This window comes from Paenarthrobacter sp. AMU7 (assembly GCF_041200195.1).
Classification (GTDB): domain Bacteria; phylum Actinomycetota; class Actinomycetes; order Actinomycetales; family Micrococcaceae; genus Arthrobacter.
The window spans coordinates 2,348,529-2,405,001 of sequence record NZ_CP165735.1 but is presented as its reverse complement, the minus strand read 5'-3'; the positions used below and the strand labels follow the sequence as shown (position 1 = coordinate 2,405,001).

Genomic DNA, 56,473 nt, shown 5'->3' with positions numbered 1-56,473 from the left:
CCATGGACAAGTGTTGGGCCTGTGCCGGGCTTCCGGGCGATACGCCCATTCCATCGGGGCTCAGGGCTGTCCCGGCCAGGACAGCTCCGGCAACCAAGGCCGTGTCAGCCAGCAGGAGGCTGGTGGTCAGGAAGCGAGTCCACGTCAAACGGTCTTTGAGCGGTGCCTTGATCCGCGCGTGGCGGTGGGTGACTGGCGGCGTCACGGGGTCCAGGGTGACATCCGACCTCAGCGCCGCCAGTCCCGCCTTTTCAGTCCGCTGTGCAGCAGCGGGCTTGCCAATCCAGGGAGACGCCGGCGGATTGACGGTGGCGGCGGCAGAGTCTGTCCGGAAGGCTGACCCCGCGGAGGCATGAGCGGCACCCTGGGGTGCCGCTGCCTTGCCTGATCGCAAGACTGGAACTCTCACCATGTCAGCCCTCTTTGCAGACCTGCCGTTGCCTACCTATCAGTGAAGCCGCGGCACTCCGAAGGCGCACCAGTAGTCGATACTCAACTTTGCGCAGGATTACCTATGACCCCTACGTGCGAGTACCTATCCGGGGGTGCAGGGACTACGTGCCTTGACTGCAGAAAACCCCGGAAATCCGGGCCTGAAGGGCTACAAAGATGAGAGCAGGACACAAAAAACCGGCCGCCCCAAGGCGGCCGGTCGGTGGGAGGGCTAGTCCTCGACGATTTCGAGGTCTTCGTCGGGCACCTCGTCGTCTTCTTCTTCCTCATCATCGAACACCTGGAGCGGAGTAACCTCGGAATATGCCTCGTAGAGTGCGTCCTCATACACTTCGAAAGCGTCGGCAACAGCGAAGAACGCGGCCTCGACGGTGGGGTCCCCTTCACCTCGGCGGGCGGAGGCCGCAGCCAGGTGCTCTTCGAGGGCGCCGGTCAATGATTGAAGCGCGACACGCGGATCGATGCTCATGCCTTCACGTTAGCCGGAAAAGGACGAAAATGGAGAGGGATGAGAGAACAATTTCCGGGTAGCTCCGTAGAGCGCCAACGAGACTATGCACGTCAGTACGAGTACCTCGTACTGACGGTGGGACCTGACGATTCTCTGCCCGACGCCCGACGCCGGCTCGCGGAGCATTCCGAATACGGCAAATGGGAGCTCGAACGCAGCGTGCTCTACCTTGGCGGTGGCCGCCGTTTTTGGCTGCGCCGCAAAGTGTATTCAGTGCAGCGGACCGTCTAGCTCCTCCAGCGGCCCCAACCAGGCGTTGGCCACCGTGTTGTGCGCAGATTCGTCATTGGACGGGTGGAAGATTCCTGCCAGGACGTCCCGGTAGAGGCGTTCCATCTCAGAGCCCCTGAAATAGCTGGAGCCTCCCGTGACCCGAATGGCAAGGTCCACCACGTAGCGCGCGTTTTCCGTAGCCCTGGATTTGAGCCCCACCAGACGGGGGAACCACTGGGCCCCGTGGTCCACCAGGTTGTCAACGTCGCGGGCAATGCTGGATATTTGTGGCGCGATGCCGTCCATGGCCAGTGCGGCGTCGGCCACCTTCCACCGAATATCAGGGTCCTGGGCGAAGCTGCGTCCACCGTGCTTGGCCGACACCCGGCGTTTGACGTTTTCTACTCCCAGAGTGAAAGCACGTTGGGCCACCCCCGTATAGACCGCGGCTAGAAGCGTTTCGAAGCACGCGAAAATGGCGAAGATCAGCAGGTCCTTGTTGGGTCCTACCGGGAGCTTGCGGAAGATCCGCTCAGCCGGGACCACGGCGCCATGCAGGAGCGTGGTGTTTGAAGCGCTGGCCCGCATGCCCAGTGTGTCCCAGTCGCTGAGGGTTTCGTGTCCGGGCTCGTCGCGGCGCAGGAAACCGAAGACCAGCTCTCCCTCACCGGCCCTGGCATCGGAGTCTTTTCCGAAAGTGCCCAGCCGGGTCCAGCCCCGGGAAAGGCTCGTGAAGATCTTCCGGCCGGTGAACTTGTAACCTCCATCGGGCAACGGCTCGGCAACGGTGCCCGAGTCGAACAACATGGAGTCGTTGCCCGCTTCGGAAATACCGAAAGCGAAAACTTCACCCTGGCCCGCTTCCTTGAGGACGAAGTCCAACGAGATGTCGCCCCGGGCAGCCATGACCTGCGCGACGCCGGTCCACACCAGGTGCATGTTGACGGCCAGCGCTGTGGCCGGGGCAGCCGTGGCGAGCCGTTGCTGCAAGGCAGCTACCGCTTCGAGACCGAGCCCGAATCCGCCGTCGGATTCCGGGACGAAAAGCTTCAAGTAGCCGGCCGCGGCCAGCTCCTCCAGGTCCTCGTGGAAAAATCCGTTGTTTTGGTCGTAGCCGGCAGCGCGGCCGCGCAGCCGCTCAAGCAGGGCGTCGGGGAGGATTTCCTCGGGTGCCATCACCAGGCCTCTTTCTCGTTGATTATCGGTCTAGTAGTTGCTCAGCAGCCTGTTCAGGACGCGGGCGCCGAATTGGAGGGACTCGGCCGGCACGCGCTCATCGACGCCGTGGAACATGCCGGTGAAGTCAAGCTCATCAGGAAGCATCAACGGGGCGAAACCGTAACCGGTGATGCCGATCTTGCTCAAGGATTTGTTGTCCGTGCCGCCGGAAAGTGTGTAGGGAAGCACCTTGGCGCCGGGATCCTCGGAGTACAGGGCGTCAATCATGGAATCCACCAGGTTGCCGGCGAACGGCACTTCCAAGGACACGTCCTTGTTGACATAGCTGATGTCGATGCCATCGCCCGCCAGCTCCTTGATGGTCTCGAACACCAGTTCCTGCTGGCCGGGCAACGTCCGGCAGTCCACGAATGCCTCGGCCGACTCCGGGATGACATTGTGCTTGTACCCGGAACGCAGCAGCGTGGGGTTGGACGTGTTCTGCAGCGTCGCACCGACAAAGCGGGCGACGGTGCCGAGTTCCTTCAGGATGATGTCAGGGTTGTCGGCATCGAACTCGACGCCGGTCAGTTCGGTGACGCCGTCCAGGAACTGGCGGGTGGTAGGGGTCAGCTCCACCGGCCACTTGTATTCGCCGATCCTGGTGACGGCAGCAGCCAAACGGGTGACGGCGTTGTCGGTGTTGATCTGCGATCCGTGGCCGGCGCGGCCATGTGCCACCAGCCGGAGCCAGGAGAGGCCCTTCTCAGCTGTTTGGAGCAAGTAGGTCCGCTGGCCGCCGATGGTGGCGGAGAAGCCGCCCACTTCGGAGATGGCCTCAGTGGCGCCGTCAAAAAGCTCGCGCCGGTGTTCGATCGCATAGCGGGCGCCGTAAGTGCCGCCTGCTTCCTCATCGGCGAAGAATGCGAAAATGATGTCCCGCTTGGGTTTGCGGCCGGTCCTGGCGAAGTCGCGCATGACCGACAGGATCATGGCGTCCATGTCCTTCATATCCACGGCGCCACGGCCCCAAACCAGCCCGTCCTTGAGTTCGCCGCTGAACGGATCAACGCTCCACTGGTCCTTCAGGGCCGGAACAACATCCAGATGTCCATGAACCACCAAGGCGTCGGCAGACGGGTCTTCGCCGGCCATCCGCGTTACGACGTTGGCGCGGCCGGGGGCGGATTCGAAGATCTCTGCCTCGAGCCCCACTTCAGTAATGAGGCCGGCCGTGTATTCGGCAGCCGCGCGTTCCCCCGGTCCGGTGTCGTCGCCGAAGTTGGAGGAGTCAATACGGATCAGCTCCTGGCAGATCCGGACAACTTCATCTTCGGGGCGGATGACAGACATGGAAACTCTCCTTGCGTGGCTGGGCTGCAGGTTTCGGCGACGTGCACTGCGGCTTCCGCAGCGTGGACGTCCCCTGTCCCATCAGCCTACTCACCGGACGCGGTCCCCGTCAGGAATGCATGGCGCCGGAAGTCGCCGGGTGTCCCTTGGGGCCATCCTGGCCAGCGCCGATTTTTTCGCCACCGGAAACCGTGTTAGAGTTTTTCTCGCTGCTTCGGAGGAAAGTGAAGCACCGGAAGGTGCAAACGACTCCACCGAACACCACCTGCGCGGGTGGCGGAATGGCAGACGCGCTAGCTTGAGGTGCTAGTCCTCGAAAGGGGGTGGGGGTTCAAGTCCCCCTCCGCGCACTATCGCAAGGCCTGGAATCCATGGATTCCGGGCCTTGTTTTGTTTGCGGAACTTTCTGGTGTCGCTGTGGAACCGCACGGTCCGCTCCTGCGGTTCCAGGCAGCAGATACGGGTTTAACGACGACGGCGGTCACCATATGGTGACCGCCGCCCTTCGCTTGACGACGGGACCCTACTCACCCCAACGCAGCAACAGTGCCAGTGAAATGCCGCCGGCCGCTGCGGGCATTCCACGCTGCATAATCCGAGCGTTCCCAACCCCCTGAAACCGACTGAACCGTCGAGATATCCACGGCGACCCGTGCCGGGAGGAACACCGGAGCCTCAAAGGCAACGTCCCACGTGAACGCATCGGCCTTGACGGCCCCCACGTCAGCCAGCGCGCGGGAGGCAAGGTACATTCCGTGGGCAATGGACCCACGCAAGCCAAGAGCCTTGGCAGACAGGACGCTGAGGTGGATCGGGTTGAAGTCCCCGGAGACCGTTGCGTAGCTTCGTCCGGTATCCAAGCCGAGTTGCCACAGAGCGGTGGGGTTGGGAGGAGAAAAATCGCTGGGTGCTGTTGCTCCGTTCGCGCTTCCTGGTTTGTCGATGCCCGGCAGGAAGATGCCCTTGGCCAAATAGGTGGAGACGCCACGCCAGAGCAGTTCGCCACTGGAAGCCGAACGGACCTCCGCCACAACATCCACTTGGGTTCCGGCTTTGTGGCCCGCGAGGTTCTCAGCCCAGGACCTGATGTCCAAAGCCTCGGAGAAGGCAATGGGAACCCGTTGCTCCACATGGTTCTTCAGGTGGATCATGCCCAGGAGCGGCAACGGGAAATCATCCCGGTTCATGACGCTCAAGGACACCGGGAAGGCCAGTGCATGGACATAACCGGCCGGCAGGGTGTCGCTGGCCGTCTCCCCCACCAGATGTTGGTATGCCGTCAGGTTTCCCACGTCTGCCTTGACGTTCCTCACTTCGTGGCTGACTGAGGGCAAGCTGAGCTGGCCTGTTGCCGCCCCCAATACCCGACGGCGGGCCGCGGTTGTTGCCGCATTGACGTAGAGCTTGGACAGTGAGGGCAGCTCCCCGAGGATCACTGGCTGGGGATTGGTCATGCTCCCACCAATTGCTGACCGCAGACCCGCAGGACCTGGCCGGAAATTCCACCAGCGGCGTCACTGGCCAGGAAGGAGATGGCCTCGGCTACGTCCCGCGGCTGTCCGCCCTGCTTGAGCGAGTTAAGCCTGCGGGCAGCCTCCCGGATGGCAAAGGGCATCCGGGCCGTCATTTCGGTTTCAATGAACCCGGGGGCCACCGCGTTGATGGTTCCATCGAAGGGTTCCATCAGCAAGGCCGTGGACCTCACCATGCCGATCACCCCGCCCTTGGAAGCACCGTAGTTGGTCTGTCCCCTGTTGCCTGCGATGCCACTGGTGGAAGCCACCGACACGATGCGCGGTGCGTCCTTGAAGTGTTCGGATGCGAGAAGGACCTCGTTGATGTTCAGTTGGGCTGCGATGTTGACGGCGATCACCGACTGCCATCGGCTTTCGTCCATGTTCGCCAGCAGCCTGTCGCGGGTGATTCCAGCATTGTGGACCACGATGTCGAGCCGGCCGTGGCGTTCCACCGCGTGCTCGATGATCCGGTGACCGGCGTCGTCACGACTGATATCGAGCTGAAGAGCGGTGCCCCGTACCTCGTTGGCCACTGCAGCCAGGTGGTCCCCGGCTGCCGGGATGTCCACTGCAACCACTCTGGCGCCGTCGCGGTGCAGCGTCCGGGCAATGGCAGCACCAATACCCCGGGCCGCCCCGGTGACTACTGCAACCTTGCCGGCCAACGGCCTGTCCGGGTCGCTGGGCAAGGTGCCCGACGTCGAGCTGACCGTCAGGAACTGTCCGTCCACGTAGGCAGAACGCCCGGAGAGGAAGAACCTGAGTGCACCCAATGCCGAGGGGCTCGTGGTGGCGAGGTTGTCGTCGAGCAGTATGCCGTTGGCGGTGGAGCCTGCACGGAGTTCCTTGGCCAAGGACCGCACCAGCCCGTCAATGCCCTGGCGCGCTGCGGCCCCGGAAGGGTTTTGGGCTGACTGGGATGTCCGGGAGATGGTGACTACCCGTCCGTTGGCGCCCAGATCCCGAAGCGAAGTGCCTGCGGTCAGGACGGGCCCGGCAAGGTCTCCGGGGTGTTGGACAGCATCGAGGACCACAATGATGGCGCCCAGTTTTTCCTTGGGCAACGCGTTCCGTCGGACGTCAAGACCCCACCCGAGGAGTGTGGTGGCAATATCGTCCGCACCTGGACTGTCTCCGTTGACCAGAACCGGGCCGGTGACCAGTGGGCTGCCGGGTTGGTAGCGGCGAAGCTCCACCGGCTGAGGCAATCCGAGCCGTTTGGCGACGTTCCTTCCCAGCCCGTGGCTCACCAGTTGTGTGTATTTGTCTGTCATGGAGTTCCCCCTATGCTGCTTCCAGAAGGGCAACGACGCCCTGGCCGCCTGCGGCGCAAACGGAGATCAGGCCGCGGGCCGGACGCCCGTCCACGGAGCCCTTCTCATGCAGCATCTTCGCAAGGGTTGCCACAATCCTGCCACCGGTAGCGGCGAACGGGTGCCCGGCAGCCAACGACGATCCGTTGACGTTGAGCTTTGCCCGGTCAACCTTTCCGAGCGCTCCATCGAGTCCGAGCCTGGTACGGCCAAAGTCTTCGTCCTCCCAGGCAGCGAGTGTACTCAGGACCGTGCCGGCGAATGCTTCGTGGATCTCGAAGAAATCGATGTCCTCGAACGTCAGGCCATGACGGGCCAGCAGGCGCGGAACTGCGAAAACGGGCGCCATGAGGAGGCCGTCCTTACCGTGCACGAAGTCCACTGCGGCGGCTTCGCCGTCCAGGACCGTCGCGAGCTTAGGCAGGCCGTGGGCGTCGGCCCACTCCCCCGTTGCGAGCAGGACGGTGGATGCGCCGTCAGTGAGCGGCGTCGAGTTGCCCGCCGTCATGGTCGCCTCCGCGCCGAGGTTCTTGCCGAAGACCGGCTTCAGCGATCCGAGTTTCTCCAAAGTGGTATCTGCGCGCAGGTTGGAGTCGCGGTTGAGGCCGCGGTAGGGAGTGATGAGGTCATCAAAGAAGCCGCGTTCATAAGCGGCAGCAAGATTGCGGTGGCTGTTGAAAGCAAGTTCATCCTGGGCTTCGCGGGTGATCTTCCACTGCGCCGTAGTGAGTGCCTGGTGCTCCCCCATGGAAAGGCCGGTGCGCGGCTCACCCGTGTTCGGTGCATCAGGTGCCAGGTCCTTGGGGCGGATGCGGCCGATGATCTTGAGCTTTTGGACAGGGGTTTTGGCACGGTTGAGATCCAGCAGGATCTCACGCAGTCCCTCGCTCACGGCGATCGGGGCGTCGGATGCCGAATCCACCCCGCCGGCAATGGCTGACTCAATTTGCCCCAGCTTGATCTTGTTGGACAACCCGATCACCGTTTCAAGCCCGGTCGCGCATGCTTGCTGCAGATCATAGGCGGGAGTTTCCGGTGACAGCGCTGAGCCGAGGACGGCTTCGCGGGTGAGGTTAAAATCCCTCGAATGTTTGAGCACCGCTCCGGCTGCTACCTCGCCAATGTGTTCGTCCTGCAGCCCGAACCTGGCGATCAAGCCTTCCAGCGCCGCGGTGAGCATGTCCTGGTTGGAGGACTTAACGTACGCGCCTCCTGTGCGGGCAAAGGGGATGCGGTTGCCGCCCACGATGACCGCCTTGCGTGGTGCTTGGGGGGTGGAAGCCGGTTCCCGGGTCCCACCCGTGGTGACGTCTGCTGCAGCCATGCTGGTCTCCTTCGATCAATGCCAGTTACTGATACCCAGCGTACCTGATACGCTGGGTATCGTGAACACTCGCCACGAAGAATTCGCCAGTGCCGCAGCGGATGCGCAGAATACCGCCGTCGACGGCCGGACTGCCCGTTGGCAGTCCCACCGCGAGGAGCGGCGTGCCGAACTCATCAGGCAAGCGCGCAAAGCGGTTCACAGGCTCGGTAGTGACGCGTCCATGGAGGACATAGCGGGAGCCGCCGGTACGTCGAAGTCTGTCTTCTATCGCTATTTCGGCGACAAAGCGGGACTTCAGCAAGCCATGGGCGAGGTAGTGCTGGGGCAGATGCAGCGCCGCATGCAGGAAGCCGCACAGCTGGCCCAGACTCCCCGCGAAGGGTTGTTCGCCATGGTCTCCGCCTACCTGCAGATGGCCGAATCAAGCCCCCACGTGTATGCGTTCATTACCCGGCTTACTCCAGGTGAAGCGTCAGCGCAGGACGCCATTGCCGCCTCGGGAGCGCTGGGGAACTTCTTTGAGCAAATCACTGAAATGATCGCCACCCCCATGCGGGAGTACCTGGGCGAAGAGAAGGAAGCGGTGCTTGTCTATTGGCCCACCGCCGCCATCGGCCTCGTCAGGAACGCCGGAGAGATGTGGCTGGGGAGCCCGGCAGGCGGCGCCAAGCCGGACCAGGAAACCATGGCAGCTCAAATCACCGACTGGCTGTGCCTCGGCATTGCTCCAGCGCTCAAGACATCCACCTGACACCAGCAATGACTCATCAGTTGTCGGAAACCAAAGAAGGAAGCAACATGACTGAAGTAGTGGACCGGACCGCATCGGCCCAGCACCCCACAGGCAGCAAGGATGCCGCTACTGGCGCCGAGCCTGCGGTGGACGTCGCCTCGCTTGGAGAGCAGCTTCTCGGCAAGTGGGCACACATCCGCCACGAGGCCCGCAAAGTGGCAGGCAATCCGGCGGTACAAAAGATCGAAGGACTGCACCACACCGAGCACCGCGCCCGCGTGTTCGAGCAATTGAAGTTCCTGGTGGACAACAACACTGTCCATCGTGCCTTCCCCACCCGGTTGGGTGGCTCCGACGATCATGGCGGCAACATCGCCGGCTTCGAAGAGATCGTCACCGCCGATCCGTCACTTCAGATCAAGGCCGGCGTCCAGTGGGGCCTGTTCGGCTCTGCCGTGATGCACCTCGGCACAACGGAACATCAGGACAAGTGGCTCCCCGGCATTATGAGCCTGGAGATTCCCGGGTGCTTCGCCATGACCGAGACCGGCCACGGCTCTGACGTTGCCAGCATCGCCACCACGGCGACGTACGACGAAGCCAGCCAGGAATTCGTCATCAATACACCTTTCCGGGCGGCGTGGAAGGACTACATCGGCAATGCTGCCAACGACGGCCTCGCCGCAGTGGTGTTCGCCCAGCTGATCACCAGGAACGTCAATCACGGCGTCCATGCGTTCTATGTAGAACTCCGTGATCCAGCCACCAAGGAGTTCCTTGCGGGCATCGGCGGTGAAGACGACGGCATTAAGGGTGGACTCAACGGCATCGACAACGGCCGGTTGCACTTTACAAACGTACGGATCCCGCGCACCAACCTGCTGAACCGCTACGGCGATGTGGCGGTGGACGGCACCTACTCCTCCAGCATCGAGAGCCCGGGGCGCCGTTTCTTCACCATGCTTGGCACCCTCGTCCAAGGACGCGTTTCCCTGGACGGAGCAGCGGTTGCTGCCAGCAAGGTTGCTTTGAAGACTGCGATCCAGTACGCCACTGAACGCCGTCAGTTCAACGCCTCCTCGGCAACCGACGAGGAAGTCCTCCTGGACTACCAGCGGCACCAGCGCCGGCTGTTCACCCGGCTGGCCACTACCTATGCGGCCAGTTTCGCGCACGAGCAGCTTCTGCAGAAATTCGACGACGTCTTCTCCGGTGCGCATGACACCGACGCCGACCGGCAGGACCTTGAAACGTTGGCCGCCGCTCTCAAGCCGCTGAGCACGTGGCATGCCCTGGACACGCTGCAGGAATGCCGCGAGGCCTGCGGTGGCGCCGGATTCCTGATCGAAAACCGCTTTGCTTCCCTCCGCGCGGACCTTGACGTGTACGTCACGTTCGAGGGCGATAACACCGTGCTGCTGCAGTTGGTGGCCAAGCGTCTTTTGGCCGATTACGCCAAGGAATTCCGCAGCGCAGACTTTGGTGTCCTTGCCCGCTACGTGGTGGACCAGGCGGCCGGAGTGGCGCTCCACCGGACGGGGCTTCGCCAGGTTGCCCAGTTCGTGGCCGACACGGGGTCAGTCCAGAAAGCCGCCCTGGCCCTGCGGGACGAGGAAGGCCAGCGGACGTTGCTCGCCGACCGGGTGCAGTCCATGGTTGCCGAGGTCGGTGCTGCACTCAAGGGAGCCAACAAACTTCCCCAGCACCAGGCCGCGGCACTGTTCAACCAGCATCAGAACGAGCTCATCGAAGCCGCCCAGGCGCACGCGGAACTGCTCCAGTGGGAGGCCTTCACAGAAGCCCTGGCACAGGTCTCCGATGAGGGAACCAAGCGTGTCTTGACGTGGCTGCGTGACCTCTTCGGGCTGTCCCTGATTGAAAAGCACCTGTCCTGGTACCTCATGAACGGACGGCTCTCGATGCAGCGTGGCCGAACGGTGGGCACGTACATCAACAGGTTGCTCGTCAAGATCCGCCCGCACGCTGTGGACCTCGTCGATGCTTTCGGCTACGGACCTGAGCACCTGCGGGCCTCGATCGCGACCGGCGCAGAATCCACCCGTCAGGACGAGGCGCGGAAGCACTTCCGTGAGCAGCGGGCCAGCGGCAGCGCACCCGCCGACGAGAAAACCCTTCTTGCACTGAAGGCGTCCAAAACCCGCTAGCAGACCCGAGCAGCCACGCGCTTAACAGCTGCGGAACTGTTGAACAGCACGACGGCGCCGCCCCCACCAAAGGGGGCGGCGCCGTCGTGTTTTCCTGTCTTCCGCTGTAGCGGCGCTGGTGGTTCAGCGCAGGACCGAGCGGTAGACCTCCAGCGTTGTTTCCGTAATGGATTCCCAGGAGAAGTGCTCCTCCGCGCGGCGGCGCCCCGCAATGCCCATGTCGCGGGCACGTGCAGGATCTGCCACCACCTCGTTCAAGGCAGCCGCGAAGTCGCTGACGAACTTCTCCGGGTCAAGGGGCGTCCCTGTTCCGTCGGTGACTTGCTCCAGCTGTACCAGCAGCCCGGTTTCGCCATGCTGGACCACCTCCGGAATGCCGCCCGTGGCACTGGCCACTACCGCCGCGCCGCATGCCATGGCTTCAAGGTTCACGATGCCCAGGGGCTCGTAGATCGAAGGGCAGGCGAACGCCGTGGCATGGCTGAGCACCTGGATAAGTTCCTTCCGGGGCAGCATCCGCTCGATGAGGACGACCCCTTGGCGCTTGGTCTGCAGTTCCTCGATGAGCCGTGCAGTTTCGGCCGCAAGCTCGGGGGTATCGGCGGCTCCCAGGCACAGCACCAACTGGACGTCGTCAGGAAGGCTGGACGCCGCGCGAAGCAGGTACGGTACCCCCTTCTGGCGGGTGTTGCGTCCCACGAAGACCACGCTGGGCTTGGCGGGATCGATGCCCAGTGCTCGGATGGCATCGTCCTCTTCATCGCGTTCCCAGAGGGACACATCGATGCCGTTGTGGACAACGCGGACCTTGTCCGGATCAACGTCGGGGTAGCTGCGGAGGATGTCCTGACGCATGCCGTCGGAGACGGCGATGATCGCCGCTGCTGCCTCATAGGCCGTTTTCTCCACCCAGGAGGACAACGCGTAGCCGCCCCCCAGCTGCTCAGCCTTCCACGGGCGGAGAGGCTCAAGGCTGTGGGCACTGAGCACGTGGGGAATTCCGTGCAGCAGCGAGGCGAGGTGGCCCGCCATGTTGGCATACCAGGTGTGCGAGTGGACCAGGTCCGCTCCCGCAATATCCGGAACGATCCTCAGGTCCACGCCCAGGGTTTGAAGGGCTGGGTTGGCGTCGCCGAGGTCTTCGGGGGTGGCGTAGGAAGCCACCGAAGCCCCGTGATAGTCGGTCTCACGCAGCGCGCCGAAGGCCCGCACGTGAAGGTCGACGTGCTTTGCCAGCACCCGGCTGAGCTCGGCAACGTGGACACCGGCACCGCCATAAATTTCCGGAGGGAATTCTTTAGTCACAATGTCTATTCGCACGCTAACCAACGTAGTCGTTCCGGCGTATGTGTTCTAGTGTGAAAGAGTCCGGAAAATCGGACTTTTGGGGGATACGAAGACGTACGGGGAGCTGTGACCATGGCGTTGAAGAAAGTTCTGGCAATCGTATTGGCAGGCGGAGAAGGCAACCGACTCATGCCGCTGACGGCGGATCGGGCCAAGCCCGCGGTTCCGTTCGCAGGCGGCTACAGGCTAATTGACTTTGCACTATCCAATCTCGTTAATTCGGGATATTTGAAAATCGTTGTACTGACGCAGTACAAATCGCACAGCCTTGACCGGCACATCTCGGAGACCTGGCGTATGTCAACGCAACTGGGCCGGTATGTAGCTTCTGTGCCCGCGCAGCAACGCGTGGGCAAGAGCTGGTTCCTTGGCAGCGCCAACGCAATCTACCAATCGCTGAACCTCATCCATGACGACGCCCCGGACATCGTGGTTGTGGTCGGCGCTGACCACGTGTACCGCATGGACTTCTCCCAAATGGTGGAGCAGCACATTGCCAGTGGCGCCAAAGCGACGGTTGCTGCTGTGCGGCAGCCCCTGAACATGGCCAACCAATTCGGCGTGATCGAGGTAGACCAGAACGATCCCCAGAAAATCGCCGCCTTCGTGGAAAAGCCGGCCAGCACCCCCGGGCTGGCAGCAGATCCCACGCAGTTCCTGGCCTCCATGGGCAACTACGTCTTCAACGCAGACGCCCTGGTTGAAGCCCTGCACGTGGATGCAGAGCGCCTCGATACCAAGCACGACATGGGCGGGGACATCATTCCGTATTTCGTGGACCAGGGGGAAGCGGGCGTGTACGACTTCACGCTCAATGACATCCCGGGAGCCACGGATCGGGACCGCACGTACTGGCGGGACGTCGGTACCATCGACTCGTTCTATGACGCCCATATGGACCTCATCTCCCCCGTGCCGATCTTCAACCTGTATAACTCCGAGTGGCCGATCTACACGCGCCAGAGCATCTCGCCCCCTGCAAAGTTTGTCCGAGGCGAGAACAACACAGTGGGTACGGCCCTCGATTCCATTGTTGCCAGCGGCGTGGTGGTCTCCGGTGGCATCGTTGAAGGTTCCGTAATCTCCAACGACGCCTACGTGGCCGCCGGCAGCCGTGTCCAGGACTCCGTCCTTATGGATAAGGTCCGGGTAGGCGAAGGCGCCGTGATTAAGCGGGCCATCCTGGACAAGAACGTGAAGGTTCCTGCTGGTGCGGCCATCGGCCTGGACCCAGCCCTGGATAAGGCACGGGGATACAAGGTGACGGAGTCAGGCATCACCGTGCTGGCAAAGGGCCAGGTTGTGCCCGAGCCCGGCGAGGCCGAGCTCGCGCTGTCCGCGCAACACCGCCGTGGACTGCCCGAGGCTGTCAAGGCCGCCACCCATGATGATCCGGACATCCGCGACTCTGCCGAAAAGGTAGCAGCAGGAATCCAGTCACGCGTAGCGGATGCCGCAGCGCAGGGCGCCTCGCACTAAGCGCTGGACGCCCGACTGACGCCGACAGAACCCGAGGCAGGCCACTGGCTCCCAAGGCTGTAAAATCAGGTCAATGAGCTCCACCGATCTGACGCCTGAAGAGATCCAGGCCTGCCTCAAGGTTCTGACCACGATCCACGTCTATGACGAGGAGCACCCGGACTACGTTGCAGTCCGCCGTGCCACCGGCAAGATGTTCAAAGCCGTCAAGCGGCACCGCCGGGTCACCAAGCGCGACTCCATCGCCGAGGCTGACCGGGCCGTCATTGCCCTGACGGCCACCGCCGCTCCGGACCGCATTGACGACGAAACCCGTGGCAACAAGCTGGCCCCCTCCGTCACGGGTGAGGTCGCAGGCCACCTTATCCGCTCGCGTCCCTGCTACATCTGCAAGAAGCACTACACGCAGGTTGATGCCTTCTACCACCAGCTCTGCCCTGAATGCGCGGCCTTCAGCCACAGCAAGCGCGATGCCCGCACGGATCTCACGGGACGCAGGGCCTTGTTGACCGGCGGACGCGCCAAGATCGGCATGTACATCGCGCTGCGCCTGCTCAGGGATGGCGCCCACACCACTATCACCACCCGCTTCCCCAAGGACGCGGCCCGTCGCTTCGCCGCCATGGAAGACAGCAGCGAGTGGCTGCACCGGCTACGGATCGTGGGCATTGACCTCCGCGACCCGGCGCAGGTCATGGCTCTGACGGACTCCCTCAACGAGGCTGGCCCGCTGGACATCATCATCAACAACGCAGCCCAGACCGTTCGGCGCTCCGGCAATGCCTACAAGCCCTTGGTCGACGCCGAGGACGAGCCGTTGCCTGCCGCCCTTGACGCTGCCAATGGTGGCCCGGAGTTGGTCACATTCGGCCATGCCCATGACAAACATCCCTTGGCCCTTGCCAGCAGCGTCACCGAGCACCCTGTCCTGGCGGGCGATGCGATTACCTCTCTGGCGCTCTCCACCGGGTCCGCGTCCCTGGAACGGATCGAGTCGGGAACAGCGATCGACGCCGGCGGCTTGGTCCCCGACCTCGCCTCGATCAACAGCTGGACCCAAGTGGTGGATGAGGTGGATCCCTTGGAGATGCTCGAGGTCCAGCTGTGCAACGTCACTGCGCCATTCTTGCTGGTCAGCCGACTTCGGGATGCCATGAAGCGGTCGACGGCCCACAGGAAGTACATCGTCAACGTCTCCGCCATGGAGGGACAGTTCTCCCGCGCCTACAAGGGCCCCGGACACCCCCACACGAACATGGCCAAGGCTGCGTTGAACATGATGACCAGGACCAGCGCCCAGGAAATGCTGGATTCCGATGGCATCCTCATGACCGCGGTGGATACCGGATGGATCACCGATGAGCGCCCGCACTACACCAAAGTCAGGCTCATGGAAGAAGGCTTCCATGCCCCGTTGGATCTGGTGGATGGTGCCGCGAGAGTCTACGACCCCATAGTGATGGGCGAAAAGGGCGAGGACCAGTACGGTGTCTTCCTGAAGGACTACAAGCCCTCGCCCTGGTAGAAAATCTGGAGTCTCTGTACAGATAAGGCCCTTAAGAGCAGCTCTTAAGGGCCTTATCTGTAATTAAACTCCTCCGCGACTGAACTCCTACGCGAGGCGCGTGATCTCCACCGAAACGGAGAGTCCCGAGCCGCCGCCACCGGACAGGATGCCCTTCAGTGGGGGAACATCGCGGTAGTCTCGGCCCCGCGCCACCGTGACGTGGTAATCGCCTGCAGGCTTGTGGTTGGTGGGGTCCCAGCTGCGCCATTCCCCATCCCACCATTCCAGCCACGCGTGTGACTGTCCCGCAACGGTTTCGCCAATGTCGGCCGTGGACCTTGGGTGGATGTACCCCGAAACATAGCGGGCAGGGATGCCACTGCAGCGCAATGCCCCAATGGCCAGATGTGCCAGATCCTGGCACACGCCTTGGCGCTGGGACCACGCCTGCTCGGCATTCGTCGTCACCCCGGTGGTGCCCTTCATATAGGTCATCTCACCGGCCATCCAGGCGAACACCGCCAAGGCCGCCTCGTGGGGATTCTTACCCTCCACAACGCCGGGAACAATGCCCAGGACCTCCTCGCCCGGCCCACTGAGCCTGGACTGGGGCAACCAGTCGCTGAACTCGTCCTGGACCTTGTCCGAAGCAATGACGTCCCATCCGACGATGTCGTCCTCGACTGCCACGCGTTCGGTGCGGTGCACTTCCACGGTGGCCGTGGCGAGGACCTCAAGGCTCTCATGCGGCATTTGCATATCGAATGCCGTGACCCTGGTACCCCAGTAGTCACGGTAGGTGCTGACGGACGCCTGATGGGGTGAGACCTTCAGCGAGGACTCGAGAACCACCTGCTGGCCGTCGGTGAGGGGCGTCATCCGGGCCTCGTTATAGGACAACGTCACGCGGCGGTTGTACTTGTAAGCCGTCTTGTGGACGATGCTCAGCCGGGTCATGAAACTTCTCCCACCCAGGCATGCTCATCAGCCTGATTGAAGTACTTACGGGAAATCGCATCGGACGCCTGCGTCACGGCCTTCTGCACACGTTCCATGTGCTCGGGCAGCTCGGACATGAGGTCGTCTGTGCGGTGGAACTCGAGGAACGTGCGGGCCTGGCCAACAATGCGCCGGGCATCGTTGATGAAGCCCACACGCTGGGCTGACGGGTCCAGTTTCGCGAGGCATTCATCGGCATCGCGCAGGGCATAGACGATTGACCGCGGGAACAAACGGTCCAACAGCAGGAATTCCGCGGCGTGCTGGTCTCCGAAGGCAGCCCTGCGCGTACGGATGAACGACTCATAGGCGCCCGCGCATCGGAGCATGTTGACCCACGACATACCCGCAGACTGGACATCGCGCGTTGAGAGCATGCGGGCAGTCATGTCCGCCCGTTCCAAGGACCGGCCCAACACCATGAACAACCAACTCTCGTCATGGCTGACTGTGGTGTCCGCAAGACCGCGGACCATTGCTGTCCGTTCGAGGACCCAGTTGCAGAAACGGTAGGTTCCCACCACATCCTTGCGATGCTGGTTGAGGCCGTAATAGGTGGTGTTGAGGCTTTCCCAGAGTGACTGCGAAACAGTTTCCCGGGCGCGCCGTGCATTCTCGCGTGCAGCCCCCAGCGAACCGGCAATGGAGGAGGCGCTCTGCTTGTCATAAGCGAGGGCATGCAGGAGTTCAGGGAGTCCGAAGTCCTCGCTCTGGGGCTTGGCACCCATCACGGCAAGGAGTTCCCGGGCTACGCTCCGCTGCTCCTCGAGGGGCAGGTGGTTCAGTCGTTCGAGGTGCACATCCAGGATCCTGGACGTACCATCGGCGCGTTCTACGTAGCGTCCGATCCAAAAAAGAGACTCAGCAATACGGCTCAGCATGGAACTGCCTCCTTCGAGGGGTGCAGGTCGAAGTTCAAGTGGTGGTGGGTCGGGGTCACTGTTGCTGCTCCGTTTGGCGGTCACGCCAATTGCTTTCGACGGGCCACACAGAGACCTGTTCACGGACGGTGACGGACTGGCGCGGGATGACCTCGGCGGGCAGCTTCGGCGAGTCGGCCAACACCCAGGTGTCCTTGGAGCCGCCGCCCTGGCTGGAGTTCACTATCAAGGAACCTTCCTTGAGTGCCACCCTGGTCAGTCCGCCGGGGAGGACCCAGACGTCGTCGCCGTCGTTGACAGCGAAGGGACGGAGGTCAACGTGGCGGGGTCCGAATTTGTCCCCGGAAAGCGTCGGCACGGTTGACAGCTGCAGGACAGGCTGCGCGATCCATCCGCGCGGATCGGCAATAACCCGTTTGCGCAGGGCATCGAGTTCGTCCTTCGTGGCATCAGGTCCTATGACCAGTCCCTTGCCGCCTGAACCGTCCACGGGCTTCACCACCAGTTCGTCAAGGCGGTCCAGCACATGCTCCCTGGCTTCCTTTTCCTCAAGCCGGAAAGTGTCAACGTTGGCGATGATCGGCTCTTCGTGAAGGTAGTACCGGATCAGGTCAGGGACGTAACTGTACACGAGCTTGTCATCAGCTACGCCGTTGCCCACAGCGTTGGCTATTGTCACTCCCCCGGCACGTGCGGCATTGACCAGGCCAGGGCAACCCAGCATGGAATCGGAACGGAACTGGAGCGGATCAAGGAAGTCGTCATCGATGCGCTTGTAGATGACGTCCACGCGCTGTTCGCCCGCAGTGGTCCGCATGTAGACCCGGTTGCCGCGGCAGATGAGGTCGCGGCCTTCCACCAGTTCCACGCCCATGAGGCCGGCAAGAAGCGTGTGTTCAAAGTAGGCGCTGTTGAACACGCCGGGCGTCAGGACAACCACCGTAGGATCGTCCACGCCCGCGGGAGCTGTCTTGCGGAGTGCTGAGAGAAGCCGCCGGGGATATTCCTCCACAGGACGGATGTGTTGCTGGCCGAAAGCCTCCGGAAGGCCCTTGGCCATCGCCCGGCGATTCTCCAGAACGTAGCTGACGCCGGAGGGAACGCGGACGTTGTCCTCAAGCACCCTGAAGGTCCCGGCAGCATCACGGACGACGTCGATGCCCGAGACATGGACACGCACACCGCCGGATGGTTCGAATCCGTGGACTGCCCGGTGGAAGTGTGCGCTGGTGGTGACGAGTTGCCGGGGGATCACGCCATCGGTGACTACCGCCATGCGTCCATAGACGTCGTTGAGGAAAGCCTCCAGTGCTTTGACCCGCTGGGCTACCCCGCGTTCCAGGACGTCCCATTCGTCGGCAGGGATAACGCGGGGAACGATGTCCAGCGGGAACGGGCGCTCCTCCCCCGCATAGTCAAAGGTGACTCCGCGGTCCAGGAACGTGCGCGCCATGGAGTCGGCCCGGGCGGTCACATCGGCCAGGGACAGCTCCCGCAAGGCGCCGGAAACCTGACCGTAGGATTTTCTGGCAACGTGGCCGGGGGCAAACATCTCGTCATAGGCGCCGCTGCGGGCAGCGGCCTCGGAGTAATCCTGGAATAGGTCAGACATGGGAATTAGACAATCACCTTTTTGAGTCGAGCGCATTACGCACTGATTGTGTCGCGGTTTCCGGATGCTCCCGGTTCGCCTTTCCGTGCCCCCATCCGGCAGGGTTATGGCATGCCCTTCAACAGTCTTACGCCCCAGCTGTCCCGGCTGGGGCCCGGGTTGGTCCTGAGCATCGCCGCTACGGGTCTTGCCTTCGCAATCCACGCCGTGTTTCCGGCGGTTCCGGCCATGACGCTCGCTGTTGCCTTGGGCTTGCTCTCAGCAAATATACCGGGGACGGCTGTCCTCACGGCGGGGCGCGCCCGCCCGGGGCTCGACTTCGCGGGGAAACACTTCATGCGTGCAGGCATTGTCTTGCTGGGACTTAAGGTCAGCATGGGCGATGTCCTTGGACTTGGGTGGGTGGCACTGCTGCTGATCGCCGGGGTGGTCCTGGTGAGCTTCGCAGGAACGTATGGCCTGGCCCGCTTGTTGCGTCTCCCTCGCGAGGCGGCGTTGTTGATTGCCACAGGCTTTTCCATCTGCGGCGCATCGGCGATCGGGGCCATGGCTGCAGTGCGGCGGATCAGGCACCAGGACACGGTCCTGCCAGTAGCGCTGGTGACCCTCTGCGGCACGTTGGCCATTGGGGTTCTTCCCCTGCTCATGCACCCCTTGGGCCTCAGCCCTGGGCAGTTCGGTGCATGGACAGGGGCCTCCGTCCATGACGTCGGCCAGGTGGTAGCCACCGCCCAAACCGCCGGGACTTCGGCGTTGGCAATCGCCGTCGTCGTGAAATTGACGAGGGTTGTCCTGCTGGCACCGATAGCAGCCACCGCGGGGCTTCATCAGCGGGTTCTCCATGTCCGGGAACGCGCCAATGGAACGGCCGGAATGGAGAGCAGGTTTCCGCCGATTGTCCCTCTGTTCGTGGTGGGCTTCCTCGCATTGGTGGCCGTACGGTCGTTGGGCTGGGCCCCGCCGGTGGCCTTGGAGATCGCGGCAGCGGTCCAGGACATTCTGCTGGCGACGGCGCTCTTTGGACTGGGCTCAGCCGTGCGCATACGGACCCTGATCCACACCGGAGGGCGGGCTGTTCTGGTAGCCCTGGGCTCCTGGCTGCTCATCGCATCGCTGGGCCTGGGCGCCGCCTTGATCATGATTAGATAGCTGTGTGTCGAATCACAATCTATCGCGCGATGAAGCCGCTACCCGTTCAGCCCTGATCACCACCCACAGCTACGACGTCACCCTCGATGTCCGCGACGCGGAAGATCCCGCCGTCTCCGGTTATCCGAGTACCAGCACCATCACTTTCTCCGCTGAGCCAGGCTCTGCCACCTTCCTGGATTTCATCCATGGCGGCGTGCAGTCCGTGGTGCTGAACGGCCAGGCGTTGGACGTCGGATCGGTGGTGGACCGCGACAGGATCACCCTGGCCGGACTGGCAGCCGAGAACACGGTCACCGTAACCGGAACAGGGCTTTACAGCCGCTCAGGCGAGGGCATGCACCGGTTTGTTGATCCCGCCGATGGACAGTGCTATCTCTACACCCAGTACGAACCTGCGGACAGCCGCCGGGTCTTCGCCAACTTCGAACAGCCGGACCTCAAGGCCGAATTTACGTTCCACGTGATCGCTCCGGCAAACTGGGAAGTTGCGTCCAACGGAGTTGAGGAACTGCGGACACCGGAGGCCGGTGACACCCGCGCCGCGCGCTGGGATTTCGCCACAACCCAACGCATGTCCACGTACATCACCACCGTCCTCGCGGGACCCTACTTCAAGGCAACTGACCACTGGGGCGTAACGCTCGACGACGACACCCGCCTTGACGTGCCGCTGGCACTTTTCTGCAGGGCCTCGTTGGCGGACTCCTTCGATGCCGGAGAACTGTTCCGGTTGACCAAAAGCGGGCTGGCCTTCTTCAACGACCTCTTCGACTACCCCTACCCGTGGGGTAAGTATGACCAGGCCTTCGTGCCCGAATACAACCTCGGAGCCATGGAAAATCCCGGGTTGGTCACATTCACGGAAAAGTATGTCTACGCCTCCCGCGCCACCGATGCCCAGTACCAGGCCCGTGCGAACACCTTGATGCACGAGATGGCCCACATGTGGTTCGGCGACCTCGTGACCATGAACTGGTGGGACGATCTCTGGCTCAAGGAGTCGTTCGCCGACTACATGGGGACACTTGGCGTGGACCGTGCCACCGATTGGGACACCGCATGGGTGAACTTCGCCAATAAGCGTAAAGCCTGGGCCTATGTCCAGGACCAGCTGCCCACCACGCACCCGATTGTGGCCGACATCCCGGACCTTGAAGCAGCCAAGCAGAACTTTGACGGGATCACTTATGCCAAGGGCGCTTCGGTACTGAAACAACTGGTGGCCTACGTAGGCTTTGATGCCTTCATTGCCGGCTCCCGTCAGTACTTCCGGGACCATGCGTTCGGCAATACCTCTCTCCAGGACCTCCTCCGCGCACTCAGTACCGCATCAGGAAGGGACCTTGGAGACTGGGCCCGTCAATGGCTTCAGACGTCCGGCATCTCCACGATTTCGGCAGAAATCGTGGACGACAACGGCGTCTTTGGCGCCGTGACGCTTCGGCAGGATGCTATTGACCCCATCACGGGACATCAGGAACTCCGACCGCACCGGTTGCGGTTGGGCCTGTACGACGCTGATGCTTCGGGCCGGCTCGTCCGGTCCGAAAGCCATGAGGTGGACGTGACAGGGCCCAGCACGTTGGTGCCCCAACTGAACGGCAAGCGCCGTCCGGCCCTGCTTCTGGTCAACGATGACGACCTGAGCTACGCCAAGGTCCGCCTGGATCCGGATTCCGAACACACGGTCCGGACGTCGCTCGACAAAATCACCGATCCCATGGCCCGCGCCCTCTGCTGGACCGCATTGTGGGATTCTGCCCGCGACGGTGTGACGCCCGCCGTGCGCTACGTGGCCGCAGTGGAGCAGTTTGCCTCCTCGGAGACAGGCATCGGGGTCCTGTTGAACGTCCTTGGCAATGCCTCCGGCGCCATTGAACGCTACGTTCCGGCGGCAGCCCGTGAAGGGGTACGCAAGGATTTCCTCGCAGTCGTGGCGGCCAGGATGAAGGCAGCAGCCCCCGGTTCAGACCAACAACTGGCATGGGCCAGGACCTTGGCAGACGTGTCCCGGCATGGGGACACTGAACTTCCTTTGCTGCGCGGAATCCTGGAAGGCAACATTGTCATTGACGGACTTGCGGTGGACGCAGAACTGCGGTGGAGCTTCTGGCAGGCCCTGTCCGCCCAAGGCCAGGCGTCACGCGCCGAACTGGACCGGGAACTGCAGGCCGATACCACAGCGTCCGGCAGGGAGGGCCATGCCCTGGCATCGGCGGCCGTGCCGGATGCCTCAGTCAAGGCAGCTGCGTGGGATTCCATGGTTAACAGCCCTGGGCTGTCCAACGAGATCCTGAGCGCAACCATCACGGGTTTCTCCACGGCCCCAGGGTTCCTGTTGGAACCGTATGTGGAACGCTACTTCGACTGTCTCGAGCAGGTATGGGCGGAACGCAGCATCGAGATTGCCGGCAGGATTGTGCGCGGATTGTTCCCGGGCGCCCAGGACTTGAGCGAGGGCATGCAGCCCGCCGAACATCCGGTGCTGGTACGGACGGATGCTTGGCTGAAGGCGCACGCTGACGCTCCCCGCGCCCTGCGCCGGATAGTCATCGAGCAGCGAAGCCACTTGGTGCGGGCACTCACGGCACAGGCCGCCGTGGGGTAGTTCCCACCGGCCGGCTACGGAACCCGGTTCAACCATTCGTCGGTGCCGAACTTGGCCTCTACACGTTTCCTGGCCTCACCGAGCTCGGCCTCGGTGAGGCGGGACTCTTCGGCGCCATAGCGTTCCGCGAAGACCTCCTGCATGGCCGCGAGGATAGCCGCGCGGGCGAGCCCCGTTTGGCGTCGAAGCGGATCAACACGCTTCTTGGCGCTCCGTGTCCCCTTGTCCGAGAGTTTTTCCTTGCCGATGCGAAGAACATCCACCATTTTGTCGGCATCGATGTCGTAGCTCATGGTGACGTGGTGCAGCATGCCACCGTTCGCCAGGCGCTTCTGGGCTGCGCCCCCGATCTTGCCTTGTTCGGTAGCGATGTCATTGAGGGGAACGTAGAAAGCCGTGATGCCCAGTTTCTCCAAGGCTGCCATCACCCAGGCATCCAGGAAAGCATAGGAGTCGGCAAAACTGATGCCGTCCACCAAGGTCTGGGGCAGGTAGAGCGAATAGGTGATGCAATTGCCGGCTTCCATGAACATGGCGCCGCCACCGCTGATGCGTCGCACCACGGTTATGCCGTGGCGGGCTACACCCTCCGGGTCCACCTCGTTGCGTACCGACTGGAAGCTGCCTATCACCACGGATGGCTCCTCCCAGTCCCAGAAGCGCAGCGTAGGATTGCGCAATCCGGCGCCTACCTCTTCAGTGAGGACCTCGTCCAGGGCGACGTTCACCTGGGTGGGCAGCACGGACGGCGGGATGACGTCCCACTGGTGGTCCGCCCAGCTGGTGGCTTTGGCCAGTGCACGGCGGACGGTGACAGCTACGGCTTCCGCGGAGAACCCAAACAGGACGGCATCCTTGGGCAGCCCGGCCGTGACGGCTGCGGCGATGTCTGCTGCCGTTGAGCTGTCCGGAAGTCCGGTGAGTGAGGCGTTGATGGCCTGCAGGGCTTCGTCCGGTTCAAGGAAGAAGTCACCGCTCAGCGAGACGTTGGCGTACTTCCCCGCCACGACGTCCAGGTCAACCACCACCAGTTTGCCGCCGGGAACTTTATATTCGCCGTGAAAGGGGTGGTCGGCGTCGTTGAGGGTGGGTCGCTGCCCAGGGCTGGAAGTCATGCGTTCCATCTTGCCGGAAAACGCAAAGGCCCGCATCGCCGGAGATCCAGCAATGCGGGCCTTGAAAGCCTTGGGGTGAAGTGGTTACTTCTTGCCGCCGAAGCCCTTGAAGCGGGCGTTGAAGCGCTCGACGCGGCCAGCGGAGTCCATGATGCGCTGCTTGCCCGTGTAGAACGGGTGGGACTCCGAAGAGATTTCGACGTCGATAACCGGGTAGGTGTTTCCGTCTTCCCACTCGATGGTCTTCGAGGAAGACACGGTGGACTTGGTCAGGAACTGCGTACCGGAAGCCAGGTCGTTGAAAACAACAGCTTCGTACTTCGGGTGGATATCAGACTTCATAATGGGACCTTTTGTTCACGCAACTGGATTTTGCCAGTTGCCAGGTATGAATGGAGGTGGTCCGGTTGCTGCAGGAAGAATAATCCAGCTGCCGGGCCAACAACCAATCATAGCGGAAAGCGCCCCGCCAGACGAACCGCCGGTCAGTCCCGTGGGCGGAGTTCCCAGAAGGCCACCGCCGAGGCAGCGGCGACGTTGAGTGAGTCAACGCCGGCATGCATGGGAATCTTGACTGCGAGGTCCGCCGCGGCCAACGTGTCCTGGCTCATGCCGGCACCCTCTGTACCGAGCACCAAGGCCAGTTTGGAATATTGCTTCGCCGCAAGATCATCCAGATCCACCGCGTCCTCGGTCAACTCCATTGCTGCCACGGTGAAGCCTTGCTCCTTGAGGCGGAACAAGTCGTCAGGCCAGCTTTCCAGGCGTGCCCAGGGAACCTGGAAGACCGTTCCCATGCTGACCCGGACACTGCGCCTGTAGAGCGGATCTCCACAGCGTGGAGAGACCAGGACAGCGTCCACGCCAAGTGCAGCAGCGGACCTGAAGATGGCTCCCACGTTGGTGTGGTCAACAATGTCCTCGAGCACGGCCACGCGCCGCGCGTTGGCCAGCAGCACTTCCAGGGGAACAGGGGCCGGCCGGTGCATTGCCGCCATTGCACCGCGGTGCAGGTGGAATCCCGTGATTTCCTCCAGCAAGGCAGCCTTGCCGATAAACACCGGAACGTCCGGATATGCCTGGAAAACGTCGTCGAGGTCTTCCATCCACTTCTCTGCCAGGAAAAAGGAGCGGGGCTGGTGCCCGGCCGCCAGTGCCCTGCGCAGGACCCTGGAGGATTCGGCGATATACATGCCTTCTTCCGGCTCGCGCAACTTCCGCAGGTGCACATCGGTGAGGGTGGTGTAGTCCGTCACGCGCGGATCATCCGCGGACTCAAGGTAGTGGAATGTCACCGGGTGATTATTTCAGCAGGTTGGCGATCATGAAGCCCAGGGCCACTATCCCCAGGGTGAAGATGACGGCCCTGAGGACGCGCGGGGACAACTTCCGGCCAACCTTTGATCCCACCAAGCCGCCGATGGTGGAGCTCACGGCAATGAGGAGGACCACCAGCCATTCGATGCGGTCGAAAGCAAAAATCAGGTAGGAGATTGCTGCCACCATGTTGACACCGAGCACCAGGATGTTCTTCATGGCGTTGGCATTTTGCATGGTTCCCGTGAGGAACACACCGAGGATGCCTACCAGCAAGATCCCTTGCGCCGCCACGAAATAGCCACCGTAGACTCCGGCGAGGTAGACAAGCACCACCAGGAGGATGCCGTGGCTGCGGTCCCGGATGGCATGTTCGGGGTTTTGTTCCCTGCTGTGCACCCAGGCCTGCAGCTTGGGCTGGAACAGCACCATCAGGAGCGCCAGGACAAGCAGGACGGGCGCTACGTAGTGGAAGACTTTCTCCGGCAGATGCAGCAACAGCCAAGCACCGGTGATGCCGCCCAGCAGTGAGGCCGGCAGCAGCTTCATCAGCTGCCGTCCCCTGCCGGCCAACTCGCGGCGGTAACCCCACGCCCCTGCTGCTGTGCCAGCCACCAGGCCCATGGCGTTGCTCATGGACGCAACCACGGGTGTGATGCCGATGGCGATGAGCACGGGGAAGGTCACCAGCGTGCCGGAGCCGACTACCGCGTTGATGGTGCCGGCCCACAAGCCGGCAAAAAAGACCAGGATGCTGCTAAGAATCTCCACTGTTGGCTACCGGACCGCTCTAGCGGCGGGCGGTGGCAGTGTAACGGCCACCGTTTTCCGAGACATCCAGGGCAAGGCCGAACGTGGTGCTCAGGTGTTCGTCGGTGAGGACTTCCTTGATGGGGCCGGCAGCGACCACTCCACCTTCGCGAAGCAGCATGGCGTGGGTGAACCCTGGAGGCACTTCTTCAAGGTGGTGGGTGACCAGCACCATGGCGGGTGCGGCTTCGTCGCCGGCCAACTCGCCGAGCTTGTGGACCAGTTCCTCCCGGCCGCCGAGGTCCAGGCCCGCAGCCGGTTCATCCAAGAGCAACAGTTCGGGGTCCGTCATGAGGGCGCGGGCAATCTGCACACGCTTGCGCTCCCCTTCGGACAACGTGGCAAAGGTCCGGTTGAGCAGCGGGCCCATCCCCCAGTCGTTCAGCAGCCCAAAGGCGCGACGTTCGTCGTCGCGCTCGTAGCCCTCACGCCACCGTCCGGTAACACCGTAGGCGGCGGTAACCACCACGTTCAGGACGTTCTCGTGCTCGGGAATCTGGGTAGCAAGTGCGGCCGAGGAGAGTCCGATCCGGGGGCGGAGTTCAAAGACGTCAACGCGACCCAGGACCTCATCCAGGATCCCGGCCTTTCCGCTGCTGGGGTGGAGCCGGGCTGCGGCAATTTGGAGAAGGGTGGTCTTGCCTGCGCCGTTCGGTCCCAGAATGACCCAGCGCTCCCCTTCGTTGACCTGCCAGTCAACCTTGTCCAGCAGGGTCTTCTTGCCTCGGACAACGCTGACGGAAGCCAATTCCAGAACATCACTCATAGCAGTAGACACTAGGACAAAAATCCATATGACTGATAACCGGTCACGTAGCAGTGTTTGCCAGTCGAAATGAATTCGGGCGGACAGGAAGTGCTCAGTAGGATTGACGCCATGACTTCGAACTTGGCTGCAGTCAGCTATGGCGTGCATTTGTCCCCCGAATCCCTCGTTGGCCTTCGGAGGGTACTTGCTGACGCCGGCGTCGAGGTGTCATCGGAATCACAGGGTGGCGATCATCGTTTCAGTGTCATGACGGCCGGTCTTGCTGCGGGCACGGAGACGTTGGCGGATCTTGCAACCGTTCGGCGGCACGTTGCTGCGGCAGCCAGTGACGGCTTTGATACAGCCATTGTTCCCGAGGGCCTGCGCCAGGCCACCCGGAAGCTCCTCATCATGGATGTCGATTCCACGCTGATCCAGCAGGAAGTCATTGAATTGCTGGCAGCCCACGCAGGCAAGCGCGAGGAAGTCGCTGCTGTCACCGAGGCCGCCATGCGCGGTGAATTGGACTTCGCCCAGAGTCTCCATGCCCGGGTTGCCGTGCTCGCAGGGTTGCCCGTGGCGGTCGTCGAGTCAGTCCGGCAAGAGGTGCGCCTCAGCCTTGGTGCTGCAGAACTCGTCGCCGCCTTCAAGGAAGCAGGCCACGTTGTTGCCGTGGTGTCCGGCGGCTTCAACCAGATTCTTCGTCCCATTGCCGCAGACCTTGGACTGGACCATTGGATCGCCAATGAGCTCGAAATCATCGACGGCGTGTTGACGGGCAAGGTGCTTGGCGCTGTGATCGACCGGGCGGCCAAAGAGAAGTACTTGCGTGAGTGGGCAGCAGCGGAGAGCATCAGTCTTGAGCACACCATCGCAGTGGGCGACGGCGCCAATGACCTGGACATGCTCAGTGCGGCAGGAATTGGTATTGCGTTCAATGCCAAACCAGCAGTTCGTGCGGTAGCGGACGCTGCAATCAACATGCCTTACCTTGACGCCGTACGGCACATCGCCAACGTCTGACTCCTGCTGTGCCCACGCCGCGGTGACCCGCGGCCAGCTGCACTTTGCTGCAGTCCGCTTCAGCGCGCCCAAAAATAAGTGATGCCTCATCTGCACTCCCTGGTTGTCTGTCGCGTGAAACAACAATGTGTATTTCGTGACGCGATTATTCTGACTGTTTATCAAATCGTCATTAATAGCACATTCTTTGCCAAGGGTTCGATGGAAATGAACGCTCTTTCCGTTATCCCCGTAATTCATGTGTAGAGTGAAAAACTCGACGAAGAAATCCGTAGAACATACGGCAGTCTGAATGACGGAAGTGCAGGGTCAGTAAGTGAACCGTTCGGAGCGTACGTGGAAATGGTGGAAACGCAGCGAAGGATTTAAACCCCTTCCAACACCGCTCCACGAGATCATTCGCGAGCGGCACCCTGACGCGGTGGCAACGGGGATGGCTCCCAACCAATGGGATTCCGGCCCCGGCGCGCCCGCCTACCAGGAAGTTCCGTCCGTCTATTTCATGGCTGCCAGTGATGAAACCACAGAACAGGAAGAACTGATCATGAGCTCACTTGACGAAGCTACGAAAGAACTGCTCGCCATAGAAGGCGCCACGGGTGCGGCCATTTTTGACTACACCAGCGGAATGGCGCTGGCGCAGGGCGGCAACCCAGGCTTCGATCTGGGCGTCGCTGCTGCCGGAAACTCCAATGTTGTCAGCTCCAAGCTCCGAACCATGGCCGACCTTGGACTGGACAGCTCCATCGAGGACGTCCTCATCACCCTGGATTCGCAGTACCACCTCATCAATGTCCTGAACTCGGCGGGGTCCAAGGGGCTCTTTGTCTACCTCGTGCTGGACCGGACCTATGCCAACCTGGCGCTGGCACGGCACAAGCTCAATAACATCGCCAAGGCCATCGCCATCTGATCTCCGGTGCTAACCGTGGGGGCGGCTGCGAATATCGCAGCCGCCCCCCATTCATTCGTCGGTGTTTCAGGAAGCGTCAGACTTTCGCGCGGCGGGCCGCGCTGCCCCCCGATTCGAACTTGACGCCCAGCATATGGTGCACCAAAACATCCTCATTGGTATTGGCGTTGGCCTCAATGGTGACAAGTTCCCCGTCCCGCATGACACCAATCCGGTGGCACCAGTTGACCATCTCCGAGAGGTCTGAGGACAGGAGAATGATGGCGACACCAGTCTTGCTGAGCTGCGTCAACATCTTGTACACAACCTCTTTGGCTCCAACGTCAATCCCGCGGCTGGGATGACTGAGAATCAGGACGTCACAGTCGCTGGAGATCCATCGGGCCAGTTCCACCTTCTGGCGGTCGCCGCCGGACAAAGTGGAGAGGGCGCCCTGGATGTTTGTGGTGTTGATGCGCATGCGGTGCACAACGTCAGCCACATTCCTCAGGTGGGTGATCTCATCCCGAAGGTTTTCAGCGCCCGCCCCGGCGCCCTGATGAAGCCCTTCCGCAATGCTCGTCCCAGGACCAAGGGTAAAGGCCGCATCCGGCGAGTAACCGATCTTCAACCGCTGCGCGTCCTGGGGCCCGCGGATTTGGACGTGGGTTCCGCTCACGTAGATCTCTCCCGACGTGCAGGGGCGGATACCCGCCAGGGCTGATATCAGTTGATAGACGCCCGATCTGTGGGTTCCTGCCAGTCCGAAAATTTCGCCTTTGGCCACACTGAAGCTCGCATCACGGACTTTCTCCTCCACGCTGAGGTGGGAGATCCGCAAGGCCTCTTCCCCGGCCGCAGGGCCGGAGGGCCGGGAAATCCGCTCCAGTTCCTGCTGCAGCAGGAGGAAGGCAAGTTCGTCGACGTCGGTCTTGCCGGCCTCCACGATCTTGTGCACCTTACCGTCGCGCATAACAGCAATGCGGTGGGCTATGGAACGGACCTCATCAAGGCGGTGGGTGATGTAGATGATGGCCCGGCCCTGCCGTGTGAGCATTCTTAGGACCTGATGCAAAACCGCGACATCGTGGTCCGGAAGTGACGCGGCCACTTCGTCCATGATCACCAGTTGGGCTTCCTCGGCCACCATCCGGAGTACCTCCACCAAGGCCTGCTCGGCTCGAATCAGCGTTCCGACCCTCGCGTCGGGGTCCATGGTGATACCGATGTCCCGGATGAGCTTGCCCGCTTGATCGCGGAGTTCCGCGTGTGGCCGGCCCGACTGGAAGGTTCCGCGAAAGATGGCTTCGGTGATCGTCAGTTCCGGGTCTATGTGGAAGTTCTGGGGAATATGCCCCACTCCGCAAGCCTGCGCTTCTGCGATGGAATCCGGCATGTATTTTTCACCCGCCAGGGTGATCCGTCCATGGTCGTGCTTGACGGAACCGGCCAGGACGCCCATCAGGGTGGTCTTGCCGGCGCCGTTGGTCCCAATCAACCCCAGGATCTCGCCGCGATGCAACGAAAGCCCCACACCTTTGAGGATGCGCCGTTGATCATACGACGCGTGAATATCATCAGCATCTAATAACAGGTCCAAAGAAGCTCCTAAGGCATGCATAAACCCTCTCATTGTGGTTTACGCAACGTGCTGACAACTACGTGCGAGGCTGCCTTGGAGAGTCAACCAGAAGAATTCTTATAAAGCAAAGCCATTTATTCGAAACGACTAGTCGCATTTCGTGACGCGAAAATCCAGATAATTTACCAAAATGATACTTCAAAGCGTGGGTGACTATTGCGCTGCTGTGGCGTTAAACAGCTGTGGCCCGGGAACAGGTCCCGGGCCGCAGCTGTGGTGGTATTTGCTACTCGGCAGTCTTGCCGAAGTAATCGGCTCCGCCAACGTATTCCGTGTGTCCGGATTCGACGTCCGCGGTGACCATCTTCGCAACCTCGGCAGCGAATTCCTCCACGGAGTAAAGCTTGCCGGCCTCGGCGCGGCGCGCTTCGATGGCTCCAGGGTTGGAGCGATCCAGCAGGGTCGCAGTCACTGTGCCCTCGATCATGTCACCGGAGACCACCACCAGCGAGATGCCCTTGTCCGCGAGGTGGGGAATCAGTTCACGCAGTGCGTCCTCACCGGCGCGCTTGCTCTTCGCGACGGGCTCGTACTCCGGCATGGTGGGAACAGTCTCCACAAAATGCGCCTGGTGGCTGGTCACGAAAACGACGCGTGAACCCTCAGGCATGAGCGGAACGGCTGCGTTGAGCATATTGACCTGGGCATCACGGTTCAGTTTGAGGGCGTAACCCTCTTCCATGCCCGATTCCATGCCGCCTGACGCGTTCAGCACCAAGACGTCAAGGGATCCGAACTCCTCCATGGCTTTGCTGGCAAGGGCGTGCACGCCTTCATCGGTGGTCAGGTCAGCGCCCACGGCAGCCGCGCGGCCGCCTGCTTCCTGGATGCCCGCCATTACCTTGTTGGCGCGGGGCGCCTTCTGCCGGTAATTAACGACGACGGCGGCACCCTCGCCCGCGAGGATCTTGGCAACTTCGGCGCCAATTCCGCGGGAAGATCCCGTGACGATGGCGGTCTTGTTATCCAGCGTTCCCATTCATGCTCCTTTTGTTCACTTCATCCAAATTCCGTGGCCTCGCCTTCCATCATGCCAGCGGTAAGGACGAAATCGCTTGTGGGCCCCGGACAAAAACCGCGTTTGAGGCTAGTGGCCCATACCCAGACCACCATCCACCGGGATCACGGCCCCTGAGATGTACGCAGCTTCGTCACTGGCAACCCAGCGCACTACGTCAGCCACTTCGGAGGCCTCGGCAAAGCGACCTGCCGGGACGTTGGCCAGGTAGGCCTTCTGGGTGTCCTCGGGCAGTTCAGCCGTCATGTCGGTGTTGATGAAACCTGGCGCCACCACGTTGGCGGTGATACCCCGGCTGCCGAGCTCGCGGGTCAGTGAACGTGCAATGCCCACCATGCCGGCCTTGGACGCGGAATAGTTGATCTGGCCGGGTGCTCCGTAGAGGCCGGAGACGGAAGAGATGAGGACTACACGGCCCTTCCGGAGCCGGATCATTCCCTTGGATGCCCGCTTGATCACACGGAATGCGCCGGTGAGGTTGGTGTCGAGGACCGACGTGAAGTCGTCTTCGCTCATGCGGAGCAGGAGCGTGTCCTTCGTGATGCCGGCATTGGCAACCAGGACTTCAACAGGTCCATGGGCTTCCTCGACGATTTTGAACGCAGCGTCAACGGAGGCCTCGTCCGTGACGTCTGCCCGAACGCCCAGGATGCCTTCAGGCAGTTGTGTTTCACTCCGGTAGGTCACTGCCACCTTGTCGCCGTTGGCGAGGAACGATTCGGCAATGGCCAGGCCAATGCCGCGGTTGCCGCCGGTGATCAAGACGCTGCGGCCGGTTGTGACTGCTTCAGACATGCTGTGGCTCCAGGTTCCGCGGCATCGAAGTGCCGCATTAAAGGGGGATTTTCCTGTGTCGATCTTATCCGTCGCCCATCCCAACCCGTGGGTAACCCTCAGCCTGCGCGGTTTGGGCCGTTACGGCCTTGGTGAGAGAATTGGGAGAGGCCTTTGGAGCGTGATGATTCAGTTGTGACACGAGAAAACAGTCCCCTGCAGCAAGTGCCCGGGGAACCGGGCGCTTTTTCCGGCGACCCCGAGGTCCACAGCATCACGGATGCCGCCGCTGCCCATTCCGAGGACATGCGTGAGCGCATGATCAAGTATGCGGTGGCCATGGGTATCCGTATGGTCTGCATCGTCCTCATTTTCGTGGTTGATGGATGGTTCAAGATCATTGCGATCGCAGGTGCTGTTTTCCTCCCTTGGATCGCGGTTGTCATCGCCAACGGCAATGACAAAGCTGAGGACCACAGCGAGTCGTTGTTGGACTACGTGGCTGTCCCTGAAATCGAGCGCTCCTCCCAGCCGGAAGAAGCCACCGCGGATGGACCCACGGTGCTCCAGGGCGAGCTGGTGGACGACGAACCAACAAGCAATCCAGGCGGCCCTTCGAGGGGACCTGCAAGCGAGGCCGGACACCCCGGCGACGAACGGGCGGCTTCATGAACATCTTCAACCTCGGTGGCCCAGGTACGGCCGGCCAGGACTCCGAACGTGCCACGGCTCCGGCTGTGTGCTCCCGGAAGGGGTGCCGGTCCGGTGCCCAGTGGCAACTCCTGTGGAACAACCCGCGTATCCACACTCCGGAACGGCGCAAAGTGTGGCTTTCCTGCGGAGACCATCGGGAGTGGTTGGAGGAGTATCTGACCACCCGGGGACTCTGGAAAGAAACGATTGCCTTCACGGCCGGCGAAGCTGCAGTGAACGAGGCCGGCTGAATGTACCGCTTCCTCTTCTCCAGCAAGTGGCTGGGGTACTTTGTCCTGGCTGTCATTTTTGCCACAGCGTGTGTTTTCCTGGGCCGCTGGCAGATGGACCGCCGCGCCGAGACTTTGGCCGAAATCAATCGCGTGGTGAGCAACTACTCGGCCACGCCTGTCCCTTACACAGAAATCAAGGACCAGTTCAATTCCCTGGATCCCGAAAAGGAATGGACCCAGGTCCAGCTGCGCGGCAGCTACGACGTGGAGGGCCAGCGGGTTGTCCGAAACCGCCCGCTGAACGGGCAGCCAGGTTACGACGTCGTGGTTCCCTTCCGGCTTACCACCGGCGAAGCGGTGGTCATTGACCGTGGTTGGCTGCCCATCGGCAACAACACTCCCGGCCGTCCCGACGTTATACCGGCCCCACCAGCGGGTCAGGTGACGGTGGTGGCGCGCCTCAAGCCTGCTGAACCCAAGTTGGACCGCGGAGCGGTGGACGGGCAGTTGGCCTCCATTGACCTGGCGGGTTTCGCCAGCGAGCTCCCCTACCCCATCGCCACCGGGGCCTATGGGCAGCTGGCCAGTGAAGATCCTGCAGTACAGCCGATGCCGACGCCCTTCCCTAAACCGGCTACCGAGGAGGGGACGCACCTCTCCTACTCCCTGCAGTGGTTTGCCTTTGGTGTCCTGATGTTTATCGGGTTCGGCTACGCAGCGCGGCAACAGGCCCGCAACGCGGCCATTGACGCCGAAGAGGAAGAGGACGAGCACATCATCGCTGCTGGTGGCACGCCGAAGAAGCGTAGTCCGGCTCCCCGGAAGAACAAGCGCGCTACGTCCGAAGAAGAGGAAGACGCCATCCTGGACGCCCAAGGGTACTGAATGATTCCGGATCCTGTACTGAACGTAAAATCAGCCCTGACTGCCGCCGGTGTTGCGGACACGGTGCAAGTCTTCGAGGACGAGGTTCCGACGGCGGCCGCAGCTGCGTCTGTCCTGGGGTGCGGGGTCGCCGCGATCACCAACAGCCTGATCTTCGAGCTCGACGGGTCACCCCTGCTCATCCTTGCCAGCGGCGCGGCAAGGGTAGATACAGCGTTGGTGGCAGATCAGCTGGGAAGTGGAAAGATCCGGCGCGCAACGCCGGACTTCGTCCTGGAACACACCGGCCAGCAGGTCGGAGGCGTAGCCCCAGTGGGCCACCCGGAGAAACTCCGCACTATTCTGGACACGTCCCTGCAGGAACACCCGCTGCTCTGGGCCGGAGCCGGAGACCACAACTCCATGTTCTCCATCAGCTACGAAGAGCTGGCGCGCATCACCGCCGCCGAACCATTGCAAGTCCGCTAGGCAGCACGCGGCAGATCAGGCGCGCCGCGCAGCGGAACGCAACACACGCCGCGGACGGCCCAGCGAGGCTTACGCCAGCGTGATCAGGTCCAGGTAGTCCTCGTTCCAGTGATCCTCCACGCCATCCGGGAGCAACACCACACGTTCGGGGTTCAACGCGGACACAGCGCCTTCGTCGTGGCTGACCATGACGACGGCGCCGCTGTAGTTCTTGAGTGCACCCAGGATTTCCGCACGGCTGGCGGGGTCCAGGTTGTTGGTGGGTTCATCGAGGAGGAGGACGTTGGCGCTGGAAGCCACGATGGTTGCGAGGGCCAAGCGGGTCTTCTCACCACCGGAGAGAACCCCAGCCGGCTTGTCGACGTCGTCACCGGAGAAGAGGAACGAACCCAGGATGCCGCGGACTTCAGCATCTTTCATGTCCGGCGCGGATGACCGCATGTTTTCCAGGACGGTGCGGTCGACGTCGAGCGTCTCATGTTCCTGGGCGTAATAGCCCACTTTGAGACCATGACCGGGAATGATGTCGCCCGTATCCGGCTTGTCGACGCCAGCCAGCATGCGCAGCAGGGTGGTCTTGCCGGCACCGTTGAGACCCAGGATGACTACCTTGGATCCGCGGTCGATGGCGAGGTCCACATCCGTGAAGATTTCCAGCGAACCGTAAGACTTGCTGAGACCCTCCGCGGTGAGGGGAGTCTTGCCGCAGGGTGAGGGATCCGGGAACCGCAGTGCGGCCACGCGGTCGTTCTCCCGTACAGCCTCCAGGCCGCTCAGGAGCCGCTCAGCACGCTTGGCCATGTTCTGGGCGGCGACAGCCTTGGTGGCCTTGGCCCGCATCTTGTTGGCCTGGTCAATCAGGACCTGGGCCTTCTTTTCAGCGTTGGCACGTTCGCGCTTCCTGGCGCGCTCGTCCGTTTCGCGCTGGAGCAGGTAGCGCTTCCAGTCCATGTTGTAGTAATCGATCTGGGCGCGGTTGGCGTCCAGCAGGTAGACCTTGTTGACCGTTGCTTCCAGCAGTTCGGTGTCGTGGCTGATCACGATCAGTCCACCCTGGTGGTTCTTCAGGAAGTCGCGCAGCCACGTGATGGAGTCGGCATCGAGGTGGTTGGTGGGTTCGTCGAGGAGCAAGGTCTCGGCGTCGGAGTACAGGATGCGCGCCAATTCGACGCGGCGGCGCTGGCCGCCGGAAAGGGTCTTCAGCGGCTGGTTGAGGAGACGGTCCGGCAGTGCGAGGTTGGAGGAGATCGCGGCGGCTTCAGCTTCGGCAGCGTAGCCGCCACCGGCCAGGAATTCAGCTTCCAGACGGTCGTAGCGGTTCATGGCTTTGCGCTGGACGGCTGCGTCGTCGCTGGCCATGTCGTCGTGAGCCTTTTTGAGCTTGCCCACCACCACGTCCAAGCCGCGCGCGGAGAGGATGCGGTCGCGGGCGAGCTGCTCCATGTCCGGGGTCCGCGGGTCCTGGGGAAGGTAGCCGATTTCACCGGTACGGGTGACCTTGCCGCCTGCCGGAAGGCCTTCGCCGGCGAGGACCCGGGTGAGGGTGGTCTTGCCGGCACCGTTGCGTCCGACGAGTCCAATCTTGTCCCCTTTGTCCACCCTGAAGTTGACCTGGTCCATGAGCAGGCGTGCGCCGGCGCGGAGTTCGAGGTCCTGGACGGTAATCAATTCGGGTGATGCCTTTCAATGGGGAACGCTCGCGGGGACCGGTGGGTCCGATAAGTGCGGCGGGGTGCGGCTATGAGAACAGCCTGTCCAAGTCTACCGGTACCCCGGCCGCGGGGTGACAACGGGCCCCGCAAGCGGAAACTGTGCCAACGGCCAAACAATTCCTGGCCGGCTTTGTGGGAAGGCTCTAAAATCCTGTGTCCGCGCCATCCGTATTCTCGAGAACAGGGGAGAACGCTCCGCATTCATCGCATCGCATTACACCTGATTGGACCCGCCATGAGCCAGACAAACGCTGCCACGGTGCAGCACAAACCAACGACCCGTCAACGGTGGACTGCCACCGATCTCGGTCTCATCGCGGTTTTCGCAGCCCTCGTGGCAGCCTCCGCGATCGTTCCCGGCATCCCGGTAGGCGCCCTGGGCGTTCCCATCACCCTGGTGACCCTGACGGTGATGCTCAGCGGTCTGGTGCTCGGCGCCGGGCGCGGGTTCGCCGCCGTCGGTCTCTATGTACTGCTGGGTTTGGCGGGGCTGCCGATCTTCAGCGGCGGCCGCAGCGGATTGGGTATCCTGGCGACTCCCTCCGCCGGTTACATCATTGCGTTTCCCTTGGCCGCAGCAGCCACCGGCTACCTGGCGGCCATAGTCATCCGTCGGACCGTTAAGTCCAGGGCCCTCTGGTTGTTCGCCGCCACCATGGTGAGCAGCATCGTCATCATCCATGGGTTGGGTGTTGTGGGCATGATGGTCAACGCCAAGCTGGACTTCGCCAAGGCCTTCCTCGCCGACCTTCCTTTTGTTCCCGGCGATATCCTTAAGAACGTCCTGGCCGTGATCATCGCCACGGCAATCCATAAAGCCTTCCCGGACGTCCTGGTGCGTCGGGTCAAGTAAAGCGGGACCAACCACGCCATGAATTCCATCAGTTTCAGTAGGGTCGCGGTGCGTGTCGCCGTCGATGGCAGCGACACGCCCAAGACTTTGCTGCACGATTTTTCCCTTGACCTGACCGAACGCCGGATCGGAGTGATCGGTGCCAACGGATCCGGGAAGTCCACTCTGCTGCGGCTTGTGAATGGCTTGGTTGCGCCGACCCAGGGCAGCGTAGTGGTCCACGGTGACAACACTGTTGGCGCCGTGCGCCGCGTCCGGGGCAACGTGGGTTTTGTTTTCACCGATCCTTTGTCGCAACTGGTGATGCCCACAGGGCGCGAAGACGTTGAGCTTTCCTTGCGCCGTTCCATCAAGAACTCCAAGGAGCGGGCGGCCCGGGCAGAAACAGTCCTGGATCGATTCGGCCTGCTGCACCTGGCCGATCAGAGCATCTACGAACTGTCCGGTGGTGAACGGCAGTTGCTGGCCTTGGCCGCAGTCCTGGCCGTCGATCCCACCGTGCTGGTCCTTGACGAACCGTCGACGCTGCTGGACCTAAGGAACCGTGAACTCCTGCGGCGTACCGTCGCCGGCCTGGACCAACAGGTGATCATGTCCACCCATGATCTGGACCTTGCGCTCGACATGGACAGGGTCCTGGTGGTGGAGTCCGGACGCATCGTGTTCGACGGCGGTGCTGCCGAAGGCGTTGCCCATTACCGTGCGCTGTGCGCAACTCCCCTGCCCAGTGCCCGCTTGGGTGACGTGCCCAGGTGAGAGGACATGGTTTCCTGCTCGCCAACCATGTCCGCGGCAACTCGATCATCCACCGCACTCCCCTGTGGCTGAAATTTGTGGTGGTGGCGGCCTGTGGAGCGGCGTCGTTCCTCATTGTCGACTGGGCCGTGTCGCTGGCGATTTTTGCCGTCATGTGTGGGTTGTTCATGCTGACCGGCGCCGGGTTGCGTCGCCTCGTGCGGGCTATCTGGATGGTGATGCCCATCCTCTTGGTCATCGGCCTCTTCCAGTGGTGGCAACTCGGCGCGCCAACCGCTGCCCGCATCGTGTTGAACGTGCTGGTGTGTGTGGTGGCAGCTTCAGTGTTGACAGCCACCACCCCCGTGCAGGATTTGTTGGATGGTGTGGTGGCACTGGCAAAGCCCTTCCGGCGCTTCGGGGCCGACCCTGAGCGCTTTGCTTTGACCATCGCAGTGATGCTCAGGAGCATTCCCTTTATCGCCGGCGCCTTCTCGGACGTAAGGGACTCTGCACGGGCACGCGGGCTTGAACGCAATCCCCGGGCGCTGGTTCTTCCGGTCTTCATCACCACTGTGGCGTATGCCCGGCAAACCGGTGATGCCCTGGCAGCCCGCGGATTGGGCGAAAGGGACTGACCAGGGCAGAAACTAGAGCCTTGAGTACCGCAGGAGCGCTGCGGTTCCCATGCCGCCTGCGCTGCTGATCATGGCCAACACCAGTGGGCGCTGTCCTTTGACGGTATCCATGCTGCGTGCCTGGGCCAGCAAACGGGTCACCAGGACAGCCCCGGAGGCACCATAACCGTGCCCCAGTGCCAAGGCGCCGCCCTGGAGGTTGGCTCTCGCCGGATCGATGCCCACGTACTCCAGGCAGGCAATGGTTTGGGATGCGAAGGCCTCGTTGAATTCCACAAGGTGAATGTCACTTGCGTCTACAGCGTGGCTGTCCAGGAGACGTCCTGCCGCATGCGCCGCACCGATACCGGGAAACTGCGGATCAACCCCGGTGGTGTCGCACCCCAGCACCATCAATCCGTCGGCGGCCCCCATGGTGCGGGCACGTTTCAGTGACGTGATGACGACGGCGGATGCTGCGTCCGCGTCGAAGCAAGAGTTCGCTGCCGTAACCGTTCCGCCGGGCACGAATGCCGCAGGGAACCTGGCCATCAACGGCGCCCGGAGGGCGGCACGGGGGCCGTCGTCGCAATCCACCAATTTTTCGCTGCATCGCAGGGGAACGATCTCCGCAGAGAAGCCGCCTGTCCTGGCCGCTTCAACGGCGCGACGATGGCTCCGGAGGGCGTAGTCATCCTGGCGCTCACGTGTAACGCCAAACGCGCGGGCAACGTTCTCGGCGGCAACGCCCATGTCAGGGTCGCCAAACTGTGGTGGCACAAAGCTGGCCCTGGAGTAGAAGTCGAGTTCGCCGTCGTCGTTCCTGTTGGCCCTTGCCGGGGCGGTACTGATGCTTTCAACGCCGCCCGCCAGGAACAGCGGATCACCGCCCGCCGCCACCAGGCGGGACGCCAGTGAAATGGCGTCCAGGCCCGAACCGCATTGCCGGTCAACGGTAATCCCGGGAACGGTGATGGGCAGGCCCGCCTGGAGCGCCGCGAAGCGCGCCACGTTCCCGCCGCCGCCGACGGCGTTGCCCAAGATGACGTCGTCAACGTCCGCCGGGTCCATACCTGTTGTTTCCACCAGGGCGGCCAGGACAGGTGCCGCGAGGTCCGGGGCACGGAGATGCTTCAGTTGGCCGTTGGCGCGACAAATTGGAGACCGAAGCGCAGCGATGATCACCGGCAGGCGGGACTCGTCGGCTTCTCTGGCGGAGTCGTAGCCGCTATCCAAGAAGCTGCGCCCTGGGGTCATGGTTCTTGATCCAGTCCAGGAGAACTTTTCTGCTGACCTTGCCCCGGTCGGTCAGGGGCAACTCCGCCAACAAGTAGTACTGAAGAGGCCATTTGTCCCGTGCCAGCAAACCATCCAGTCCCGTTCGGAGCTGGGTGGCAGTGACCGCACCGCAGGCAGGCACAACGCCGGCGATCACCTTCTGGCCGCGGACATCGTCGGGCGCCCCGGCCGCAACAACACTGTCCACGCCGGGTACGGAGGCGACGGCAAGCTCCACCTCATGCGGGTAGACGTTCTTTCCCGAGGTAATGATCATGTCTGACCTGCGGCCCAGGATGTGGAGGGTGCCCTTCTCCAGGAAACCCTGATCTCCTACGGTGTACCAACCGTCGAGGCACCTCAGGGCTTGGCCATCGTCTCCCCACAGGTAGCCATTGCTGACCATCCCGCTGCGAACGCTGATGTTTCCGTGGCCGCCGTCCGGCAGTGGCTTGCCGTCGTCGTCGAGGATGCTCAGTTCAACGCCCGGGAAAGGCGAGCCAATGCCGGTACCACCGGCGTCCATTGGTTCCCCGGCAGCCAGGCGGGTGCCCGAAACAAAGCTTAGTTCGGAAGCGCCGTAGTACTCGTAGATGGCCGCCCGGGGCGCCCACCGCCGGGCCGCCTCCAAGGTTCGGCCGTCCAGCTTGGAACCAGCACAGATGATGCTCCGGATGCCTGAGGCGTCCACGTCTCCTGCCAGTCCCCGTTCGCTGAGCAATCGCAGCGCGGTGGGTGCGAGGACCAAGCGGGTGATGCCGTCGTGGCTGATGGCAGCGTGGGCGTCTCCCACGTCGAAGGATTCGAGCGTGTGAAACGCGGCACCCGCGTACAGGCACTCCGAGAGCGCGTACAGATTAAGGCTGGCTGACAGAGGGCCCGGCGCCAGTGTCCGGTCGTCCTGTGAGAGGCCGAAGAACTCGATGGATGCCTCGAAGGACACTTGCCAGGACCGGCGGGACCTGGTGAAGGCTTTGGGGACGGAGGTAGTGCCCGACGTCAGGCCGATGAGGAACGTACTGGACGGGTCCCCGTCCAACAACCCGGTCTCGACTGGCCTGATGGTCCCGCCGATGCGCGCCGAGACTTCTTCGATCATCGGAACCGGCCACTCGGGGTCGAGCACGGCGCAGCTCCGCTCCCCGGCCACCGCCGCCGTGTAGCGCTCCACAAAGCGAACGGAGTTTGGCTCGGCAAGAACAGCAGTGGCGTTCGCGTCGTCCAGCAGCGCTGCTGCGGCGTCACGGAGTTCCGCCCAGGTGAGCCGGCTGCTGCCCACAACGACCGCGGTGTCGTGGGGGCGCTCTTCGGCCCAGAGCTGAAGTTTGTCCAGGAAAGGCATCCTCACGATTTTACGGCAGTGTCAGGCGCCGGGCACCAATAGTGACGTCTATTCTGACTGTATGAGTTTCAATGACGGCGCACAGCTTGACCCCTCCCAGGTGGAGGACCGACGTGGCAGTGGTATGGGCCGCGGGACCAAGATCGGCGGTGGCATTGGCGGCGGGATCGTGGTCCTGCTGCTGGCACTCTTCGGTATAAACCCCAACATCCTGGGCGACCTGACAGGCAGCGGAACCCAGCCGCCCGCCGTCGAAAGTGGCGGCGCCGGAGGTGTCCAGGAATGCCAGACCGGAGCCGACGCGGACAAACGACTGGATTGCCGCATCACTGGAACGGTGAACAGCCTGAACGCTTTCTGGCCTGACTACCTGGCCGACTACAACGTCCAGTATCCGCGCCCCAAGACCGTCATCTTCAGTGCGGCCACCAACACCGGCTGTGGTGCAGCCACCAGCGCTGTGGGTCCGTTCTATTGCCCTGCAGACACCACCGCGTATTTTGACCCTGGCTTTTTCGACGAACTGGTGACCCGCTTTGGGTCCTCCGGAGGACCGCTGGCGCAGGAGTATGTAGTGGCCCACGAGTTCGGACACCATGTCCAGAATGTCCTCGGAAACCTGGATCAGGCACAGCAGGATCCCCAGGGCCCGCAGTCGGGTGCCGTCAGGGTGGAACTGCAGGCTGACTGCTATGCGGGTTTGTGGGTCAGGCATGCAACGACGCAAACGGATGCCAGCGGCAGGCCCTTCCTTGATCCCCTGACCGAGCAGGATCTGCAGGATGCGCTCTCCGCTGCTTCCGCGGTCGGCGATGACCGCATCCAGGAGGCGGCTACAGGGCGCGTCTCCCCTGAGTCATGGACTCACGGCTCCAGTGAGCAGCGGCAAAAGTGGTTCTATCAGGGATACACCACGGGCGACATCAACAAATGCGACACGTTTGGGGTACCCACGCCTTAGTGCAGCGGGCAAACGACAAAGGAAGGGTTCCAGGCCGATGGCCCGGAACCCTTCCTTTTGCCCGCAGGAAGCGAGCGGAGACTGCTGATCAGATGTTGAAGCCGAGGGCCCGCATCTGGTCCTTGCCGTCATCGGTGATCCGCTCGGGACCCCATGGCGGCATCCATACCCAGTTCAGGCGCCAATCATCAACCACGCCGTCAAGGGACTTGCCTACCTGCTCTTCAAGCACGTCCGTCAGCGGGCAGGCCGCAGTGGTCAACGTCATGTCGATCAGGAGGGCGCCGTCGTCGTCGGAGTACTTCAGTCCGTAAAGAAGGCCCAAGTCCACAATGTTGACCCCGAGTTCGGGGTCAATGACGTCCTTGAGCGCTTCCTCGACGTCCTCGAGGCTGGTGCGCGCCGTGTTGATTTCGGTCATGAAACGATCCTAACTAGGCCTGTACGGCAGGAGCAACGGCAACGCCGGCGCCTGGGGCGTAGCGGTCGTAGCCCTCGTCTTCAAGACGGTCGGCGAGCTCGGGGCCGCCCTCTTCGACAACCTTGCCGTCAACGAACACGTGAACGAAGTCCGGCTTGATGTACCGCAGGATGCGGGTGTAGTGCGTGATGAGCAGGGTGCCCATGTTGCCCTCTTCATGAGCGCGGTTAACACCCTCAGAGACAACTTTCAAGGCGTCAACGTCAAGACCGGAATCGGTCTCGTCAAGGATGGCGAACTTCGGCTTGAAGAGTTCGAGCTGAAGGATCTCAACACGCTTCTTCTCACCACCGGAGAAGCCCTCGTTGACATTGCGCTGTGCGAAGTCGGCGTCGATACGGAGCTGCTGCATGGCAGCCTTGACGTCCTTGGTCCACGTGCGCAGGGCCGGTGCTTCGCCGTCGATTGCGGTCTTGGCGGTCCGCAGGAAGTTGGTCATGGTGACTCCGGGAACCTCTACCGGGTACTGCATGGCCAGGAAGACGCCTGCGCGGGCGCGCTCGTCGACACTCATTTCCAACACATTTTCGCCATCCAGCGTGATGGTGCCGCTGGTGACGTTGTAGCGCGGGTGTCCGGCGATCGTGGAGGCGAGAGTGGACTTGCCCGAGCCGTTGGGGCCCATGATGGCGTGCGTCTCACCGGTCTTAATGGTGAGGCTGACGCCCTTCAGGATCTCCTTGGTGCCCTGCTCCGTCTCGATGCTGACGTGCAGGTCCTTGATTTCAAGAGTTGACATGCTCTTCTTTCTTTCCGTTCGTAAGTCTGGCGGTACTGGGCGCTCAGTAGTGATCTACCGAGGCGCCGTTCACAACGTTGGTCACGTCCACATACACGTCGTCTCCGTCGATGGTGACGGCGAAAACAGGGACGGGGTCATAAGCAGGCAGCTGGAGCGGCTGTCCGCTGCGGAGGTCAAACTGGGACCCGTGGCCCCAGCACTCGATCGCGCAGCCTTCAACCTCACCCTCGGACAAAGAGATGTCCGCGTGCGAGCAAGTATCGGCGATGGCGTGGATCTCGCCCATCGAGTCCTTGACGATGGCTACGGGGTAGTCATCGATCAGGACGCGCAGCGCCTGCTTGACCTGGATGTCATTGGCGTTGCATACCAGTTCGCCCTTGGTTTCTTCACTCATTGTTGCTCTGCCTGGCCTGTCTTAGTTGTCGGTCGCGGCGAGTTCGCGCTCAACAGCTGCGGTCAGGCGATCTTCGATTGCCGGGACCTTGATCTGCTGGATGATCTCGTTGAGGAAGCCTCGGACCACCAGGCGGCGGGCAACCTTCTCGGGGATGCCGCGGGCCATGAGGTAGAACAGGTGTTCGTCGTCGAACCGGCCGGTGGCACTGGCGTGGCCAGCACCCTCGATCAAGCCGGTTTCGATTTCGAGGTTGGGTACGGAGTCGGCGCGGGCACCGTCCGTGAGGACCAGGTTGCGGTTGGCCTCGTAGGTGTCCGTGCCCTCTGCTTCCTTGCGGATCAGGACGTCGCCGACCCACACGCTGTGGGCATTGCGGCCCTGGAGCGCACCCTTGTAGAGAACGCGCGACTTGCAGTTGGCCACTGCGTGGTCAACGAAGAGGCGCTGCTCAAGGTGCTGTCCGGCATCGGCGAAGTACAGGCCGAACATCTCGACGTCGGCACCGGGAGCCGTGAAGCGCGTGGACGGCGTGACGCGAACGAGGTCGCCGCCAAGGCTGACCACGATGTGCTTGAACTTGGCGTCGCGGCCGATCTTTGCCTGCTGCGATGACGCGTGGACAGCGTTGTCTGCCCATTCCTGCAAGGAGACAACGGTCAGTTCAGCACCGTCTTCAACGATGATTTCCACGTTCTCGGAGACAACCGCGGTGCCCTGGTGGTCCAGGACTACGACACCCTTGGAGAAGCGTTCTGCCACAATCACGATGTGCTGGGCGGATGGTGCCTCGCCCGCACCGGTGATCAGGACCGAAATTTCACTCTCGGCCTGCAGCTCGGCGGGCACGGTGATGACCGTGGCCTCGGCGAAGTTCTCCCAGGCGTTGGCGGACACAAGGTCTTCCGGGATGGCTGCCTGGCCGATGCGCTGGTCATCGCGACCAACGGTTTCAACAACGACGCCGGCGGGTGCGGTGACGCTGACAGCCGGGGCTGCGCCGTTGAGGACGTCGGTGTGAAGGCCGCGAAGCCGCTTCAGCGGAGTGAAGCGCCAGTCTTCTTCAAGTCCGTTCAGGGGCTTGAAGTCTGCCAGCTTGTAGGAGGTGAGGCGGCCTGCACGGGAGCTGTCCGGGATGCCTACGCCGCCACCATGCGAGTGGCTCTTGGCCGAAGCGCCGGCCAGCGGACCAGCGGAAGGCTGCTCCGACGTCGTGCTGGTGTTCGTTCCGGTGTTCACGGGCGAAAGGTTCTCGCCTTCCTCGGTGAAGCCGTTGATAAACGGCTGGGCCGAGGGCGCGCCGATGCGCGCCTTTTCAGTAGTGATATCAGTCATTGTTAACCGACGGACCCTTCCATCTGCAGTTCAATCAAGCGGTTCAGCTCAAGGGCGTATTCCATGGGCAGTTCACGGGCGATCGGCTCAATGAAGCCGCGCACGATCATGGCCATGGCCTCGTCTTCAGGCATACCGCGGGACATCAGATAGAAGAGCTGCTCTTCGCTGACGCGGGAAACGGTGGCCTCGTGGCCCATGACAACGTCATCCTCGCGGATGTCGATGTACGGGTACGTGTCCGAGCGGGAAATGGTGTCCACCAGGAGGGCATCGCAACGGACCGTGTTGGCCGAGTGCTTGGCGCCTTCGCGGACCTGGACGAGGCCGCGGTAAGCAGCACGTCCGCCGCCGCGGGCCACGGACTTGGAAATGATGGAACTCTTGGTATTCGGTGCGATGTGCACCATCTTGGAGCCCGTGTCCTGGTGCTGGCCCTCGCCGGCGAAGGCGATGGACAGCGTCTCACCCTTGGCGTGCTCGCCCACAAGGTACACGGCCGGGTACTTCATGGTCACCTTGGAACCGATGTTGCCATCGATCCACTCCATGGTGGCGCCCTCTTCGCAGATGGCGCGCTTGGTGACCAGGTTGTACACGTTGGTGGACCAGTTCTGAATGGTCGTGTAGCGGACGCGGGCGCCCTTCTTCACGATGATCTCCACAACGGCCGAGTGCAGGGAATCCGAGGTGTAGATCGGAGCCGTGCAGCCCTCGATGTAGTGAACGTAGGAGTCCTCATCGGCGATGATCAGCGTGCGCTCGAACTGGCCCATGTTTTCCGTGTTGATACGGAAGTAGGCCTGCAGCGGAATGTCCACGTGGACACCCTTGGGCACGTACACGAAGGAACCACCTGACCAGACAGCCGTGTTCAGCGATGCGAACTTGTTGTCGCCCACCGGAATGATGGTGCCGAAGTACTCCTGGAAGATCTCCGGGTGCTCGCGCAGTGCGGTGTCAGTGTCCAGGAAGATGACGCCTTGGGCTTCAAGGTCCTCGCGGATCTGGTGGTAGACCACCTCGGACTCGTACTGGGCAGCGACGCCCGAGACGAGGCGGCTGCGCTCAGCTTCCGGGATGCCCAGCTTCTCGTAAGTGTTCCGGATGTCTTCCGGAAGATCTTCCCACGTTGCCGCCTGCTTCTCGGTGGAACGCACAAAGTACTTGATGTTGTCGAAGTCAATGCCGGAGAGGTCTGCACCCCAGGTAGGCATGGGCTTGCGGTCGAAGTACTTCAGGCCCTTAAGCCGCAGATCGAGCATCCATTCGGGCTCGTTCTTCTTCGAGGAGATGTCGCGGACGACCTCCTCGTTGAGGCCACGACGGGCGTTTGCGCCTACGTCGTTCTTGTCGGCCCAGCCGTACTCGTAGTTTCCGATACCGTGCAGTTCGGGATTCTTCTCCAGAATCTCCGAGATCACAGTGCCGTCAGCTACCGCTTTCTCTGCTATTTGGTCCGTCATCACGGCCTTTCTTGCTGGTTGTTTGATTCCTGGTACGGGTTCCCGGTCTGCTCTGCGACATCTGGGGATGCCGTGGCAGCCGGGCGCCCGGTAGGTATGTGGGTGGTGCAGACATGGCCGCCCTGCGCGAGTGTGGAGAGGCGCCGGACATCGACGCCGACCAAACGCGAGAAGACCTTGGTCTCGGTATCGCAAAAAACGGGAAACTCCGCGGCGAGCCGCTGGATGGGGCAATGACCCTGGCACAACTGAACGCTGGACAGCGCAGCCGGCAACGGGGCTTTGGCCTCAATGGAGTGTGCTGACGCCACGAAGCGGTCGCGGCTCAGGGCCTTGGAGAGTGCCATGGCCCGGGCGGTGATGTCATCTCCGGCGGCGTCGACCTCGGGGGCGTAGCGCCGTTCCATGTCGGAGAAGCGTTCCTCCGCGTATTCACGGACTGCCTCTTCGCCGGCGAGTTCCTGGAGGCGGCGGAGCGCCGAACTGGCGATGTTCAGGTAGTCGTCGCCCAGAGTGGACTGCCCCTGGGAGCTTAGGACGTAGCGGCGCGCGGGACGTCCCGCCCCGGAACCAGCCTTTGCCACACGTTTGACCTCAATGACGCCGCTGCGTTCCAAGTGGTCAAGGTGGCGGCGGACCGCAGCCGGCGTGAAACCGAGGAGGTCGCCGAGTTCAGCGGCGCTCACCGGACCGTTTTCGAGGACGGCGCTCAGCACCCGGTCCCTTGTACGGTCATCCGCGTCCGGCAGCGCATGTGGGGCAGCGAATGCCCCCGCCGCTGCAGCATGCCGTGGTGAGGGCATGGAAGTTGGACTGCTCATGGAATACACAACACAATCATGTCGTAATTTGTTTCATGCATCCAGTAAGGCAAGACTGACCTCAGCCGCCCGCCAAGTGTGACCGTACTACTTCACGTAGAATACTCTGGTGCGCTCACCCGAATCCCCTGTCCTCACCATAGACGGACTCATTAAGGATGTAGGCCCCCTCGCCTCCCTTGACGGCAAAATGGTCCGGGTGGTCAGCGGACTGTCCCTGGTTGCGGAGCGCGGCCAGGTGACCGCCCTCCTCGGCGCCAATGGAGCCGGCAAGACCACCACCCTTGAATGTGCGCAAGGCCTGCAAAAGCGGACCGGCGGGAGTATCTCGCTCCTCGGCGCGGACCCCGATGCGGCCGGCGCCGACTTGAGGTCCCGCGTGGGCGTCATGCTCCAGGACGGCGGGCTGCCGCCGTCGGCCCGTCCCATCCCGCTGTTGCGGCACGTGGCCGGTATGTACCAAAACCCCATGGATGTTGACGCGCTGGTGGAACGGTTGGGAATCGGCCAGTTCAGCAGGACCAGCGTCCGTCGGCTTTCCGGCGGCCAAAAACAACGCCTCGCCCTGGCGGCAGCCTTGGTGGGAAACCCGGAGATCCTGTTCCTCGATGAGCCCAGTGCGGGGCTGGATCCGCAATCGCGCCAGATGGTTTTCGACCTGATCGCCGAACTTCGGGACGCCGGCATGGGAATTGTCCTGACCACGCACCTGATGGACGACGCCGAGCGTCTGGCCGACTACGTCTACATCATCGACGGCGGCCACAATGTGGTGGAGGGAACGGTTGCGGAACTCCTTCGACATGACGACGCCACGGATTCTCCCATCACGGACCGGACGCTCTACTTCGATGCTCCGGGCGGACTCGACTTTGCCGGCGCACTGGGCCCGGGACTTCAACTGACCGAGACACGCTCGGGAAGCTACTCCATCACGGGTGCGATCACACCGAAAGACCTTGCAGCGCTGACTGCCTGGTGGGCGGAACGGAACATCATGCCCGCCTCACTTCGGCTGGAAGCCCGCAGCCTCGAAGACGTGTTCCTGGACATTTCAGGAAGGGACCTCCGATGAGCAAGCTCCTCTCCCCCAACGCGGGACCCGCATCCCTGCCGCGCCGCATCATGCTGCAGGGACGCTATGAGACCATCACCATGCTGCGGAACGGCGAACAGCTGATCCTTGCCATCGTCCTGCCCTTGATGGCTTTGGTGGGACTGGTAGTGACGCCCCTCCTGGATGGCCTGGGGGGATCACGTGTGGACGTAGCCACGCCGGGCATCCTCGCTCTGTGCGCGATGTCGACGGCCTTCACCGGGCAAGGTATTGCCACCGGCTTCGACCGCCGCTATGGAGTCCTCCGGTTCCTGTCCACCACACCCTTGGGCAGGGGTGGACTCATTGCCGGCAAGATCCTTGCCGTGCTGGTGGTTCTATTCCTGCAGGTAGTGGTGGTGGGCGCCATTGCCGCCTTGTTGGGGTGGCAGCCCCGGCCCGAGGCTTGGCTCCCCGGGCTCGGACTGCTGGTTCTCGGTGCCGCCGCCTTCACCGCCCTGGGACTGCTGGTAGCGGGCACGGTCCGCCCGGAAGCAACGCTGGCCATCACCAATCTGCTGTGGATCCTGTTGGGTGCGTTGGGCGGCATCGTGGTCCCGTCCGAACGACTTCCCGGCCTGCTCCAGGGCATCGTCCACTTCCTTCCGTCGGGCGCCCTTGGCCAGGCGCTCCGCGACGCTTTCCTGATGGGCGCCGTTCCATTCCCGGCGGTCCTTGTCCTTTTGCTGTGGACGGTACTTGCCGGCGCCGCGGCCATACGCTGGTTCAAGTGGAACTAATCCAACGGGCACCAACAACAATGCAGAACTGAGAAGTGAGAAAACTGTGAGCACGGCATCGCGCCTCCCCAAAACCGTTCAGCGGTTCACGTCCAAGCTGCCTACCGAGGTAAATAAGGCCGTCCGCCGGCTGGCTTTGTTGTCACTCATTGGGCAGACGGTCCTCGTGGTGACCGGAGGTGCCGTCCGCCTTACCGCTTCCGGGCTGGGCTGCCCCACGTGGCCGCGATGCACCAATGACTCGCTGGTCAATACACCGGAAATGGGCATCCACGGGTTCATCGAATTCGGGAACCGCCTGCTGACCTTCGCCCTCGCAGCCGTTGCCGCGCTCATGCTGGTGTACTTGTGGAACCTCCGCAAAGAACGCCGCGACCTGTTCATCCTTGCCCTGGGCCTGCTGGCAAGCATCCCGGCCCAGGCAATTATCGGCGGCATCACTGTTTTGTCCGGCCTCAACCCATGGGTGGTGGGCCTGCACTTCCTGGTCTCCATGGCTTTGGTGGTCTTCGCCACGCTGCTTGTCAACCGGGCCTATGGTCGTACCGGTGGCCATATGAACCGGATCCTGCCCGCGCTGCCGGCCTTGGCTCGCCCTGTGATGCTGGCCGTTGCTGTTTTCTCAGCAGTGTCGGTGATGCTGGGTGTCGTGGTTACTGGTGCCGGGCCTCATGCTGGAGACGCTGACGCACCCCGGAACGACCTCGACTGGGACCTCTTCTCCCACATCCACGCCGTCCCCGCTTACCTGATCACGGCCGGAACGCTGTTCGCGGTGTACTTGGTGGTCCGCCACAAGATCAACGGTCCGTTCCGGACAGCGGCATACCTGCTGCTCGGCGTGACACTGCTGCAGGCTGTCATCGGCTTCACCCAGTACTACAACGGAATTCCGGCTCTCCTGGTCGGTGCGCACATGTTCGGGGCAGCCGTCCTCATGAGTGCCGCTACCAATGCGGCCGACCTTTCGAAGCACAGCCCGGTCGGCTAGCAGATTTCCTCCGCCGCTCCTACGCCCGGATCAGGTGCGCGGGGTTTGACCGCATGGCCAGAATCGCCGGGTATACGGCAGACAGGGTGCCGCTGACGAGTCCTGCCCCCAGGCCCCACATGGACGCGTACCAAGGAATTACTGCCACCCAGCCTTCACTGGCCGCGTAGGCCAGGACTGCGCCCATTCCGGCTGCTGCGCCTGCTGCCCCGCCCAAGGCTCCCACTGCGGCGCCCTCGGTGAGGAACATCGACGCCAGCATTCCTCGTCGCATGCCCAAGGCCAGTCGCAGTGCAATCTCGCTTGATCGCGCCAGCACGCCCAGGTACATGGTGGTTCCGGCGCTGAGGACGGCCATGGCGAGCAGGATGACGGAGACAATGGCCACCAGCCGGCCGAGGTCCGTATCAATCCCTTGTTTGAGTTCCCGGAGGTCGGCCACCGTTTGTACTTCCACGATCCCGGGTTCAGCAGGATTAAGTGCTTTTGGCAGTGCCTCTGCAATAGCTGCCGGCATCCCTGGACTCGTCCGAAGGACCAGGCTGGCTGCCACGTTGCTGGTCAAAGTGTAAGACCCCGCACCCACCATCACCGCTGACGGCAGTACCGGGTCACGTCCCGGGTCTTCAACGATTCCCACCACCGGGACCGCCTGGCCATACAACCACACCACGACGCCGGGACCGGGCCTTGCGATTCCCAGCTGTAGGGCGGCATCCTGACCCAGAACGGCGACGGGCCCTCCGAATGAGTGGTCCAGCAAGGCGGCGTCACCATAGGAGACGGTAGCCCCTTGGACCCGCAGGTAAGCTGAGTCGATAATCCGGACGGCTCCGTTGAAAGCGGGTTGTTCGGGAAAGGACGCAGGCCGGAATGTTGATGGCTGCACCACGGAGGATGAGAGTTCGGCGATGACTCCGGCATCGTGCACGCCGTTCAGTCCCTCGGATGCCTTGAGATCGCTTTTGACGGCTTCCCATGATGCATAACCAGCCGCTCGGGTCACCCTGACTTCGTCGCTCGAGGCTGCGTCAATCCGGGCGGATACCTTGACAGAGGCGCTCTGGCTGAGTCCGATGGCCGCAACCAATCCTCCACTGCCAAGGAGGAATGCCATGATCAGCAAAAGGGCCTTGGCGGGACGAACCGTCAGCGCAGACAGCGCGTCGGCAACAACATCAATGGCCTCGTGGCGCCGGCGCCGAACGAAGGCGCGTTGAGTGCTTTCCGGACCTGCAGCTGATGTTGCTGGAACGGGATCGGCTCCCCTGCTGTGGCCTGTGTCCGTGACGATCGCTCCATCGCGCATCGTGATGATCCGGTCTGCGGTTGCCGCAATGTCCGGATCGTGGGTCACCATGGCCACCGTGGTGCCGGCATCACTGAGCCCCCGCAGATGGCGGATGACGATGTTGCCATTCTCTGTGTCCAAGCTGCCTGTGGGCTCGTCCGCGAGGACTACCTTGGGTGCTCCGATCACTGCCCTGGCGATGGCAAGGCGTTGTCGCTCTCCCCCGGACAAGAGTGACGCCGGGGTTGCTGCCCTATGCCCAAGCCCAAACTTGTCAAGAACAGGCATGACCAGTTGTTTCTGAACCACAAACCCGATGCCCCGTGCACGTAGCCCCAACACAGCATTGCGGGCCGCGGCGTCCCGGCCCACCATATGTGATTCCTGGAAGACGAAGCCAAAAACTTCGGCCCGCCGATCTTCCCGCTGCCTCTCGTCGAACTCGGCGACGTCCGTACCTCTGATGCGATATGTACCTGACGTGGGTCTGTCCAGAAGGCCCAGGACATTGAGGAGCGTGGACTTTCCCGAACCGGAGGGACCGACTATGGCGACAAACTCCCCCTCGTGAATGTCGAGATCCACGTCCACCAGTGCCTTCGTTCCGGGAAACCCCCGGTTTACGCCCCGCAGGCTAAGGACAGGCAGGGGGTGAGCAGACCCTGCAGATTCGTGCGTGGAAGCCGGTGCGCTCATTGGAGTTTCACCCGTTCCCCAACAACCAGACCATCCACGTCAGCGATCGCCGCCCAACCATCCGCCTGTGCGGTGACCTTCACTTCAAGGCGGCGGGGCTCGTGGCTCCCTTCAATCAAGACGTACGGTGTCCCACGATCCTGGCGAATCGCTATCAGGGGAACGGCGAGGGACTCTGCAGTTTCGCTGCCTGCAGTTACGGTGACTGATTGGTCCGCCGCGAATCCCGGTGACCCTGGGGGAATTGCCACCGTGATGTCTCTTCCAGGGATTTCATTTTTGCTTGGGTCCCCCTCCAGGAAGCCGCTGATCTTCGCCACAGTGGTGTCCAGAACCGTTGAGCCGACCCTGACCGTGACGGGCGCACCCACCGCAAAACTCTCGGACTGGACAACGTCGGCCCGCGCAACAATCGAATCGTCGGCAACTCTTATGCGGGCTACGATTCCATCCTCAGCCAGCAGGGCCCCCGGGCCAGCTACGGATGCAATTGTCCCGGAGTCGCCGGGGACCTGCACGAATTCCCGCCAACGGAACATGATGTCGGACCCGGCAGGCTTTCGTGCCGCCTTGTCGGCGTCCCCCTGGGGGAGTTGAGCGGGCGCTGTGGGCGCCTTGAACCCTGCGGACCCGTACCAGGATCCCAATGCCTGCTGGGTATCCAGGTCAAAGGTTCCTGTTGTGGTGCATGCATACCCAAACATCGCCAGTGCCGTCTGGAGGGCGATGACGTCAGGTCCCGACTCCCCATGGATAATGTCACGGTACAACGGCACACTGCTGGGCAGTATCAGCAGGGGCCTGCCGGAAACGACCGCCAGCAGTTCACCGGGCACCACGACGCTCCCAGCTTCTTTGGCCACCGCCGTCACCACCAGCCTGTCAACACCTTCGGCCGGGCTTGCCTGCAGTGCGGACTGGGCTCCTGCTATGACTTTTCCCGAAAGAACCACCTGTTTGGCCACCACACGGCGCTCCACCGTGGCCGAAACAGGAACCACCTCGGGCACGGGTGGCCCTGGCTCCATCCCGGCCGTGCTGGCAGCCCCCGCCCAATAGGTGACGCCCAAACCTGCAATGACAATGGACACGGCGACAGGCATCAGCCACCAGCGCGGAACACGCCGCATGCCGCGTCGAATCAGGATTGACTCAGAGTCTTGCATCAGCCACGCCATGGTCCCGCAGTATTTGCTTGGCCCGCTCCACGGCGGCCATCTTCTCTTCTGCCAGGGCGTTGAGCTCGGCCTGATGGTCCTTCATCTGTGCTGCCTGGTATTCCGCGAGAATGTCATAGGGTTTCCTGGCCCCGCCGCTGGCCTCCTTACATTCAAGGTCCAGCAAGGCGACTCGAATCTCGTCTTCCTTGGAGCCGCTCGATGACAGATTCCATGAACCCGCCTCCGCGACCTTCAGGCCCTTGCCGGCCACACAGTCCTCCCAGCTCTTCCGGTAGGCAAGGTAGTCGGAATCGCGCTCCGTCAGCGCCACGGCGTTACCGGTGATCCGGTGTTGGAGGGATGTGTCTCCGGCCAGCCCCTCCAGGAGTTCGGGCAAGCCTGCCCGCCCCACGGAGTTGGTGCACTTCACTTCTTCCTCCTGCTGCCTGGCGCTCAGGGGCGGGCGCTCCGGTTGCTCGTCCAGCACCCCTGGTACTTCGCGTATCTCCGGCATGGCGCCGTTCCTGGCTGCCAATGGACGGGACCATTGACCAAACCTGTAGTCCTGCAGGGTCTTGCCTCCGCCGCCCCACGGCGCCACCGTAAACCCGGCTTCTTCCACGCAGTCGTAGATGAGGAAAGCGACCGCCGAATTTACGATCACGTTCTCACGGTCCGAGTACCAGTAGGCACTCATGGGAAGGAGCACCTCACCGCTCACTTCGTTGAGGGACGCTTTGGCCCCGGCGCCGGCAGAGCGATCGATGGCGGGCAAACTGGTGGCCATGGATTCGCTGGGCGACGATGCCGGCGGGCCGGAACAGGCAGCGCAGGCCATCACGATCCCTGCCAGCAACGAGGCGACCTTCACGGTGGACCGAAGAGCGGGCGATTGCAAGGCTAACCCCAAATGCTTGAGATCTCGTCGTCCCAGTTCACACCGGCATACATTGACACACCCCGGAGATCGTTCACTGCGTTCCCACCACGGAAGATCACTGCATGCCCGGAGTAATTGAGGTCCCGGTACAGATACACGTAGGGCGATTGAACGTTCGCGGCCGGGCCTATGACGACGGAACTGGCTTTATCGTTCGCCGCGTCGCCCACATACGAAGCGACCCAGTTGTAGGTCCGCTGCGTTCCGGTGAACCAGTAGTTGTCGTAGAGACATACACGTGCCGTGGAGCAGGCCGGCGCTGCTTGCGCGGCTGTCACACCGGTCAAAACTGAAGCCGACGCGATGGTCACGATTCCTGCAGTACGGAGGAGCGCTTTCATTGTTTTCCCCAATGCTCGTGCGGTGTGGAACGGCTCTGTTCCATTTCGAACATTAGGGTGCGCACGGCACCACCTAGACGACTTTTCCGCAAACTAGGTGGCATTTGGGCAAGAAATAGGTGCCCGGAAGGGCGAAACTAGGTGCTGCCACGAGAACTCTAGGTATAGAAGCGCGTCAAAGCCCTCCGTTGCCGCGTCCGACATACTTGTCTTATGCAGGCGACAACTGTGCTGGTCGAGGGTGAAAGCGACAGGTTGGCCGTAGAAGCCCTGGCCTTTCGATGTGACCACAACTTGGCTTCAGAACGTGTGCAAATCATCCCGATGGGTGGCGCCACGAGTATCGTCCACTACCTCGAGCGCTACGGCCCGAAGGGAGCCGGCCACCGAATACTTGGGCTTTGTGATGCAGGCGAGTCCAAAGTCATTGCCAGGGCACTCCTGCATGCCGGTGTGGGATCCGGACCGTTGGAAGAGCGCGGGTTCCAGGTTTGTGACACCGATCTGGAGGATGAACTTATCCGATGCCTGGGAATCGACGCCGTGCTCGACGTCATCGGGGCTGAAGGCGAGCTGGCCTCGTTCAGGCTCCTCCAACGCCAGCCCTTACTGCGGGACCGGTCCGTGGAAGTCCAATTACGGCGGTTCTTCGGGGGCCGGAGTGGCAACAAGATTCGCTACGCTCCCCTGCTGGTCTCTGCGCTGCCCGCCGGCAAGGCGCCTCCCCCGTTGGCTCACTTGGTTGCGTCTTTTGGGATGTGAGCGGGCGTTGGGATCAAGGGCTTGGGATGTGTGCGAGCGTCAGGTGGCGTGAGGGAAAAGCGCGACGCCGGCACTCTGGCGGGCACCGGCGTCGAACGTTGTTTCCTGACGAAGCGCGGAACTTAGCCGCCGACGATCGCTGAGCCAATGAACGGGTCAACGGCCAGTGCGATGAAGAGCAGCGTCAGGTAGCTGATGGATCCGTGGAAGACCTTCATGGCGCCCTTGTTGGAGACGTCGCCACCCTGTGCGCGCTTGTACAGAGCGTGGCTCTCGTAGAGGAACCAAGCGCCGGCGGCAACGGCGACGATCGTGTAAACCCAGCCGGCACCTCCAACGGGAACCATCAAGAGTGAACAGGCAACCATGGCCCAGGCGTAGAGGACAACCTGTACCGATACCACCTTGGCGCCGGCGATGGCACCGAGCATGGGCACCTTGGCGTTGCGGTAATCCTCGCCGTAGCGCATGGACAGGGGCCAGTAGTGCGGGGGCGTCCACAGGAAGATCACCATGAAGAGCACGATTGCCGGCCACTCCACCGTATTGGTGACAGCGGCCCAGGCGATCAGCACGGGGAAGCATCCGGCCGCTCCGCCCCACACAATATTCTGGGCCGTGCGGCGCTTCAGGATCATGGTGTAAATAACCACATAAAAGACGATGGCACCGAGCCCGAGCCAGGCGGACAGAGGATTGGCGCCGAACCACAGGATGGCGATTGACGCTGCACCCAGGATCCAGGCGAAGACCAGGGCCTCGCGCGGCGTCACCTCACCCGTGACCAAGGGGCGCTTCTCGGTGCGGTGCATCAGTTTGTCGATGTCGCGGTCGATGTAGCAGTTGAAGACGCCGGCGCTGCCGGCTGCAAACGCTCCGCCGACGAGGGTGGCCAGGATCAGGCCGATGGAGGGGAAGCCACGCTGGGCGAAGATCATGGTGGGCAGGGTGCTGACCAGGAGGAGTTCGATGACCCGGGGTTTGGTGAGTGCCAGATACGCCTTGAACTTACGGGAAATTCCGATGCTTCCCCGGGCCGGGGACGCGTTGAGGGGCGTATCAGTTGTGCTCACGGCGGCAGTCACTCTGTTCTATGCTCTGGGGTTCTCGCAACGGCTGCCGTCCCGGTCTTCGAAAGCTGACACGGGCGCATGAACCGCTGGTGGCCTCCAAATATCATACCGTGGCCGGAAGTGGACCAATGTCCGCAAAATCCGTCAATGTTTCCGAATCTTCACTCCGCTTCCGGGCCATCGTGATTCATATAAGGGAATTTCTGTCCAGTTAGTGGGATTCCCTGAGTTCCGTGACACGTTTAGGGCTAAGCTGTTGAGCAGATCAGCACACGTTGACGATCCGGGAAACCGTATTCTCGGGAATCCGTGCGTCTGGATGAGAGATCAACGTTTCAATGGTGAACGGCTGGTAGACACATTGCAGCGGGCGCCATCCTGTGCTTCCTGCGTGCCGTGTCCATACGCCTGCCGTCAGCACAGAGAGGGGCTCGGTTTTCGTGCCACATTTGGAAGAGCAAGAACTGTCATGGACCGATCTGGACAAGAAGGCAGTTGACACCGTTCGTGTGTTGGCCGCAGACGCCGTGGAGAAGGTCGGCAACGGCCACCCCGGTACGGCGATGAGCTTGGCTCCAGCAGCATACTTGCTGTTCCAGAAGCTGATGCGCCATGACCCGAAGAACCCGGACTGGCTTGGCCGCGACCGGTTCGTCCTGTCCCCCGGCCACACGTCGTTGACCCTTTACATCCAGTT

The 56,473-nt window shown here is 62.4% G+C and carries 55 protein-coding genes and 1 tRNA gene (2 of these 56 only partly in view); 23 read left to right on the top strand and 33 right to left on the bottom strand.

Annotated elements, in window-relative coordinates:
- Both ABQM86_RS10995 and ABQM86_RS10990 read right to left on the bottom strand, forming a co-directional pair.
- Positions 1-412 carry the 5' end (the start) of a sugar transferase gene (locus ABQM86_RS10995; protein ID WP_280622850.1) on the bottom strand. The gene continues 1,271 nt to the left of window position 1, outside the view, so the window shows 412 of its 1,683 coding nt (coding positions 1-412); it begins with the start codon at positions 410-412; its stop codon lies off the left edge, out of view.
- Positions 413-664: 252 nt separating this feature from the next.
- Positions 665-922 (bottom strand): hypothetical protein, encoded by a 258-nt coding sequence (locus ABQM86_RS10990; RefSeq protein ID WP_369744407.1) that lies wholly within the window; start codon positions 920-922, stop codon positions 665-667.
- 39 nt (positions 923-961) lie between these two features.
- Between ABQM86_RS10990 and ABQM86_RS10985 the strand changes: the two genes are divergently transcribed.
- Positions 962-1,195 (top strand): DUF5703 family protein, encoded by a 234-nt coding sequence (locus ABQM86_RS10985; RefSeq protein WP_011774832.1) that lies wholly within the window; start codon positions 962-964, stop codon positions 1,193-1,195.
- On the opposite strand, the gene ABQM86_RS10980 is transcribed toward ABQM86_RS10985, so the two are convergent.
- On the bottom strand, positions 1,175-2,353 hold the full coding sequence (locus tag ABQM86_RS10980; protein ID WP_369744406.1) for an acyl-CoA dehydrogenase family protein: 1,179 nt from the start codon (positions 2,351-2,353) through the stop codon (positions 1,175-1,177). The genes ABQM86_RS10985 and ABQM86_RS10980 overlap by 21 nt on opposite strands.
- A 30-nt stretch (positions 2,354-2,383) precedes the next feature.
- Entirely contained in the window at positions 2,384-3,688 is a 1,305-nt protein-coding gene (locus ABQM86_RS10975; protein ID WP_369744405.1) for a M20/M25/M40 family metallo-hydrolase, read from the bottom strand.
- 267 nt (positions 3,689-3,955) lie between these two features.
- Here ABQM86_RS10975 and ABQM86_RS10970 point away from each other — a divergent pair.
- A tRNA-Leu gene (locus tag ABQM86_RS10970) sits at positions 3,956-4,038 on the top strand.
- A 177-nt stretch (positions 4,039-4,215) separates the two neighbouring features.
- Here ABQM86_RS10970 and ABQM86_RS10965 read toward each other — a convergent pair.
- Genes ABQM86_RS10965 through ABQM86_RS10955 form a run of 3 tightly spaced genes read right to left on the bottom strand, consistent with a single transcriptional unit; the run spans position 4,216 to position 7,842 of the window.
- Positions 4,216-5,142 carry a MaoC/PaaZ C-terminal domain-containing protein gene (locus tag ABQM86_RS10965; protein ID WP_280622846.1) on the bottom strand — a complete coding sequence of 309 codons (927 nt, stop codon included), beginning with the start codon at positions 5,140-5,142 and terminating at the stop codon, positions 4,216-4,218.
- Positions 5,139-6,479: a 3-oxoacyl-ACP reductase gene (locus tag ABQM86_RS10960; protein ID WP_369744404.1), complete on the bottom strand. Its 1,341-nt coding sequence runs from the start codon at positions 6,477-6,479 to the stop codon at positions 5,139-5,141. Before ABQM86_RS10960 ends, ABQM86_RS10965 begins: the two co-directional genes overlap by 4 nt.
- Before the next feature lie 10 nt (positions 6,480-6,489).
- On the bottom strand, positions 6,490-7,842 hold the full coding sequence (locus ABQM86_RS10955; RefSeq protein WP_369744403.1) for an acetyl-CoA C-acetyltransferase: 1,353 nt from the start codon (positions 7,840-7,842) through the stop codon (positions 6,490-6,492).
- Here ABQM86_RS10955 and ABQM86_RS10950 point away from each other — a divergent pair.
- On the top strand, positions 7,841-8,596 hold the full coding sequence (locus ABQM86_RS10950) for a TetR family transcriptional regulator (protein ID WP_369746659.1): 756 nt from the start codon (positions 7,841-7,843) through the stop codon (positions 8,594-8,596). The two genes, ABQM86_RS10955 and ABQM86_RS10950, sit on opposite strands and share 2 nt — an antisense overlap.
- 47 nt (positions 8,597-8,643) lie before the next feature.
- Positions 8,644-10,743, top strand: a complete 2,100-nt coding sequence (locus tag ABQM86_RS10945; protein ID WP_207593553.1) for an acyl-CoA dehydrogenase — start codon at positions 8,644-8,646, stop codon at positions 10,741-10,743.
- A gap of 123 nt (positions 10,744-10,866) precedes the next feature.
- Here the strand turns inward: ABQM86_RS10945 and glgA are convergent, their stop codons facing one another.
- The gene (gene glgA / locus ABQM86_RS10940) at positions 10,867-12,063 is read right to left on the bottom strand and encodes a glycogen synthase (protein ID WP_207593552.1); all 1,197 of its coding nucleotides are present in this window, start codon (positions 12,061-12,063) and stop codon (positions 10,867-10,869) included.
- 93 nt (positions 12,064-12,156) lie between these two features.
- Here glgA and glgC point away from each other — a divergent pair, with 93 nt between their 5' ends.
- Positions 12,157-13,569 (top strand): glucose-1-phosphate adenylyltransferase, encoded by a 1,413-nt coding sequence (gene glgC, locus ABQM86_RS10935; protein ID WP_172322769.1) that lies wholly within the window; start codon positions 12,157-12,159, stop codon positions 13,567-13,569.
- Positions 13,570-13,642: 73 nt separating this feature from the next.
- The gene (locus ABQM86_RS10930; RefSeq protein ID WP_280622842.1) at positions 13,643-15,094 is read left to right on the top strand and encodes an SDR family NAD(P)-dependent oxidoreductase; all 1,452 of its coding nucleotides are present in this window, start codon (positions 13,643-13,645) and stop codon (positions 15,092-15,094) included.
- 87 nt (positions 15,095-15,181) lie between these two features.
- Here the strand turns inward: ABQM86_RS10930 and ABQM86_RS10925 are convergent, their stop codons facing one another.
- From ABQM86_RS10925 to ABQM86_RS10915, 3 genes are read right to left on the bottom strand one after another with little or no spacing between them, the layout of a single operon-like run.
- On the bottom strand, positions 15,182-16,033 hold the full coding sequence (locus ABQM86_RS10925) for a transglutaminase family protein (RefSeq protein WP_280622841.1): 852 nt from the start codon (positions 16,031-16,033) through the stop codon (positions 15,182-15,184).
- A complete protein-coding gene (locus tag ABQM86_RS10920) occupies positions 16,030-16,956 on the bottom strand; it encodes an alpha-E domain-containing protein (RefSeq protein ID WP_026540668.1) in 927 nt (308 codons plus the stop codon). Before ABQM86_RS10920 ends, ABQM86_RS10925 begins: the two co-directional genes overlap by 4 nt.
- A gap of 55 nt (positions 16,957-17,011) precedes the next feature.
- Positions 17,012-18,568, bottom strand: a complete 1,557-nt coding sequence (locus tag ABQM86_RS10915) for a circularly permuted type 2 ATP-grasp protein (protein ID WP_207593549.1) — start codon at positions 18,566-18,568, stop codon at positions 17,012-17,014.
- A 111-nt stretch (positions 18,569-18,679) separates the two neighbouring features.
- Between ABQM86_RS10915 and ABQM86_RS10910 the strand changes: the two genes are divergently transcribed.
- Positions 18,680-19,717 carry a YeiH family protein gene (locus tag ABQM86_RS10910; protein ID WP_369746612.1) on the top strand — a complete coding sequence of 346 codons (1,038 nt, stop codon included), beginning with the start codon at positions 18,680-18,682 and terminating at the stop codon, positions 19,715-19,717.
- Positions 19,718-19,721: 4 nt separating this feature from the next.
- Complete coding sequence (gene pepN, locus ABQM86_RS10905) at positions 19,722-22,328, top strand: aminopeptidase N (RefSeq protein ID WP_369746610.1); 2,607 nt, start codon at positions 19,722-19,724, stop codon at positions 22,326-22,328.
- 14 nt (positions 22,329-22,342) lie between these two features.
- Here pepN and ABQM86_RS10900 read toward each other — a convergent pair whose 3' ends face one another.
- The 5 genes from ABQM86_RS10900 to ABQM86_RS10880 form a co-directional block, all read right to left on the bottom strand.
- Positions 22,343-23,443: a biotin/lipoate A/B protein ligase family protein gene (locus ABQM86_RS10900; RefSeq protein ID WP_369746609.1), complete on the bottom strand. Its 1,101-nt coding sequence runs from the start codon at positions 23,441-23,443 to the stop codon at positions 22,343-22,345.
- 84 nt (positions 23,444-23,527) lie between these two features.
- Positions 23,528-23,785, bottom strand: coding sequence for a type B 50S ribosomal protein L31 (locus ABQM86_RS10895; RefSeq protein WP_017200906.1), 258 nt, complete (start codon positions 23,783-23,785; stop codon positions 23,528-23,530).
- Positions 23,786-23,928: 143 nt separating this feature from the next.
- Complete coding sequence (locus ABQM86_RS10890; protein WP_369746608.1) at positions 23,929-24,738, bottom strand: TrmH family RNA methyltransferase; 810 nt, start codon at positions 24,736-24,738, stop codon at positions 23,929-23,931.
- Between the two features lie 7 nt (positions 24,739-24,745).
- Complete coding sequence (locus ABQM86_RS10885) at positions 24,746-25,531, bottom strand: sulfite exporter TauE/SafE family protein (RefSeq protein WP_369746607.1); 786 nt, start codon at positions 25,529-25,531, stop codon at positions 24,746-24,748.
- 19 nt (positions 25,532-25,550) lie between these two features.
- Positions 25,551-26,336 (bottom strand): ABC transporter ATP-binding protein, encoded by a 786-nt coding sequence (locus ABQM86_RS10880; RefSeq protein WP_207593543.1) that lies wholly within the window; start codon positions 26,334-26,336, stop codon positions 25,551-25,553.
- A gap of 111 nt (positions 26,337-26,447) precedes the next feature.
- On the opposite strand from ABQM86_RS10880, the gene serB reads away from it, so the two are divergent.
- Both serB and ABQM86_RS10870 read left to right on the top strand, forming a co-directional pair.
- Positions 26,448-27,341: a phosphoserine phosphatase SerB gene (gene serB, locus ABQM86_RS10875; RefSeq protein WP_280627946.1), complete on the top strand. Its 894-nt coding sequence runs from the start codon at positions 26,448-26,450 to the stop codon at positions 27,339-27,341.
- Positions 27,342-27,657: 316 nt separating this feature from the next.
- Complete coding sequence (locus ABQM86_RS10870; RefSeq protein ID WP_369746606.1) at positions 27,658-28,254, top strand: hypothetical protein; 597 nt, start codon at positions 27,658-27,660, stop codon at positions 28,252-28,254.
- 76 nt (positions 28,255-28,330) lie between these two features.
- Here the strand turns inward: ABQM86_RS10870 and ABQM86_RS10865 are convergent, their stop codons facing one another.
- From ABQM86_RS10865 to fabG, 3 genes are all read right to left on the bottom strand, one after another.
- Positions 28,331-29,767, bottom strand: a complete 1,437-nt coding sequence (locus tag ABQM86_RS10865) for an ATP-binding cassette domain-containing protein (protein ID WP_369746605.1) — start codon at positions 29,765-29,767, stop codon at positions 28,331-28,333.
- Positions 29,768-30,101: 334 nt separating this feature from the next.
- The gene (locus ABQM86_RS10860; protein ID WP_369746604.1) at positions 30,102-30,854 is read right to left on the bottom strand and encodes an SDR family oxidoreductase; all 753 of its coding nucleotides are present in this window, start codon (positions 30,852-30,854) and stop codon (positions 30,102-30,104) included.
- 108 nt (positions 30,855-30,962) lie between these two features.
- Complete coding sequence (fabG, locus tag ABQM86_RS10855) at positions 30,963-31,688, bottom strand: 3-oxoacyl-ACP reductase FabG (RefSeq protein WP_207593539.1); 726 nt, start codon at positions 31,686-31,688, stop codon at positions 30,963-30,965.
- Between the two features lie 153 nt (positions 31,689-31,841).
- On the opposite strand from fabG, the gene ABQM86_RS10850 reads away from it, so the two are divergent.
- The 4 genes from ABQM86_RS10850 to ABQM86_RS10835 are packed head-to-tail and all read left to right on the top strand — an operon-like array spanning position 31,842 to position 33,946.
- A complete protein-coding gene (locus tag ABQM86_RS10850; protein WP_280627943.1) occupies positions 31,842-32,339 on the top strand; it encodes a DUF3099 domain-containing protein in 498 nt (165 codons plus the stop codon).
- Positions 32,336-32,611 (top strand): hypothetical protein, encoded by a 276-nt coding sequence (locus ABQM86_RS10845; RefSeq protein ID WP_369746603.1) that lies wholly within the window; start codon positions 32,336-32,338, stop codon positions 32,609-32,611. The genes ABQM86_RS10850 and ABQM86_RS10845 overlap by 4 nt, the downstream gene beginning before the upstream one ends.
- A complete protein-coding gene (locus ABQM86_RS10840) occupies positions 32,612-33,478 on the top strand; it encodes an SURF1 family protein (RefSeq protein WP_207593536.1) in 867 nt (288 codons plus the stop codon).
- Entirely contained in the window at positions 33,479-33,946 is a 468-nt protein-coding gene (locus ABQM86_RS10835; protein WP_369746602.1) for a YbaK/EbsC family protein, read from the top strand.
- Between the two features lie 69 nt (positions 33,947-34,015).
- Here the strand turns inward: ABQM86_RS10835 and ABQM86_RS10830 are convergent, their stop codons facing one another.
- The gene (locus ABQM86_RS10830; RefSeq protein WP_207593534.1) at positions 34,016-35,614 is read right to left on the bottom strand and encodes an ABC-F family ATP-binding cassette domain-containing protein; all 1,599 of its coding nucleotides are present in this window, start codon (positions 35,612-35,614) and stop codon (positions 34,016-34,018) included.
- A gap of 279 nt (positions 35,615-35,893) precedes the next feature.
- On the opposite strand from ABQM86_RS10830, the gene ABQM86_RS10825 reads away from it, so the two are divergent.
- The 3 genes from ABQM86_RS10825 to ABQM86_RS10815 are packed head-to-tail and all read left to right on the top strand — an operon-like array spanning position 35,894 to position 37,884.
- Positions 35,894-36,511 (top strand): biotin transporter BioY, encoded by a 618-nt coding sequence (locus ABQM86_RS10825; protein WP_369746601.1) that lies wholly within the window; start codon positions 35,894-35,896, stop codon positions 36,509-36,511.
- Positions 36,512-36,529: 18 nt separating this feature from the next.
- Positions 36,530-37,267 (top strand): energy-coupling factor ABC transporter ATP-binding protein, encoded by a 738-nt coding sequence (locus tag ABQM86_RS10820; RefSeq protein WP_369746600.1) that lies wholly within the window; start codon positions 36,530-36,532, stop codon positions 37,265-37,267.
- The gene (locus ABQM86_RS10815; protein WP_369746599.1) at positions 37,264-37,884 is read left to right on the top strand and encodes an energy-coupling factor transporter transmembrane protein EcfT; all 621 of its coding nucleotides are present in this window, start codon (positions 37,264-37,266) and stop codon (positions 37,882-37,884) included. Before ABQM86_RS10820 ends, ABQM86_RS10815 begins: the two co-directional genes overlap by 4 nt.
- A gap of 12 nt (positions 37,885-37,896) precedes the next feature.
- On the opposite strand, the gene ABQM86_RS10810 is transcribed toward ABQM86_RS10815, so the two are convergent.
- Positions 37,897-39,120: a thiolase family protein gene (locus tag ABQM86_RS10810; RefSeq protein WP_369746598.1), complete on the bottom strand. Its 1,224-nt coding sequence runs from the start codon at positions 39,118-39,120 to the stop codon at positions 37,897-37,899.
- Positions 39,092-40,483 carry a class I adenylate-forming enzyme family protein gene (locus ABQM86_RS10805; protein WP_207593529.1) on the bottom strand — a complete coding sequence of 464 codons (1,392 nt, stop codon included), beginning with the start codon at positions 40,481-40,483 and terminating at the stop codon, positions 39,092-39,094. Before ABQM86_RS10805 ends, ABQM86_RS10810 begins: the two co-directional genes overlap by 29 nt.
- 61 nt (positions 40,484-40,544) lie before the next feature.
- Between ABQM86_RS10805 and ABQM86_RS10800 the strand changes: the two genes are divergently transcribed.
- The gene (locus tag ABQM86_RS10800) at positions 40,545-41,444 is read left to right on the top strand and encodes a neutral zinc metallopeptidase (protein ID WP_207593528.1); all 900 of its coding nucleotides are present in this window, start codon (positions 40,545-40,547) and stop codon (positions 41,442-41,444) included.
- A gap of 88 nt (positions 41,445-41,532) precedes the next feature.
- Here the strand turns inward: ABQM86_RS10800 and ABQM86_RS10795 are convergent, their stop codons facing one another.
- The 6 genes from ABQM86_RS10795 to ABQM86_RS10770 are packed head-to-tail and all read right to left on the bottom strand — an operon-like array spanning position 41,533 to position 46,686.
- A complete protein-coding gene (locus ABQM86_RS10795; protein WP_089595078.1) occupies positions 41,533-41,865 on the bottom strand; it encodes a metal-sulfur cluster assembly factor in 333 nt (110 codons plus the stop codon).
- Between the two features lie 13 nt (positions 41,866-41,878).
- On the bottom strand, positions 41,879-42,664 hold the full coding sequence (gene sufC / locus ABQM86_RS10790) for a Fe-S cluster assembly ATPase SufC (protein ID WP_089595077.1): 786 nt from the start codon (positions 42,662-42,664) through the stop codon (positions 41,879-41,881).
- A gap of 43 nt (positions 42,665-42,707) precedes the next feature.
- On the bottom strand, positions 42,708-43,064 hold the full coding sequence (locus tag ABQM86_RS10785; RefSeq protein WP_089595076.1) for a non-heme iron oxygenase ferredoxin subunit: 357 nt from the start codon (positions 43,062-43,064) through the stop codon (positions 42,708-42,710).
- Positions 43,065-43,085: 21 nt separating this feature from the next.
- The gene (gene sufD, locus ABQM86_RS10780; RefSeq protein ID WP_369746597.1) at positions 43,086-44,399 is read right to left on the bottom strand and encodes a Fe-S cluster assembly protein SufD; all 1,314 of its coding nucleotides are present in this window, start codon (positions 44,397-44,399) and stop codon (positions 43,086-43,088) included.
- A gap of 2 nt (positions 44,400-44,401) precedes the next feature.
- On the bottom strand, positions 44,402-45,865 hold the full coding sequence (sufB, locus tag ABQM86_RS10775; protein WP_011774792.1) for a Fe-S cluster assembly protein SufB: 1,464 nt from the start codon (positions 45,863-45,865) through the stop codon (positions 44,402-44,404).
- The gene (locus ABQM86_RS10770) at positions 45,865-46,686 is read right to left on the bottom strand and encodes a metalloregulator ArsR/SmtB family transcription factor (RefSeq protein ID WP_207593526.1); all 822 of its coding nucleotides are present in this window, start codon (positions 46,684-46,686) and stop codon (positions 45,865-45,867) included. The genes sufB and ABQM86_RS10770 overlap by 1 nt, the downstream gene beginning before the upstream one ends.
- Before the next feature lie 109 nt (positions 46,687-46,795).
- Here ABQM86_RS10770 and ABQM86_RS10765 point away from each other — a divergent pair, with 109 nt between their 5' ends.
- From ABQM86_RS10765 to ABQM86_RS10755, 3 genes are read left to right on the top strand one after another with little or no spacing between them, the layout of a single operon-like run.
- Positions 46,796-47,761: an ABC transporter ATP-binding protein gene (locus ABQM86_RS10765; RefSeq protein ID WP_369746596.1), complete on the top strand. Its 966-nt coding sequence runs from the start codon at positions 46,796-46,798 to the stop codon at positions 47,759-47,761.
- Entirely contained in the window at positions 47,758-48,522 is a 765-nt protein-coding gene (locus ABQM86_RS10760) for an ABC transporter permease (RefSeq protein ID WP_207593524.1), read from the top strand. The genes ABQM86_RS10765 and ABQM86_RS10760 overlap by 4 nt, the downstream gene beginning before the upstream one ends.
- 46 nt (positions 48,523-48,568) lie before the next feature.
- Positions 48,569-49,513, top strand: a complete 945-nt coding sequence (locus ABQM86_RS10755; protein ID WP_369746595.1) for a heme A synthase — start codon at positions 48,569-48,571, stop codon at positions 49,511-49,513.
- A gap of 19 nt (positions 49,514-49,532) precedes the next feature.
- Here the strand turns inward: ABQM86_RS10755 and ABQM86_RS10750 are convergent, their stop codons facing one another.
- From ABQM86_RS10750 to ABQM86_RS10735, 4 genes are all read right to left on the bottom strand, one after another.
- A complete protein-coding gene (locus tag ABQM86_RS10750; protein ID WP_280627936.1) occupies positions 49,533-51,389 on the bottom strand; it encodes an ABC transporter ATP-binding protein/permease in 1,857 nt (618 codons plus the stop codon).
- 107 nt (positions 51,390-51,496) lie between these two features.
- The gene (locus ABQM86_RS10745) at positions 51,497-52,666 is read right to left on the bottom strand and encodes a hypothetical protein (RefSeq protein ID WP_369746594.1); all 1,170 of its coding nucleotides are present in this window, start codon (positions 52,664-52,666) and stop codon (positions 51,497-51,499) included.
- Entirely contained in the window at positions 52,653-53,558 is a 906-nt protein-coding gene (locus ABQM86_RS10740) for a hypothetical protein (protein ID WP_369746593.1), read from the bottom strand. The genes ABQM86_RS10745 and ABQM86_RS10740 overlap by 14 nt, the downstream gene beginning before the upstream one ends.
- A gap of 2 nt (positions 53,559-53,560) precedes the next feature.
- The gene (locus ABQM86_RS10735; RefSeq protein WP_207593519.1) at positions 53,561-53,941 is read right to left on the bottom strand and encodes a peptidase inhibitor family I36 protein; all 381 of its coding nucleotides are present in this window, start codon (positions 53,939-53,941) and stop codon (positions 53,561-53,563) included.
- Between the two features lie 213 nt (positions 53,942-54,154).
- Between ABQM86_RS10735 and ABQM86_RS10730 the strand changes: the two genes are divergently transcribed.
- The gene (locus ABQM86_RS10730; protein WP_280627933.1) at positions 54,155-54,703 is read left to right on the top strand and encodes a TOPRIM nucleotidyl transferase/hydrolase domain-containing protein; all 549 of its coding nucleotides are present in this window, start codon (positions 54,155-54,157) and stop codon (positions 54,701-54,703) included.
- A 122-nt stretch (positions 54,704-54,825) separates the two neighbouring features.
- On the opposite strand, the gene ABQM86_RS10725 is transcribed toward ABQM86_RS10730, so the two are convergent.
- Positions 54,826-55,788, bottom strand: a complete 963-nt coding sequence (locus tag ABQM86_RS10725; protein ID WP_089595064.1) for a heme o synthase — start codon at positions 55,786-55,788, stop codon at positions 54,826-54,828.
- Between the two features lie 428 nt (positions 55,789-56,216).
- On the opposite strand from ABQM86_RS10725, the gene tkt reads away from it, so the two are divergent.
- Positions 56,217-56,473, top strand: partial view of a transketolase gene (gene tkt, locus ABQM86_RS10720; protein WP_369746592.1) — the 5' end (the start) only. 1,870 nt of this gene lie beyond the right edge of the window; only the first 257 of its 2,127 coding nucleotides appear in the window; its start codon is at positions 56,217-56,219; its stop codon lies beyond the right edge, outside the window.

Coding starts and splice junctions, on each gene's coding strand:
- ABQM86_RS10860 (WP_369746604.1), bottom strand. CDS start 30,854: ATGGGAACGCTGGATAACAAGACCGCCATCGTCACGGGATCTTCCCGC.
- ABQM86_RS10745 (WP_369746594.1), bottom strand. CDS start 52,666: ATGCAAGACTCTGAGTCAATCCTGATTCGACGCGGCATGCGGCGTGTT.
- ABQM86_RS10840 (WP_207593536.1), top strand. CDS start 32,612: ATGTACCGCTTCCTCTTCTCCAGCAAGTGGCTGGGGTACTTTGTCCTG.
- ABQM86_RS10985 (WP_011774832.1), top strand. CDS start 962: ATGAGAGAACAATTTCCGGGTAGCTCCGTAGAGCGCCAACGAGACTAT.
- ABQM86_RS10730 (WP_280627933.1), top strand. CDS start 54,155: ATGCAGGCGACAACTGTGCTGGTCGAGGGTGAAAGCGACAGGTTGGCC.
- ABQM86_RS10950 (WP_369746659.1), top strand. CDS start 7,841: ATGCTGGTCTCCTTCGATCAATGCCAGTTACTGATACCCAGCGTACCT.
- ABQM86_RS10760 (WP_207593524.1), top strand. CDS start 47,758: ATGAGCAAGCTCCTCTCCCCCAACGCGGGACCCGCATCCCTGCCGCGC.
- ABQM86_RS10920 (WP_026540668.1), bottom strand. CDS start 16,956: ATGCTGAGCCGTATTGCTGAGTCTCTTTTTTGGATCGGACGCTACGTA.
- ABQM86_RS10990 (WP_369744407.1), bottom strand. CDS start 922: ATGAGCATCGATCCGCGTGTCGCGCTTCAATCATTGACCGGCGCCCTC.
- ABQM86_RS10910 (WP_369746612.1), top strand. CDS start 18,680: ATGCCCTTCAACAGTCTTACGCCCCAGCTGTCCCGGCTGGGGCCCGGG.
- ABQM86_RS10800 (WP_207593528.1), top strand. CDS start 40,545: ATGAGTTTCAATGACGGCGCACAGCTTGACCCCTCCCAGGTGGAGGAC.
- ABQM86_RS10835 (WP_369746602.1), top strand. CDS start 33,479: ATGATTCCGGATCCTGTACTGAACGTAAAATCAGCCCTGACTGCCGCC.
- ABQM86_RS10805 (WP_207593529.1), bottom strand. CDS start 40,483: ATGCCTTTCCTGGACAAACTTCAGCTCTGGGCCGAAGAGCGCCCCCAC.
- ABQM86_RS10785 (WP_089595076.1), bottom strand. CDS start 43,064: ATGAGTGAAGAAACCAAGGGCGAACTGGTATGCAACGCCAATGACATC.
- ABQM86_RS10900 (WP_369746609.1), bottom strand. CDS start 23,443: ATGACTTCCAGCCCTGGGCAGCGACCCACCCTCAACGACGCCGACCAC.
- ABQM86_RS10795 (WP_089595078.1), bottom strand. CDS start 41,865: ATGACCGAAATCAACACGGCGCGCACCAGCCTCGAGGACGTCGAGGAA.
- ABQM86_RS10825 (WP_369746601.1), top strand. CDS start 35,894: ATGAGCCAGACAAACGCTGCCACGGTGCAGCACAAACCAACGACCCGT.
- sufD (WP_369746597.1), bottom strand. CDS start 44,399: ATGACTGATATCACTACTGAAAAGGCGCGCATCGGCGCGCCCTCGGCC.
- ABQM86_RS10960 (WP_369744404.1), bottom strand. CDS start 6,479: ATGACAGACAAATACACACAACTGGTGAGCCACGGGCTGGGAAGGAAC.
- ABQM86_RS10895 (WP_017200906.1), bottom strand. CDS start 23,785: ATGAAGTCTGATATCCACCCGAAGTACGAAGCTGTTGTTTTCAACGAC.
- ABQM86_RS10955 (WP_369744403.1), bottom strand. CDS start 7,842: ATGGCTGCAGCAGACGTCACCACGGGTGGGACCCGGGAACCGGCTTCC.
- ABQM86_RS10975 (WP_369744405.1), bottom strand. CDS start 3,688: ATGTCTGTCATCCGCCCCGAAGATGAAGTTGTCCGGATCTGCCAGGAG.
- ABQM86_RS10845 (WP_369746603.1), top strand. CDS start 32,336: ATGAACATCTTCAACCTCGGTGGCCCAGGTACGGCCGGCCAGGACTCC.
- ABQM86_RS10820 (WP_369746600.1), top strand. CDS start 36,530: ATGAATTCCATCAGTTTCAGTAGGGTCGCGGTGCGTGTCGCCGTCGAT.
- ABQM86_RS10735 (WP_207593519.1), bottom strand. CDS start 53,941: ATGAAAGCGCTCCTCCGTACTGCAGGAATCGTGACCATCGCGTCGGCT.
- fabG (WP_207593539.1), bottom strand. CDS start 31,688: ATGTCTGAAGCAGTCACAACCGGCCGCAGCGTCTTGATCACCGGCGGC.
- ABQM86_RS10925 (WP_280622841.1), bottom strand. CDS start 16,033: ATGACCCGGCTGAGCATCGTCCACAAGACGGCTTACAAGTACAACCGC.
- ABQM86_RS10965 (WP_280622846.1), bottom strand. CDS start 5,142: ATGACCAATCCCCAGCCAGTGATCCTCGGGGAGCTGCCCTCACTGTCC.
- ABQM86_RS10930 (WP_280622842.1), top strand. CDS start 13,643: ATGAGCTCCACCGATCTGACGCCTGAAGAGATCCAGGCCTGCCTCAAG.
- ABQM86_RS10770 (WP_207593526.1), bottom strand. CDS start 46,686: ATGAGCAGTCCAACTTCCATGCCCTCACCACGGCATGCTGCAGCGGCG.
- ABQM86_RS10915 (WP_207593549.1), bottom strand. CDS start 18,568: ATGTCTGACCTATTCCAGGATTACTCCGAGGCCGCTGCCCGCAGCGGC.
- ABQM86_RS10880 (WP_207593543.1), bottom strand. CDS start 26,336: ATGAGTGATGTTCTGGAATTGGCTTCCGTCAGCGTTGTCCGAGGCAAG.
- sufC (WP_089595077.1), bottom strand. CDS start 42,664: ATGTCAACTCTTGAAATCAAGGACCTGCACGTCAGCATCGAGACGGAG.
- ABQM86_RS10980 (WP_369744406.1), bottom strand. CDS start 2,353: ATGGCACCCGAGGAAATCCTCCCCGACGCCCTGCTTGAGCGGCTGCGC.
- ABQM86_RS10945 (WP_207593553.1), top strand. CDS start 8,644: ATGACTGAAGTAGTGGACCGGACCGCATCGGCCCAGCACCCCACAGGC.
- serB (WP_280627946.1), top strand. CDS start 26,448: ATGACTTCGAACTTGGCTGCAGTCAGCTATGGCGTGCATTTGTCCCCC.
- ABQM86_RS10810 (WP_369746598.1), bottom strand. CDS start 39,120: ATGACCCCAGGGCGCAGCTTCTTGGATAGCGGCTACGACTCCGCCAGA.
- sufB (WP_011774792.1), bottom strand. CDS start 45,865: ATGACGGACCAAATAGCAGAGAAAGCGGTAGCTGACGGCACTGTGATC.